This is a genomic window from Colwellia sp. BRX10-4 (assembly GCF_014077465.1).
GTDB lineage: Bacteria > Pseudomonadota > Gammaproteobacteria > Enterobacterales > Alteromonadaceae > Colwellia_A.
The window spans coordinates 1-44,194 of record NZ_JACGVZ010000029.1; the positions used below are offsets into that span (position 1 = coordinate 1).

Consider the following 44,194-nt stretch of genomic DNA (forward strand, 5'->3'; position numbering starts at 1 on the left):
TTGACCACCGCCGCCAAAGCCACCGCCAAAACCACCGCCGCCATTGCCACCTTGTTCAAATGCCGCATGACCGTACTGATCAAATGCAGCACGTTTTTGGTCGTCATTTAGAATTTCATAAGCTTCTTTAACTTCTTTAAATAGCTCTTCTTTGTCTTTATCACCGGCATTACGGTCAGGATGAAGCTTCATCGCTAAACGTTTGTAGGCTTTTTTGATATCACGCTCAGACGCATCTTTTGATACTTCTAGCACTTCATAATAATCGCGTTTTGACATAGTGACTTCTTTTAACTGGTGTTGAAATTTTAGATATTAATTAAGTAAAATGACATTATAAATAGTTAGCTATTTTCAATGGCATTTTATAACGATTTTTAACGTAAGAAGCGCTGGTTTTTAAACCAGCGCTTATATATTTTCCGTTATTAAAGACTATTTGTCTTCTTTAACTTCTTCAAATTCAGCGTCAACAACATCGTCATCAGCTGGCGCAGCGCCGTCTGATTCAGGAGCGCCTTCTTGAGCACCGGCTTTCGCTTGAGCAATTTCCATTAACTTAGCTGATGCTTCGATAACGGCTTGAGATTTAGCTTCAATCGCTTCTTTATCGTCGCCTTTGATCTCAGTTTCAAGTTCAGTTAATGCTGTTTCAATTTTTTCTTTGTCTTCGCTTGGTAAGTCATCGCCCGCTTCTACAATTTGCTTGCGAGTGGTATGAACTAGACCGTCAGCTTGGTTACGTGCTTTAACTAATTCTTCAAACTTAGCATCTTCATCAGCGTTAGCTTCTGCGTCACGTACCATTTGTTCTACTTCTTCATCAGATAAACCAGAAGAAGCTTTAATGGTAATCTTCTGTTCTTTACCTGTGTTCTTATCTTTAGCTGTTACGTGTAAAATACCATCAGCATCAATATCGAAAGTTACTTCAATCTGTGGTGTTCCACGTGGTGCTGCATCGATACCTTCAAGGTTAAATTGACCTAAAGATTTGTTTGCAGACGCTTGCTTACGCTCACCTTGAACAACATGAACCGTTACCGCAGCTTGATTATCGTCAGCTGTAGAAAAGGTTTGTGACTGTTTAGTTGGGATAGTGGTGTTTTTATCGATAACTTTCGTCATCACGCCGCCCATTGTTTCGATACCTAATGATAATGGCGTAACGTCTAATAAAAGTACGTCAGTTACATCACCAGAAAGAACACCTGCTTGTATTGCTGCACCAGCGGCAACGGCTTCATCAGGGTTAACATCTTTACGAGGTTCTTTACCGAAAAATTCTGTTACTGCTTTTTGTACCATTGGCATGCGTGACTGACCACCAACTAAGATAACATCATTGATATCACTTACTGATAAGTCTGCGTCTTTAAGCGCTTGTGCTAATGGTATTAACGTTGCTTTAACCATGTCTTCAACTAAAGACTCTAATTTAGCACGCGTTACTTTAATGTTCATATGCTTAGGGCCGCTGCCGTCAGCTGTGATGTAAGGTAAGTTAACATCTGTTTGTTGTGCTGAAGAAAGCTCACATTTAGCTTTTTCTGCTGCTTCTTTCAAACGCTGCATTGCAAGAGGATCAGTCGTTAAATCCATACCTTGGTCTTTCTTAAATTCAGCAACAAGATAGTTGATTAAACGGTTATCAAAATCTTCACCACCTAAGTGAGTATCACCGTTGGTCGCTAATACTTCAAACGTGTGCTCGCCTTCAACTTCATCAATTTCAATAATTGAAATATCGAAAGTACCACCACCTAAGTCGTAAACAGCAATAACTTTATCGCCTTCTTGCTTGTCCATGCCGTAAGCAAGAGCAGCAGCAGTTGGCTCATTGATAATACGTTTAACTTCAAGACCAGCAATACGACCCGCATCTTTAGTTGCTTGGCGTTGTGAATCATTGAAGTAAGCAGGAACTGTAATTACTGCTTCTGTTACTGCTTCGCCTAAAAAGTCTTCAGCAGTTTTTTTCATTTTCTTTAAAACTTCAGCTGAAACTTGTGGTGGCGCAACGTTCTTATCACGTGTTGTAACCCAAGCATCGCCGTTGTCAGCTTTAACAATACCAAATGGCATAATTTTAATATCACGCTGAACTTCTTCGTCTTCAAAGCGACGACCAATTAAACGCTTAATGGCGTATAATGTATTTTTTGGGTTTGTAACAGATTGGCGTTTAGCAGGTTGACCTACTAACGTTTCGCCATCTTCTGTGTATGCAATAATTGAAGGAGTTGTACGATCGCCTTCTGCATTTTCAATTACACGTGCTTTGCCGCCATCTAGTACAGCAACACAAGAGTTTGTTGTCCCTAGGTCAATACCGATTATTTTGCCCATCTTGAGGATCTCCGAATACTAATTAAAATAAAGCTTATTAAAGTAAGATTTTTTAATAAACCTGTTGATGAAACAAATAGTGGGGGCAGTAAAATCCTTTTCAACTAATTTCCAAGAAAAAAAGTAAATTTATTTCATTATTTAGCTATTTGTGAAGATTTTTTTGTTGTTTCTCACCGATAGCGATAAAACACCCTAATAAAACTTATTTGCCTGCTAAAAACAAAAAAGCGGTAAGAAGTTTTATAGAAACTTCTTACCGCTTTTTTTAATGATATTTTTTATGCTGTGGTATCAACTACCGGAGCAGATTTAGAAACCATTACCATCGCTGGACGAATTAAACGGCCATTGAGTTCATAACCTTTTTGCATCACAGCAATAACGGTGTTTGGCGCAACGCCTGGAACTTCTTGCATAGACATAGCTTGATGTAATTCAGGATTAAAAGGTTGGTCTTGTGGATCAACTCCTTTAACGCCAAATTTTTCTAACGAAGCAATTAAACCTTGTAGGGTTAATTCAAGACCTTCAATAATGCCGGTATTGTTTTCATCTTCTTTATCTATATTCTGTAAAGCACGTTCTAAATTGTCTACTGACACTAACATTTCAGCAGCGAATTTTTCTAAAGCAAATTTACGTGCTTTATCGACGTCTTGTGCACTACGGCGGCGAATATTATCAACTTCGGCTTTAGCACGAACTACAGAGTCTTTTTGATCTGCAATAGTGGTTTGCGCTGAAGAAAGGCTTAACTCAAGTTCGTTAATCTTTTCTTGCTCGGCACTAATCACTTCATGGGCATGAATATGTTGAACTTCGACTTGCTCTTCAGCTTGGTCGATAATTTCTTGCGCCATAATTTCTTCGGGCGTTAAAGCTTCTGTTGATGCTTCAGCTGTATTTTTGTTTTCTGTTGACTCATTAGTCATGAAAGCTCCAAAATAAACTAATAATATATTTAACAATATAAAGGTTATATAAATCTGATAACGCTAATTATGGGGACTTCTTGCTACGATTCAAGCTTAAATACCAATTTAATTAAGTTTGTTGTTACTGAGCGCTTGTCAGTGTTTTGAGGAAAAATATCATTTTTTTGTATAAAGTCACTCTATATAAAAGCAATTACCTGCAGGTATCTAATCGCCAAAAAACGTCAAAAGTTATATTTTAAAAGGCCTACAGCCTAGGTTATTAGTTTTGACAATGAAGAACTATTCTCTTCAATTAATACCTTAGCCCTAAATCTTTCAAATCTCGCTGAAGCGGAAATTTAATCAAAATGCTACTCAGTAAATAATTTATAAAAAAGTCAACTTTACAAGCCATGAAAATACAGCGAAACTATTATTAATCCTAAGATACAAACAACTTACTGCGTAGACATGAGCAAAATTTATAACACTATAGGTTTAATAGGCAAACCAAATCACGAAGGAGCCAGCGCAACAATAACAGCGCTCTATCAATTCCTTACCAGTCAAGGCTATCAGGTATTAATTGAAAGCTCAGTTGGCCCATCAATCGATATCGATAATCTAACGATTGGTACCCTAGTAGAAATTGGTGAACAAGCTGACCTGGCTATAGTCGTGGGCGGTGATGGTTATATGTTAGGTGCCGCAAGGGTTCTATCATGTTTTGATATCGGTGTTATTGGTGTAAACAGAGGGAACTTAGGCTTTCTTACCGATTTATCGCCCGATGAATTAATTGAACCACTTGAGAAAATTTTACGTGGCGAGTCGCGCGCTGAGCAACGTTTTATTATTGAGGCAGAAGTTTATCGCCACGGAAAATTGAAAAGCTCTAACAGTGCGGTCAATGAAGCAGTGCTACACGCAGGAAAAGTAGCCAGCATGATTGAATTTGAAGTTTACATTGATGGTAGCTTTATGTTCAGCCAACGCTCTGACGGCTTAATCGTGTCAACACCTACTGGCTCAACCGCCTATTCAATGTCGGCAGGTGGTCCAATTTTAACACCCAATTTAAATGCCTTATCGTTGGTGCCGATGTTTCCACACACCCTGACCAGTAGACCCATAGTCGTCGACGGCAATAGTGAAATAAAATTATTACTCGCCAATGAGAACTATGAAAACTTACAAGTAAGTTGTGATGGCCATGTTATTTTAGCGGTATTACCAGGTGATGAAGTTATTATTAGAAAAAGTGAATATACGCTGAGATTAGTTCATCCTCTAGACCATGACTACTTTAATGTACTGCGTAATAAATTAAGTTGGGGCAATAAGCTTTATTAATTTTTAACAAATTCAAGCTGTTGAATTTTTATTCGATTAACACTTGCACAAAACCACTTTACTGTATAAATTAACAGGTATACATATTTATACAGTGAATTGGTTTCTCATGCTTTTACATCTTAACATTCAAAACTTCGCCATTGTGCGCTCCCTAGATATAGATTGGCGCAAAGGTATGACAACCATCACCGGAGAAACAGGTGCGGGTAAATCAATAGCTATTGATGCCTTAGGTTTATGTTTAGGCGATAGAGCGCTCACTAATGTTGTAAGACCCAATACTAAAAAAGCAGAGTTAGCCGCAACCTTTGATATTAACAAAAACATTTCCGCACAAAAATGGCTTAAAAAAAATGGCCTCTCCCTAACAGACGAACACGATGCTGAGTTAGATTGTGAATGTATTTTACGCCGAGTAATATCAGCTGAAGGACGCTCAAAGGCCTACATTAACGGTAGCCAAGTTCCGCTTGCCCAACTTAAAGATATTGCACAATTTTTAATAAGTATTCATGGCCAACACGATCACCAACTCATTGTTAAGCCGGCACAACAGCGAAAAATACTTGATGAGTATGCCGATCATCAGCACTTATTAGACGACGTTCAATATTACTATCAGCAATGGCGAAATCTCAATACAGAACTAAAACAGTTACAAGAAAGTAAAGAACAACGCGAAGCAAAACTGCAATTATTACAATACCAAGTGACCGAGCTAGACGAATTTTCACTACAAACGGGTGAATTTCAAATTCTAGAAAGTGATTACAAGCGTCATAGTAACGGTCAGTCATTATTGACCGGCACTTTAAAAGCATTGCAAACTTTGTCTGAAAACGAAAATCATAATATTTCAGACAGCCTAAGAAACAACTGCGAACAATTGAATGATTTAGTTCATATGGATCCTAAGTTAGCAAATATTGCTAACACCTTGAGCGAAGCACTTATTCTTGTTGAAGATGCTAATGATGAGCTAAAGCACTACTACGACAAGCTTGAACTCGACCCAGAAGCTTATCAAATGATTGAAGACCGCTACTCGCTCGCTATTCAACTCGCTAAGAAACATCAAGTGGCACCCGAGCATTTGCCAACGTTACACTTAGAGATAAAACAAGCCTTACATGTCATAAATTCAGACGGTTCAAGACTAGATACAGCATACATAGACATTGAAAAAGCTAAGGTACATTACCAACAATCTGCTCAGGCGTTATCAACATCAAGAGTAAAGTCGGCTAAAAAACTCAGTAAAAAAATCACGCTGAGCATGAAAGAGCTCAATATGAACAACGGCATATTTGACGTATCGGTACAGCAAGTTAATGTTGAAGCTTTATCACCGTTTGGCCTTGATGAAATAAACTTTCTTATTAGCCTTAACCCAGGTCAAAAATTAGAAGCAATGAACAAAGTTGCTTCTGGTGGCGAATTATCACGTATTAGTTTAGCCATGCAGGTTATTTTGGCGGACAAGGTGATCACACCGACCTTAATATTTGATGAAGTTGATGTCGGTATCAGTGGCCCAACAGCGGCAATGGTCGGTAGCAAGCTACAAGAATTAGCCCAAAACACCCAAGTTATTTGTGTAACACATTTACCACAGGTCGCTTGCAAAGGGCATCAACAGTTATTTGTCAGTAAATTAACCGATGGCGAGTTTACAGAAACAAAAGTAACGGAACTAAGTGCTAATGGCAGAGTCCAAGAAATTGCTCGCTTATTAGCGGGGAATAAAATAACAGATAACAGCTTGGCTAATGCTCAAGAGTTACTTGCCGGTTAATAAATTAATTTTAACGTTAAGTAAATAAACCGAGTTGAGGCACAAAGGTGCAAAATAAATTGAAAATAGTTTTGTATCTCTTCGCGGGCTTAGTTATCATCCCCATTCGAACTTATTAGGATAAATGAAAAAACATGTTATTTCGCATTTTAGCCATTACTATTGCCCTATCTCTTTCTGCCTGCTCAAGCTGGGTCTATCGTTTTGACATTCCTCAGGGAAACTTTTTAGAACAAAAAGATATCGACAAGCTTCAAATTGGCATGACTAAAGAACAAGTAAAATTTGTACTTGGCAGCCCTGTTGTTAACGATGCCTTTGGCAATGATACATTGCACTATGTTTACTTATTAAAATCAGGTCGAAGTGAAGAGTTTAACGTTAAGAAGAAATTTATCCTCTATTTTGATAATGAATTATTAGCCAGCGCAGAAGGTGACTTTGTCTTAGGTGACAACTTTTACGTTCCTATGGTTAACTAAAAAATATTTTAGCCCCATAAAAAACGGCCTTAATAGCCGTTTTTTTTACTTTAAATTTTACGATGCTTTTTAGCTGGCTTTATTTCGACGCGGGTCTACACGACCACCGGTAACTTTATCGGCACGTCCTTCATCTTTTGCTTTTTCAGCTCGGCGCTTTCTAACCTCTTTTGGGTCAGCAATTAAAGGTCGATATATTTCAATACGGTCTAAATCTCGTAAAGTATCCGTTAATTTAGCGGCGCGATTCCAAATACCGACATTGTTTACGGTTAAGTCTATTTCTTCAAAATCAGATAAAATGCCTGAAGCAATAATACCTTGCTCTAACAAGGTGCCTTCATCGACTAAAAGCGTTAATAGCTTTTGTCTATCGGGTAGTCCATAAACAACTTCTATTTGTATTTTACGTTGAGCAAGTTCTTGCTCTATCTCTATGCTATCAACCATTAGAATGATAAACCTCTTTAGCTCTTTGTGTAAAAGCTTGTACCATATTATTGGTCAAACTTGTAAAAACACGGCCAAATGCCAAATCGAATACTTTACTCGAAAACTCATACTCTAAATGTAAACTAATCTTACAAGCTTCTTCAGATAATTCAGTTAGTTGCCAGTAACCTGTCAACTTTTTAAAAGGACCGTCAACTAAATCGAGTTGCACTTTATTATTACCAATCAAGGTATTCTTGGTGGTAAACCATTTTTTTAGAACCCCCTTCGAAACCATCAAAGCAGCGGTAACTTCATTACCTTGCTGAGAAATTATCTTACTGTCACCACAATTGGGAATAAATTGAGGATAAGCAACAATATCATTAATTAATTGATACATTTGGTCAACGCTATACATCACTAAAGCGCTGCGACTAATTACGGGCATTTATTTTCCTCAACTTTAAAGGGTAATGATAACAAAGCCGTGAGCAAAAGGCATTAAAGAGAAAAATTGAAATTAATCATTCAAATATCAATAATTCTCCGTATAATGTTTGCGATTGCTATTTTTGATGGCAAACAAAATGGAAATATAATGGCACAGAAAAAAAAATCAAACAGCAATACTATTGCGTTAAACAAAAAAGCTCGTCATAACTATTCTTTAACTGATAAGTTTGAAGGTGGGATGAGCCTGCAGGGTTGGGAAATTAAAAGTATCCGTAGCGGAAAAGTTAATATCTCTGATTGTTATGTACACGTAAAAAACGGTGAAGCTTATTTATTGGGTGCTGAAATAATGCCGCTCAATGCTGCCTCTAGTCACGTAGTATGCGAACCTAATCGTGACCGCAAGTTACTATTGAATCGACGTGAATTAGAGAAAATAACTGCCGCTGTAGAGCGTGATGGTTATTCATTAATTGCCACGGCGATGTATTGGAAAGCAAATTGGGTCAAACTCGAATTTTATTTGGGTAAAGGTAAGAAAGACCATGATAAGCGTTCTGATATCAAAGACAGAGAATGGGCTGTTGATAAAGGCCGATTAATGAAAAATAAGAATTTAGATCGATAACAAGTTAACAATTAACACGTTGTTTATTTAAAAGAAGCGCTGTACAATGCGCTTTATAGACTGAATAAGTTTATAATTAAGATGTAAAAACTTTGGGGCGGATCTAGGATTCGACAAGATTCATGAAACCCGAGGTGCATGCCCAGGGGCGGTTTGCCTGGTAAAAAGCCGCAAAACTATAATTGCAAACGACGATACGTTCGCACTAGCCGCTTAGGCTAGCCATCGCCTCAAAAATTCTCCTATTGTTTAGAGGATCGATGGTCACCCCAAATAGGATAGCGAGGGAAGCACGCTTAAGGCTGAACCGCGAAATAGTATTAAGCTCACCATGACGAAGCCTGTCGGTTGGCGTCTAATTGGTTAAACAAATAATCGACTAAGCATGTAGTACCAAGGATGTAGGCTTTTTGGACGGGGGTTCGATTCCCCCCCGCTCCACCACATTAAAGACTGACGAAAGCCAGTTAAATCAAGCTACAGCCCCTAGAAATAGCGACTGTAGCTTTTTTGTTTCTGATACCCCATTGGTCTCAGATAGTCCTAAATGGGCTACAGAATGGCACGATTTTGACACTTTTTTACCATCGTCAAAAAATAACACTGGTACACGCGAAAATTATTCCTTTCGTAAAGCAGTATTTAAACGACACCCCTACTTTTATAATTCCCTTAAAAGTCACTATCTCAGAATTTACAATCAAAAGAATTTGCATGAAGCTGACCTGTTTCTATATAAAATAGATAAATCACTCGTCATTCATGATTTAAACCTTTCGTCGACACCTGCAGAGATTAAAGTTTTTTGTGAGAATATATCCAAAAGATGTGGATTCACTATTGCTGAATATGGTCAGAATAAAACCTCATATCAAATATGCCAAGGTATCGCTAATAGATACACCATTCAAATTGATAGTTATGATGCTGATAAACCATTCATACCAACATTAAATAAATTAGCTTGTAGTAATTGGTGGTTTAGAAAAATCAATAAATTGCGCATCCAATATATTGAACAAGTTCATAGGAAATTAAATTTAGTTAATAAAGACGCAAGTTGTTACGCCAGTGCATTTGCTTTAGAAAACAGAAAAACTCAGCTTGAAAACTCATTTGAGTATTTAATGGCTAATCAAATTGTTAATGAAGATGGTCAAACCTACACTCTTCTTGATGTATATAAAAAATCTGTGTCCAACCCTAGAATTCGTAAAGCTGAACTTATGACTCGTATACGTGGCTTTGAAGAAGTCGCAACAACAATGGGACATGCTGGTGAGTTCTATACGTTAACTTCCCCATCAAAATATCATGCTTACTCTAATGGTAAAGCAAATCCTAAATTTAATGATTCAACACCAAAAGACGTAAATGAGTATTTTAATAATAACTGGAAACTTATTCGTTCAGCATTACAAAAGAAAAATATACACCCTTATGGATTTCGAGTTGTAGAACCGCATCATGACGGAACACCACATTGGCATTTATTACTATTCATGCATCCTGACGATGTAAAAACTACTCGCTCTATTATTAGCAAATATGCTTTGCGAGAAGATGGTAATGAACGAGGCGCTAAGAAACATCGTTTTGATATGACTTCAATTGATCCTAATAAAGGTAGCGCGGCTGGTTATATCGCTAAATATATATCAAAAAACATTGATGGTTCAGACCTTGATGATGATTTATACGGAAATGATGCAAAGCCCGCAGCTTCTAAAATTGATGCATGGTCTTCTTTATGGGGTATACGTCAATTTCAGCAAATTGGTGGCCCCTCTGTGACGGTTTGGCGTGAACTCAGACGTTTACAAGAATCAGAGCAACCAGAAGTAGTAACAGCTTTTGTTGCAGCTGATTCTGGTGACTGGGCTGCTTATGTGATGGCTATGGGTGGTGCAATATTACCAAGACGTAACCGCCCTATTCATCCCTACTATGAAACTAAAGTAAATGAGACTGTTGATATTGATACAGGAGAAATAATTCAGAATAACTTAACTTATTACGGTGATGTTAAAGCCCCATCAATAAAGGGCCTTATTAATAAGAGTGTTATCAACCTAACTCGTACTCGACTATGGAAAAAAATAACACAACCAATGACGACTTTCGTCCCGAAGAATGAGAGTCGAAATAAGGAATTGGTCAAATTACATCCTATACCCATATGACAATATTCCCTGGCGCGAAAGCTGCGACGACGAGGGCGAAGCCTGAGCAACGAGGAGAAGCGCGAAGCGCCCTTGGACTTGTGTAAATAACTGTACTAACTAATTCAAACAACGGAAAAACAACAATATGAACATAGAAACATTTGGATTTGGTGACCAATTCACACCAGAAGAAGCCTTTGAACTTCTTAATAGTCATGTAGTAAATAAGGAAGACGAGAACAATAAAAATCTAGCCATTGAACAAATTGGTTTTGTTGCTGGTGTTATCACCCTAAACGATGAAGTGGAGGTGATGATTAAATTCCCTAAACAACTAATACAACTTACAAAAACAGCTTTTGCTGAACAAATGACGTTATTGGAAATGCCTTAATAACGGTGTAAAACGCTCTTTAAAAATTTGATAATTTATTATTAGGTTGGAAGTAGATTTACAAATATGTATTCTCTAACCTGATAATAAAAATGGATTTAATTACAATGCCTTTCTTCATAGAAATAAAAGCAAAATGCGATATATGTAAATATATTGATGACAAATATACAGGTATATCAACTTTTGACGTAACCAGCTTGATAGAAAAAAATGGATGGATAAAAAAGGGAAAAAAATTGATTTGCCCTGATTGCTCATTAAAACAAAGTAAAAAGGAATTAACTTAACTATGTTCAGTATTTACCAATTGTATTGCATGAATAATCAAAAACTAAATTTTAGAGTTAAACGTAACACATGGGGGAATTTAGCAGTCACTATAGATCGTATTGATAATATTATTTACAGTGCCAATGATTGGCGGTGTGATTCATACACTAAAAACCAGTCCTATGAAAATTATGGATATGGTGAAATAATCGTAAACAATGAAGTGTTCAGAACTATAGGTTGTGGAGGAAATTATAGTTGGTTATTTGCTGAAGATATTGAATATGATGAAAAACTATTACGAAAACCTAAAGATCCATCTGTAAAAGGTCTTAAAACACAGAAAGCACGGAAAGAATATAAATGTTATCACTGCAAGGAAATCATTTCTAAAGGCCAATTATATGAAAGATATGAAATGCGTTCAGCCGGAAAGTTTGGCCCAATAAATGAAGTTTTTTCCATAGGTCATAGAGATAAGATGAGAGAAGAGTATTTTGACAAATCATCAGAAAACATTAAATATCAACAGTTAATAGATACTTGGAATGATGGGATTCTAATTTAGAGGTGCCATGAAGTGATATTTATAATTTCAACACACAGTACACCTAGGTTTTATAAAAGTGATGGTGGCTTGCCAATACAAGTTGATAGCATTAAATTTATAAATGAAAAAGATGGCTATCTACTATTTCCTCCTGTGATAGCAGAGCCTATGCAAGCTATATCCGAATTATACAAAGCAGAAATTCCGTGTTACTTAACAAAAATTGATGCTAGAAAAAAGGCTGTGGAACTGAAATTAACAGGTTTTAAATACTTAAAATTATAGTTTTAACATCCGAGATAATTAAGATAAATATCTACTACCTCAAAAGTTTACCTTTCTTAGTGACATGGTCAAAACTAAATACATGTTCTCTAGGCGATTCATCACAAAGTCCAATTAATCGTCCTTTGTATGAGTGTTTTCCATTTTCTATAGCAACTTCATTGCCACAGATAGGACATGTTGCCTGATATATAACAAGTTGCAATTCTCTAATTGATTTTCCTGACGCCCTTTTTTCTTCTGTGCGAATTGCTCTTAGCTGTGCTGAATTGACTTTTAAACCTAATAACCAATTAGGAGCAATCGCGATCCTATTATTCATTGCTTCATATATTGGTTTTAACAAGATATAAAATAAATAGAATACTGAAATTATTAATATAGAGTAGATAAGGCTAGCGGTTGATAATGCAAAGTAATTCCATAGCAGCAAAAAATAGCTACAAACTAACGCTATTATTGGAAGAGTGATATATGAATAAAGCTTCCAACCACTTACTTTAAAATTAAGAAGAAATTTAGCCCATGTTGCTGTTTTGGGTAACTGAGCTACAACGTACTCAATTGATGTAGAGCACTCACTTACAAACTCATTCGATTTGAGTTCAACTTTATGATTTATTTCATCGGATATTGGAAAGAGCCCAATATAAAATAAAGTTTTATGCCCACCTTGAGACTCAGTGTTTTTAATAGTAGGTAAATATTTAACCCCTTCTAAAGAACAGAAGTGAGTAACTTCTTCAATATTGTCCTTAATGAATTTATCAAAACCTTTCCTATGGCGCGTTATAAAATCTTTTGCCGCAGCATAATCTTCTTTCGGATTAAATGACTCTTCACATATTTCATTGGCATCAAAAACCAAATCAGATGAAGAATGTCCACCTTCGATATAAACAATAGTTTTATTAAGCAACGCTAGATAAATTTCAACTGGCTTTCTCTCAGTATTACTTGTTTGAACAAAGTATTTCTCAATACGTTTACATGTTTTAACCAGTTCATCCAAATCTACTTGGTCATTAGCAATCATCTACATCCCTTTATTTTATTGATTATAGGTAGTACTTACCTAGTACATCATCTGTTTACGACCTGATTTTAAAGCAATTATTGACCTCAAGTCCAGCACAGACCAATGGAGACAATATGAACTGGGTAACAATAAAGAAATTTTCGCAATTATGCGGATACACCGAAGACGCTATCAGAGCAAAAATAAAAAAAGGACAATGGATGATCGATCAGCATTTTAAAAAAGCGCCTGATGGCAGAATTTTAATTGGTATAAAAGAGGTAGAAAAATGGATAACAAGCTAACAGGTATTAAGGCTAATAATTCAAGCATTAGTATTTCTTTTACTTATAACGATGTTCGTTGTAGGGAAACAGTAAAAGTCAAACCTACTAAATCTTCATTAAAAGAAATGGTTCGTAAACGTGATGCTATTTTATATGAAATTGAGTTTGGTAAATTTGATTACTTAAAGCATTTTCCTAACAGCAAAAGAGCAAGAGACTTAGCAAGTACTCAAGCTAATATAATTACCATTAAAGAAATGATTAATTCATGGTTTAAACGCACTCAAGACCAATGGGAGTATTCAACTAAACGCGGATATATTAGTAAAATAACTCATCATATTGAGCCTAATTTTGGTCATATTCTCGTGAGTGAATTCAAACCTAGTTTTTTTAAAGATTGGGGGGCTACATCAACTTTATCAGGTAAAACTAAAAATGAAGTGCGCTCTATTATGCGATCAGCTTTTCAGGAGTTATATATTGATGAAGTTATAGATGGTAACCCTATTGACCGTATAAAGCGCTTTAAACATATTAAAAAAGAACCAGAACCATTCAATGCTATTGAACGCGAAAGTATATTAGGTCAAATGTCAGGACAAGTACTTAATCTTTATGAATTTGCCTTTTGGACAGGTTTAAGAACTAGCGAACTGTTAGCTCTTAGAAAGTGTGATATTGATTTAAAGCGTAAAGTTATCTTTGTAAGAAAAGCTTTAGTGCATGGCAGAGAAAAAGGCACTAAAACAAAGTCAGGTGAGCGTACTCATGAACTACATGAAAAAGCACTATCAACACTAAAAGCACAATTAAAGTTAAATACAGCTAACCAAGAAAGAATATTTCTCAACCCTAAAACAAATAAGCCATGGCGCGATGATCGCGCTATTTACCATAATTGTTGGCAACCTGCTGTGAAGCAATCAGGTGTTAAGTTTCGTAAACAATACAACACTCGCCATACTTATGCATCTACGATGCTTACCGAAAACAAACCTATTGCATGGGTAGCAAGACAATTAGGCCACAGCGATATAGCTATGACGTTAAGTACTTATGCTCGTTGGATACCAGAAAACAAATAAAAGGATAACCATTATGAAATTAGATAAACAGAGAGTTAAAAATTTAAAAGAATACTTAGGACTTACTGATGCAGCTAAGTTTTGTGGTTTTGTTATTCATATACCTGAAAATGATGAATTTATTGCTAAAATTGTAGATAACGGCTTTGTTAAGCTAATAGGTTATTCATGTATCCCAGATTACGCAATAAAATATAATCGATATGATAGAGCAATAAAGGCATCAATTAAATGTGACAAATATAAAACTGTCATTGGTTATTTGTTTGATTGCGGTGAACAACATTTTGTTGGGTTTGACATTATAATATTCTAACTTAAAAATAAATTTCAAAAGGTTTCTAAAATTGATTGTGTATTTATATTTATATTTAATAAATTAATTAATATAATCAGTAGGTTTTATACATTTCATTGTGGTAGTTTATAAGTATAGATGTGTTTATAAAAATGGATATATATGAAAACTGTTATTGACAACAAAGCACTACAAGATAAATTTATTTCAATGCATGAGGATGTTTTTAGCAAAACAATTGTTAAACCTCTTTTAGAAAAGATGTTTAATGCAAAAGTCGAATTTGTTGGAGGACATGGCGAGAAAGGCAAAGACTTAATTGTCCATAATAAAGATCAATTCAACTTTCCTGATATAAAAGGTATACAAGTAAAAAAAATATCTCCCAAAATAAATTCTGCGATTCGAAGTTTTCAACAATTAATAAACCAAATATCCCAAATGAAATTTGAAGGTATTATTTGTGAAGAAACCGGAAACGAGCTCATTATAAAAGATAGAATTTTTATCACACCATACTTGATTGGTCAAAAAGTTATAGAGAACCATAAAGGCGCATTTAAAGCCTTGCTTAACGAAAACATTAAAATTATTGACGGATATCGAATAAACGAGCTTTTGAATATACATTTCCCTGAATTAATTTATAAAGTTTTAGATGACAAAGATATTATCAAGAGCAATGTGGTACCAATGCTAAACAACAGCATGTTAATGAAAGCTCTTAGCCTTAATAAGACAGAAAACTTGTGTGATATATACTGCGATGTAAAGTTTGAAATTGGTTCAAAAAAATACCTAAAATATTTTAAAAATAAATTAACTATTAAAGATAAAAATCTAAATGTCTTATTTTCATTAAACAAAGCACAAAAATTAGAAGCAGATAATTTATTTATAAAAGAAGATCTTGGAATGTACTTATATTCCAAAGATGCTTTATCGAAAGCATTTGACTCACAATTAATTGACAGTCTTTCAGAAAAAAGTGAAGAACTGGCTACTGAAGCTAGTGAAAAGATGAAACATATTAAATCCACTATAACTAATAGTAGATTTAAAGAGTCATTCCCTGCAAATATAACAAATGACCTTGTTAATAGGTTTTTAAAAGAACAGGAGGAGGAAAAGGACTCTTTATCCGCAACTGACTTCAGGGTATTGGAATTATTATGTGAATTAAATAAAGAACGACTAGAGCACTTAAAGCAATTTAGAGTAATTCAAGGACAAAAGGAAAGTACGGGTATTAGTGTTCCTATCGATATCAAACAATACTGTGAAAAATTAGAGTATTTAAAATCACAACTATCTAAATTAGAACTAAATATATCGACTAACCTTTCTTCATATTTAGAGTTAACTAAAAGGTTACTTAGTCATATAAAGATGTTATCGAAATTTGAAAAAGAGATTACATTTTCAGATTACAAAAACAACGAAGTAGTTATAACGGGTTCAATTAATTACCCTATAGAAAAGGTATTTAGTACCAAGCTTAATATATCTGTGTTGGGCGATGCTGGTTCAGGAAAAACAACCAACTTACAAGTATATGCTCAAAATTTATTACAGAACGAGAGTAAAGGCATGGTGTTTTTTTCCACTCTTAATAAAATTGCCGAATTAACGGATGAGCGTGAAAGCAAAAACTTATTGATTGGGATGCATAGTTATTTAAGAAGCTTAGGTAGCAATACGAGTTATCCTGATTTTGAAAAACAATTAACTTCTGAAAAGGCTGTTATTATTTTAGACAGTATTGATGAAGCAATTGTTCGATACCCATGGATCATATCGGCCGTAAGTAAGTTAAAATCTTATTTATCCAAGTGCCAAATTATAACTTCTTCTCGATATTCTGTTGACGAAGTTCATAATTTAGATTTTGTAAATATAAGCTTGCTTCCTTTCACTAACCAACAAAAACGTGAATTTTTTACTAAATGGTTTTCTGTATATGGTGATGATAGCACCAATTACGCTGAATCAATCATGGAACATCTTACAAAGCACTCTAAATTAAACGAAATAGTTACAAATCCATTATCTGCAACTATTTTAGCAACTTTATGTGTTAACAATATACCGCTACCTACTACTGAATCATCCCTTTATAAAAAGAGATTTGATTTGTTAAGTGGTAAGTTTGATTTATATAAAGGAATAAAAAGAACTAAAAGTGATCCTGATGTAATACTTGAATTATCAAGATTATTAGCTTTTGAAGTTCATCTTAAAGAAATAAGGTCTTTCTCATTAAATACAGCAAAGTCACTTTTAATGAATTTAAATAGGGCAATTGAAAATATTGATTTAGTATTAGAAGAACTAGTTTTTCCAGCAGAAATATTGATTCCAAATTCTAATGGTGAGTATGGATTCGGACATTTAAGATTTCAAGAATATTTGGCATCAGTGGAATTAAGCCATAAAAAGAGTTTTTCCTATTCAAAATTGATTAAATCAGGATGGTGGCGTGATTCAATTATTCTATATGCACAACACTCAAATGATGTAGATTGGATAATAAATGATGCACAGATTGCTGGATATGTTACTAAGTATAAAGATTTATTAGATAAAGTTATAAGTTTCCAGACAGAAGAAACCAAGAAAAAATTAACAACTAGAATAAATATTGCTTTAGCGGACGAACGAGTTGAATTTGATTCGGACTTTGACTTTGAAATAGATGAAAGTGATAATGACAATGATAAAAATGATGGTATGCTGTTCGAGCAACCAAATGAGTATTTCTAACAACAATTAATATAAGTGGATGACTTTAAAGTGAATTATAAAGGTTCGATTCCCCCCCGCCCACCAAATAAAGACCTTTTTAATCCATTAGTTATACCTAGTAACTTTTAGATTTGGCGATAAACAAACCACCGTTTATGATAAGAAACCGCTTAATTGCGGTTTTTTTATGTCTAAAATCCCCTCCACCTAGATTTTAGCTTCCATAACTTGGACACCCGTTATAAAAACTCAAGAATAATTATTTGATACAGCTTTCATAACTCGGACATCCATTATAAAAATTTAAGAAAATTATTGGATACAAACATCTAAATGCTTCCAGAAGTTATACGCAAACCTATCGAGTAGTTGAATAAAACTTATAATATTATTGAAAAAAGTCTACATATGACGAGAATTACTGTTTATGGGGATTTAAAGCACACTTAACGATAGACGTTTTAAGTCCATCGCTTATTACATATTATTTCACAAAGTAACTAAGCTAAAAAATAATTATGCTACAAGGTCTGCTCTGATCGATCAGGCAGTCGTTAATACCTACTAATTATGGCGTTCACCTAGAGAGCGTCACGCCCTCTTTTTAAGCTCGAATCCCTTTAAATCATGGGGGTTACATATTTACCACAACAGTTAATCTTACTAAATTGAGGCAGGTCAGTAACCCCCCTCAATTACACATTAAACAGAACCAAAATACGGCATAAAACTCAAGTTCCCAATAGACATAACTTGGACATCCATTATAAAAATTTAAGAAAATTATTGGATACAAACATCTAAATGCTTCCAGAAGTTATACGCAAACCTATCGAGTAGTTGAATAAAACTTATAATATTATTGAAAAAGTCTACATATGACGGGAATTACTGTTTATGAGGATTTAAAGCACACTTAACGATAGACGTTTTGAGTCCATCGCTTATTACATATTATTTCACAAAATAACTATGCTAAAAAATAACTATGCTAATAGTTTTTCGCAGCATGTTATATTTTGTCGTCGTTTAAATTCATGGTGTTCATAATAAGCCGTTAACGAATCCCTATTGCCTATAGCGCCATGAAACAAGCGTCTAAAATCTTTTGTGAGTGTTAACCAGTTGTCGGTGTTGATATGTAAACGTCGTAATAATTTTGGCTTGCTTTGAACAATATAATCTTTTTTACTTTCTTTTATACAACGCCCTGTTAGTTTGACTAATTGCAGGTAATCCGTTAATTCAAAAGGTAGGCCTTTAGGCATATTAGCTTTAGGATCACCAACAAAAGGCATCAGATTTTTGGGTTGCTTACCCTTTATAGCTTCGATGGCACGCTTTTTTACACTTGTGTATAGTGAACGCTCTGGCGTATCTGCCATACCGGCTCTAACAGGGTTTAAATCAACATAGGCCATGCAGGCTAAAATCGCTGATTCATCGAGTAAAGCTTGTGACTTAAAGCGCCCTTCCCAAAACCGGCCGGTGCAATTATCTTCTTGATTAGCTTTTCTCGCAATACGCTCATTAAGAACACGCATAAACCAACTTATATCCATTAATCGACTGCGATAGCAGGCTACCGTATTTTTTAATGTTAGAAGTAAGTATTCGGCAATCAATTCACCACGGCAATATTGTTGCGTTAAAAAAGTGCCTTTAAATATTTTATGCCAACGCTGTAAGACTTCTTCTGTCGACCATGATTCAGCGCTTAGCTCATCAATAAACAGCACTAAGTGACTATGATTACTCATAACCGCATAAGCACATACATCAATAGCGAAAACTTGACTTAAACTAAGTAACTTATCTTCAATCCAGCCTCTGCGGTGCTCAAAACTCTTACCTGTGAGTTTATCGTCACCGCAAAGAAAAGCTCGGAGGACACAGCGAGAAATGCAGTGGTAATATGGGGTATCAACTAAACTAATCAGTTTTTTTCTGGCAGTAGTCATAAAGAAAATCCTTTTACTTTGACTCTTTTAGTAAGCCTAGTAGAGGGAATGCTATCTTTCAAATTAACTATGGGTGTCCTGGTTAATCCTCTTTTACTTTGACTCTTTTAGTAAGCCTAGTAGAGGGAATGCTATCTTTCAAATTAACTATGGGTGTCCTGGTTAATCCTCGTTGTGTATGAAGTTATGAACTAATAGACGTTTTTCATTAACATAAACGTCTATTAGTTTGCTTTCATTTAATGGTTATTTACTGACAAATTCCAGGTTTAGTTAGATTGTTCATGGTTTCTAGCGTAGCAAGACAAGAACTATCACTACATAACTCCAGCGTCACATCACCAAGGGCCCCATCATTGAATCGATTATCTACACCAGATAAAGAATAGCCCTGGGTACCACTTGAAAGCTTTAATGCGTATTCATCGTCAAACACAATATCGTTATCGAGCGTAACGCCCCACCAACTACAAGCATCAGCTCCATTATCTATTTGCGCTTTCAAGTAACCTTGCTTATACCCATCAGTATAGTCGTGGTACTTATTGACAATTTCAGCTGTTACGTTTACCGGTTGAGCAATAGCTGAATTCACCGCGGCGTCGCTATTGGCAACTCCTGGCCCGCAGTCAGCACATTCTCGGTTAAAACCACCAGAGCTATTTTTAATGTGTTGTTGAGCAAGGGCTGTAGGAACCCCTTCTAAGTTTTGTTTAATCAAAGCCAATACTGAAGCTACGATTGGCCCTGAGAAGCTCGTTCCGTTCCACAAACTAAAGTTTTCCTCGAATGCAGTATCACCAATAACAATATCTAAAACGGGGACTTCAACACCGACAGCACTTGCATCAATAACGCCATTGATGTCGTAATTACTAAAATCAGCTCGGTTACCATTAATATCATTGGCACCAACAGCAACAATACCATGGCAATTTGCAGGCGCATTGGCAACTTTATCGCTATCGTTGCCTGACGAGGCAACGACAATAACGCCTTTTGCCAACGCATAGTTAATGGCTGATTGATAATCGCTATTACACTCGCCGACGCCCCCTAAAGAAAGGTTGATAACATCAACCGGTGAACTAATGTCTTGCACACCTTCAAAGCTATAGCCAGCAGCCCAACGTATCCCATTAGCGGCATCATGACCACTACCAAATCGCCCATTTTCAAAAACGCGAACAGGTACTATTTCTACGTTTGATAACGCACCAGCAATGCCGTAATTATTATTGCTAATTGCGCCAATAACTGATGATACTGCCATTCCATGAAAGGCATAATCACCCGCTTGAGCTTCATCAAAAGTCACAAATGGCTCATTATCCATTTCAACGGCATCAAAACCTTCAACAAAGTTAATTTCATCTGTGGGAATAAAGTTACCATCGATAACGGCAATACGAGAGGTACGAGTTTCAGTGAAGGTATCCTTTAACTTTAACAGGCTTTGCGCGCCTTTATAGGTAGGTTGATTTTTCATCCATAATTGGTCTTTAAAGTAGGGATCATTAAAGATTGGATCTTCGCTGCTTTGCGCCATCACTGAACTTTTATTTACCTTAATTGGTGGCGTAATTTTTTTCTCTGAACGAAAGCCAAGTGGATAAACTAATCGTTCTTGCTTTACGTCATTTGCTAAACCACTCTTTAATTTATCTTCTTTAGCGCGGTCACGCAGTTGCATCGCTTTCTCTGGCGTTACAGAACTACTGGCTTGTAACTCAGCATTTCCATTTAGCCAATACTTCATATCAACTACGGCTTGCAAATATTCATAGCCAGTATTAAACGCCCAAACATCATCTACGTAAGCTCCGATAGCCGTATCACCTACAAGGTTTGAATAGCTGTTGTCGCTGAGTAACTTCTTACTATTGTATTCAGGTTGCGCTGGAAAATTACTTTTGCCATAAAGTTCAATAAATGCGGCAGTTTGCCAATAAAAATAATCAAACTCATAGAAGTTAGGATCAACATTATTTAGTTTGACGGCTAAGTCAGTGACTTCGCTGGGTAAGTAGTTTATTAAATTATTAAACGCTCTTTCTACTTGATTGAACTCATATGGTGTTGAAGGGGCATAAGTTATCGCAACCTCATCGTCGTATTCATCCACAGTGATTAGTTGATTGTTTTGTGCATAATCAAGCGTAAACATTTTAAGATGGTAATAGTCTTGCGAATGTTTAAATTCGTTTTTAGCTCTTTCAAAAGCCACATTTAAATTGTCATAAGGTGTTGTACTTTTGACTAAGCGAACGCCATGGACATTACCTCTTCCTCTTGACCCTAGCTCAGACCTTGTATTCGCTACAATGTAAATTACAAGCCCTTCATTAGGGATTATCGCATCGTTTGCAGTTATGATTGTAATTTTATTGTTTTCATAAGAAGCGGTTAGCATACCCTCAACAGGGTCGTTATTAGTGTCCGTCACTTCTAGTGGTAATTCTATTTTACTGCCATCGCCAATAACTGTTACTTCAGCTGTCTGGCCTGACAATAATATTAGAGGACCATCAAATGATAGTATCTCGGCGGGCGTATCTTCAAGTTTTTTCAGGGTAAAAGTTACACTAGCTGTTTGCCCAATCGTATCGGTCACTGAGGCTACGCAATCTTCTTCATAATTAGGCTTTGAGTCATCCGTAGTAAACAATATCTCATTGTAGTTTATGGTAATGCTAAAGGTTTCACTTGGCTCCCGCGTGCATTCAATTGCTAAGCTAGTGTATAAAACACTTTCTGGCGTCAAATCATCTATGGCAGTAAATGTTATTCGCCCGCCACCAACTTGTGCTACTTCTAAGAGGGTTTTATCTGCAGATAACTCAGGTGATGCATCCGTAAAAACAGTAACACTTACGGGATCTGATGCTTCTCCGCCATCGTTGTCAATAACGGTTAATTGAAAAACTAACGTTTCGTCTGTGGTGAGGTTGCTTGGAGTAAAAGAAGTTGAAGCGGTATCACTATTCGCTAGGGTAACACTCGTACCACCCGTTTGAATCCAACGGTATTGTGTGATACTTCCGTCTGTATCGCTTCCAATGCCGTTGAGCATTATCTCATCGTTTAAAAAAGCACTTTGATCCGCGCCTGCGTCTACTGATGGCAATATATTGACATTATTAACATTAACCGTAGTGGTAGCGGCCTTCGTTGCACCTTCATTGTCGGTTACCGTTAGTGTAAACGTAAATACTTGGTTACTGGTAACTTCCGGCGCTATAAACGAAGTGCTCGCTGAGTCAGTAGTGCTCAACATTACGTCAGTCCCACTGCTTTGAGCCCAACTATAACTAACAACAGTGCCGTCCGAGTCTGAAGCTGAGCCTAACAAAGATACCTCAGTGTTTTCATTTACTGCTTGGTTAACGCCAGCACTTACTGAAGGAGACTGATTCTGCACTGGCTGAGGTGTAGATGGGGTTGACGATGAACCACCTCCTCCGCCACAGGCAGGCAGAATTAAAGTTAGTAAAGATATAGTTAATATTATTTTTAAAGAATCATTTGAAAAAAATTGAGACAAAATTAGAGTCCTTCTAATCAATTAGTGTAACAATATGGAGATATATAAAAATAAAGGGGGGGGGAATTCCACTTTGATTTTTTATTTACATTTCAAGTAAATAGCACACTCCATTGAAAATTAATATTCTCAATTAACTTTATTTATGTCAATAATTAAATAAGTTTTAATTGAAAAAACACAATGTTCTATTCAATGGAAAGCACTTTAAGCTGACCTTAGTCAGAGCATAACAAAGCTGGGTAACGATTAAAATTCAAACAGAACTCGTAATGTCTTTTTTCTAAACTGTCCATCAGGAGGGATGTGTTTGGCTCACAAAAGCTGAGAACTAAGTGGTAAAAGTTAGCGTTTCAATATGACTTACCACTGACTGCTTTGATACGAAGTACGTTAGCATCAATAGATTTTCGAGATGTTTTTAGTGTTCATTAGACGTTGAACTACCTTTGAAGTGATTAAGTAAAATTGGCCACAGTTTTGTAGCTTAATTTGTATCTTCGCTCTGATTCATTTGGGCTTATTCCACCGTTGTACGTATGTGGCCTGGTCTTATTGTAATAATCCATGATGTAATTAATGATTACTTGTTTGGCTTCATTAAAATTCTTATACCCTATCAAAGGTATCCATTCCGTTTTCAAACTTCTAAAATATTGTTCCATTGGTGCATTATCCCAACAATTTCCACGGCGGCTCATGCTTTGCGTGATTTGATAACGCCACAGTCGTTGCCTAAACTTTCTGCTGGTGTAATGCGTTCCTTGGTCTGAATGGAATATGACATCTTTAGGCTTTCCTCTGCTCTCATATGCCATCATTAATGCTTGCATCTTTAACTCACTATCAGGTGAGTTTGAGATCGCCCAGCCAATAACTTTTCTAGAAAAAAAATCAAGGACAACAGCAAGATAAGACCAACGATTATCCGTCCAAATGTACGTCACATCTCCACACCAATAAGTATTAGGCTCAACAACGGCGAATTGACGTTTGAGTATATTTGGGATGGCCACATGATCTTGATTCACCTTCTTATATTTATGCTTAGGTATCTGACAACTCACTAAATCTAGCTCATTCATTAAGCTTCTTGCCCGATAACGACTTAATGGATAACCTTCATTCGTCATCATATCAGATAGACTTCTAGCACGCGCAGAGCCACCACTAAGTGCATGAAAGCGTTTAACATCAGCTCTTAATTTAATCTCTGACGAGCTTAAATTATTATCCCTGTTCACCCAATATTTATAACTGCTGCGATGTACTTTAAATACATCGCATAACGTAGTGATTGGATATTTTATTTTGTTGCTCTGATTGAGTTTCTCAATAAATAAGAATTGTTCAGGGAGTCTGACATCAACAGAGCAGTAGCCTTTTTTAAGATATCCTTTTCTAATTCAATGCGTTCAATCTTTTTTTCAAGTTCAAGTGTTTTTAATTGATCAGCGGTCATAGGAATTGCTTTAGGTTGTTTACCTTTTCGCTATTCTTTCAACTGTTTAACCCATTTGCTAACGGTGGAATAGCCAGCCCCCATGGCCTTCGCTGCATCTTCGTGGGTATAACCATTATCAACAACTAATTGTGCTGTTTCTAATCGAAATTCAGGACTGAAATTTGGACGTTTTTTCTTTGTCATTTGTATCACCTAACGTTTGATGAGATGCATAATAACATCTCTAAGTAGGTGGCCAAATTAACTATGCCACTACAAAGTTAGTAAATATAGCTAAGCAACAATTAACATTAATAAAAAACCACTATTTAATATTTGTTTCATTAACAATCTTATTGATTACTTCGTTTATATACATAGATACAAAACACCTATTAAGTGATTTAGGTGTTAAATATTATGAACACTTCGCTTTTACTGACATTTTTCAAATAGCTAATACCCAAAACATTATCTTTAAAACCCTTTCATACATGCTTGGGAGCGTTGTTGGGGTTTGGGGTTTAATTTATTTAAGTAAGTGTAAGGAAGCGATAAGAAAAATAAGAAACCTTGAAAACCCCAGTAAAGAAAAACAGAAAGTCCCCCTTTCACATTTCCTTATAATGAAGGTTTCAACAGCTATTTTGCTTTTCATCATGATGTCTCAAATATATATAGCATTTACACTGCACAAATACGAAGCAAAGGGTATTAAAAATGGATATATAGCTAGATATGACGTCACCTTAAGAAATGGACAAACGATGAAATGTTTAGGTGGTATAGTTAGTAACGGAATAAAAAAAATGTTCTTAGACTATGAAAATGATGAGGTACTCTTCATTTACAACACAAATATAGTTTTGGAAAGGCAGGTAATATCTGATTATACAAATGAACATTTTTATTCTTACACATCAGCCGAAGAAATTAAAAATAAAAAAAAATGAATGGAAATATAGACTAGAGAAAAAGTTTGCTAAAAAAATAGAAAAGACAAAAATCTAAAAGCCTTGGTACATTAAGAATAATTCGGACACCCATTATAAAAATTCAAGAGGAATTATCGAATACAAACATTTAAAACTTCCACCTGTTTCACTCAAACCTATCGAGTAGTTGAATAAAACTTATAACATTATTGAAAAAGTCTACATATGACGAGAATTACTGTTTATGGGGATTTAAAGCACACTTAACGATAGACGTTTTAAGTCCATCGCTTATTACATATTATTTCACAAAGTAACTAAGCTAAAAAATAACTATGCTAATAGTTTTTCGCAGCATGTTAGATTTTGTCGTCGTTTAAATTCATGGTGTTCATAATAAGCCGTTAACGAATCCCTATTGCCTATAACCTATAACCTATAACCTATAGCACCATGAAAAAACGTCTAAAATCTTTTAGCGGCTTTTTATATATCAAAGCACTTATAACGTCTCTTTGGCTTTATTCGCTGTCCAGACACCGGGCTCTGTTTTACCTTGTATTTCGACATCATCAAGTAAAAAAGTAGGCTTACCATTTTCTTTGAGTTTCTCGCGAAAGTCTTTAGTTAAATTCAATACGGTTGGGGTCAGTAAAATAATGGCGTAGATATTCACCAGCGTCATTAACCCTAGTGCCATATCTGCTAATCCCCACACTTCTTTCAACGAAGCCGTTGCTCCCCAAAACACCATAAATAGATAAATGCTAGTATAAAAGAGTCGCCCTACTTTATTATCTAGTTTAAATAAATGTAAATTACTCTCTGCATAAGCATAATTAGCAACCACAGAGGTGAAAGCGAATAAGGTAATCGCGGCAGCAACAAAATAGTTTCCACCACTACCAAAATGGCTGGTCATCGCATCTTGTGTCATTCGAATACCTTCCATTTCTCCACTGATATTAATATCTGACAACAAAATAACTACAGCGGTGCAACTACAAAGCACCATGGTGTCTAAGAAAACCCCTAGCATTTGTACATACCCCTGAGCAACTGGATGATTAGGAACAGGTGAAGCGCCTGCGGCTGCATGAGGCACACTACCTGCTCCGGCCTCATTTGAATATAAGCCTCGTTGAATGCCATTCTTAATGGCTGCACCTAAAGCGCCAGCACCCGCTTCATTTAAACCAAAAGCTGAATAAAATATATCGACAAACATTGAGGGTAAAAGTTGAATGTTCATCAAGGTAATAACGACCGCTGTCCCGACAAAGGCTAACCCCATAAAAGGGACAATCAGTTCGGCAAATTGGGCAATACTGCGCATGCCACCTACAACGATACTGCCGGCGAGTACCGCAATAACTACGCCTGAATATTCACGAGGGATGGTAAAAGTATTATTTAATGCATCTGCGATGGTGTTGGCTTGCATTGCACTAAAAGTGAGACCGTAGCCTAAAAAGAGACAAAGCGAAAAAAGAATAGCCAGCCAAGGTTTGTTGAGTCCTGCCCGAATATAATAAGCTGGGCCGCCCCTGAATTCTTTATGTTCATCTCGCACTTTATATAACTGGCCAAGAACACTTTCAGCAAAGCCCGTCGCCATACCCAATAATGCAATGACCCACATCCAAAATACCGCGCCACTGCCACCCAGCGAAATAGCCATGGCAACACCCGCTAAATTACCCGTACCAACTCTCGCCGAAAGCCCCGTACATAAAGCTTGAAAAGAACTGATACCTGACTTGTTAGATTGCGTACTTCCTTTCATCACCGTAAACATATATTTGAATTGCAATATCTGTATCCAGCGAAGTTTGAACGAAAACCAAAATCCGGCAAAAAGTAACAAGTAAATTAATATTTTGCCTTGGCCCCAAAGGATATTGTTGATAGCGCTTACAATCTCATTAACCATTTACTTGCCTTGTTTACTCTTTAATTTTCAGTATAGTACTGATACTTTTTTAAATTATATGCTTAATTTTTTTGACTCAAGCGCTAATCAATAAATTACCTTTTTGACAAGTAAACTCCTGCCAACATACAAGGTACTGAGCCGCCAGCCATTTCAATGGCTAAGACATTCAGAGGAACCAATTTCACGGTTTCTTCTAGCAAGTTTATTTACTGTGGTGTTAATGCGATCATGATGATGGAAGTTGTTAGTAGATCGACCACACAAGTGATTAATGAACTGCGTGGTATTGCCCAACTAAATAAGATTCACACAACTAGCGGTACTTGAGATTTAGTGGCTGAGGTTAAAACATCAAATTTACTGGAGTTTGATCACGTACTGCGAGATGTTAGAACAATAGAAGGTGTACTTAACAGTGAGACCCGTATTCTTTTAAGCTCAGTTTAACCATTTTCAATTCATCTATGATATTTATGGGTAATTCCATTCAAAGGCCCTCTTTGTTAAAGCTGATGGCTTTAATTGCTGCTTATAAGATAACTTTCGCTTTTATCTCTGATAAAACACAATACTGGCGTTAATAACGATAGTATTTTTCAAGCAGTTTATGGATAATATCTCACTTTTAAAGAAATGCTCAATGTGGCATTTTAAGCTGAGCTTTTCCTATGCATGAAATTAGTGGTCGATGGCAACTGGGGTTGTTTTTATCCCTTACTACGGCAATATTATGGGGCATTTTACCGATTGCGCTCAAAGAGCTATTGCAATATATGGACGTAAATACCATTACTTGGTTTCGTTTTCTTATTGCGGCCGTATTTTTGGGCGGATACCTAGTCATCACCAAACGCTTACCTTCATTATCATCACTTAAGAACAATAAAGTCATGGTGTTAATGATACTTACCGTATTTGGTTTATTAGCAAACTACATTCTCTATATGATGGGCTTGGCCTTAACATCACCAGAAAGCACACAGGTCATGATTCAAATAGCACCGATGTTATTACTTATTGGTGGTGTTTGTGTTTTTAAAGAGTCGTTTAATACCAAACAAAAAGTGGGCTTGTTAACCTTTATCTTAGGACTGGTATTATTTTTTAATCAGCGATTTGAACAATTATTTAGTTTTCAGGGTAACTATGCTCTTGGCCTTTTCTTTATTATTCTTGCGGCAATTCTTTGGGCTATTTATGCCTTAGCACAAAAGCAACTGTTGAAAAATTTTGCCTCCGAAGAAATTATGATACTGATTTATTTAGCGGGAACCTTGGTATTTTTACCGTTATCGGCACCATCTTTAGTGTTTGAACTAGATACCATAGGCTGGTTACTGTTGATTTTTTGTGGGGCAAATACGCTTTTGGCTTATGGCGCTTTTGCAGAAGCTCTTGAACATTGGGAAGCGTCTCGTGTTAGCGCAACATTAGCGATAACGCCATTATTGACCTTAATTTTTATGCAGATCATTAATTATATTTATCCAGGAGCAATTACAAACGAACCACTCAATACTACCAGTATTATTGGTGCAGTGATCTTAGTTATTGGTTCTGGTGTTACGGCGTTAAGTAAAAATAAAACCAAAATAGTATTAACCTAATGGCTTAGATGTCGGCAACCAAACCAACTCTTTTAAGTCATTAATTATAGATATTTACCTGATAGCTCAGTCATTAACTATCAGTTTTTAACCTTTACTAACTCAATAAAACTGCCCGTAACGGGCAATTTTAAATTCAACAATCCCCAACAACGACTTAAAGTAACCTAGCTACATCGTATCGATTGGGCACTATAACCGCAGGTTTTAAGGCTATTTTCAGTGAATTATTTGGCAATAAATGACTGATATTGCAACCGAAACGATTCAACTGTCTATTTTATTTAATCTACTGACTTGGTTTATTTTCAGCCCAAACAGCCGTACCTTTATAGGCAGTCTGAAAGATAAACAACCTATCTTCAGAATAAGTGACTTTTATTTCAGCTAAGCTAGGCATGTAACCTATTTTTTTATTTCTGATCGTAATATCTGACATTTCAGTTAGGCTTTGATCACTAACCATGTAATAAATAGTTTCTTCAAATGCTCCCCCAGTGATCCAAGAGAAAAGTAACTTATTATCTAAGTTTTGAATATTAAAATAACTTCTATCTCCTGCTTCACCAATGCTAGCACCTCCAGAAGTAGTTTGCTCTGCGACAGTTATGACGTTAGAAGATACCTTTACATCTGTTAGCAAACCATCACGGTTAATTATTCTGGCTTTAATTGCCTCGTCACTCAAACCTTCACATGTACTACAATATCCCCCTTCTACCCATGAGAAAACAAAGCCATTATCTATGGGTGTTAAATCTTGGAATCGTGCAGTAGTTACATTATTTTCATCTATGATTGAAGGTTCAATTTTCCTGACAACGTCAATATCAATGTCATTAATAAATTTCCCATAGGTAACTATAGGAAAATCATCATTATTTGACTCTTTCGTTGACCAAGTAACTAAAATTTGATTGTTACTAATAGCCGCTTTAATCGTATTATCAATAAGACCATCTACATATTCATGAATAGAAAATATCTCTGAAGTGACACCCCTAGTATCAATATAACGCCCCATGATATTTTCACTGCCTTGTCCTGTTTTCCAGCGCCAAGTAACTAAATAATTTTCACCATCAAAAAGAATGTTTATTTCTTTGTGGTTATTACTAAGTGAAAACTCTCGTTCTAAATATAAATCTATATATCTACTATAAAATGATACGGGAATACGAACATCATCTAAAACCACTCCCGTTTTTGAGACTCTTTTAGCAACAAGGTGTCGATCATTATAATCAGCGCCATATACAACAAGATATGAACCCTGACTATATTTAGCATTAACATTTAAACAACCTAAAGATTTATCATCAATTAAAAATTGTTCACTAAAAGTGAGCTCCTGCGACATAATTTTGCCATAGAGATGATGTTCATTAGAATTCTGTGCTGATGGTTCACAAATCAACAATAGAAAATCATCATCTGCCTTGGTTACACTTATCTCGGTAGTCTCATGCGTTAATATACTCAGGTGCGAAGTCCGGGCAATATATCGAGAAACTTCTATATACCGATCAAACTCTTCGGCTTCCGAAAAAAAGAAAATAGAATAGTAAACGGAGTTCACTTCCACATAACTTTGCATAAATTTTAACGCAACATCGTCAATATTCGCCGTAAATATAACCTCTGTTCCCTCAAAGCTCGAAAAGTTAATGGGCTTAGAAGAGACTTCACTTATGTTTGAAAGTCCTTGCCTACTTTGAATAAAACTGTCAGTTTTTACGATAGTAATAACTTTAGGAGAAGTACCTTCGGAATAAAAAGTACTAAGTACAAGAGGCTCTGGATCAAGGCTTTGTTCTTGATACCAACTAAGAGGAATTTTTAAAGTGATCCCCCCTCTAAAAACAGCGTTATATTTGTTTGATATTTCATTTTTATATTTAATACTTTTATAATCAAGAGGAACAACGGCCACATCGGTGTTCGTTCCATTAGCTTTAGTGCTGTCACTACTAGAACCTCCTCCACATCCTTGAACAGATAAAATAAATAAAACAATCGTTATTAACTTTTTCACATATATTCCTTTATAAATATATTTTTGGTCATTAAAATACCTCAACGAAAACGACTATCTGGTTTAACTGTTTTAAGTGACTATATATAATGAGCAAAAAGGGGATGAACGAAAAATAAAGTGTAACTTTTCTTTGTTCATTGATTTGTTATGTTGAAATTTTATCACGCTTTACAAAAAAAGTAATATAACGCCAAACAACAACATTAACAAAAAATTAACGTGAAATCTTTAAAAGGTCGGTTTTAATATAAATAATGTTTGTTAGGCTAACTAAGATAATAAAATAGCGGGGGTATGGTGATTCTAGTTTACTGTATGGATAATATTTACTGCTTCGTTGTCATTTTCTTTAGGTGTTTCTTGCATCTGACAAACGATATTTCGCCCACTGTTTTTAGCTTTATATAAATCCACATCAGCAAGTTTTATCAGATCTTATAATTCATTCATTTGAGCATTAAAATCAGCCACACCAAAACTTGCAGTAATGTATAGAGAAAGACCATCATGTAAAACACTCAGTAAGTTCTCGCGGCGACTTTGTTGAGTGGTTTTTCAGCAATTTTAGTGTTAATCTTTTTTATATATAAATCAAGGAAGATTAACCCTATAGTGACCACCTACAATAAAATCAAAGACTTAACCTTGTTTCTTTGCTTTTTTACGCTATCAACAAGCTCACAAGAAATTACTTTTCAGCCTCATATTGAAATCGTAACTGAGCACCTGCCCCCTTTTCAAATAGATACACCCAATAAAGTAATGGGATTTGCCACAGAAATAGTATCTTCGGCGCTGTCGAATACACCGTACACATTTAATATCAGTGCCTATCCATGGGCGAGATCACTTAGTATGGCTCTGAATAAAGAAAACACCTGTATTTATTCTATTGCCCGAACCCCAGCACGTGAAGAGCAATTTATTTGGGTAAACACTATCGCCGAGCGTAATATTTCTTTTATTGGTTTAACCGCACAAAAGCTAAGTGTCTCTTCATTAGAAGATGCAAAAAAACATATGATTGCCGTGATCCGTGACGATGTTACCCACCAACTTTTAGTGAAAGAAGGCTTTACAGAAGGTCTTAATTTATTTGTCGTTAATAATACTCATTCATTATTAATGCTGTTAGCTAAGCGTAAGAGTATCGATTTAATTTTAGCCGACGGATATACCATTAAGTATCGCGCTCAATTTAATAATTTAAACCCTAATTTATTTGAAAATGTTTACCAACTAAATACAAAGCCGTTAGACTATTATTTTGCCTGTAATATAAAAACATCACCCTATATAATTGAACAGTTACGCTATTCAATTAATCAACTGAAGGTAACGGGAAAGATTGATAAAATAATCAGTGAGTGGCAATATCCCGTTATAAGAGTTAATTAACTACAAAGGCTTCATTGATAATTTTAGTGCTATTAATTTTAAAAATATCAGCAACTAACGGTTAATATATGTTACTTTTCTTATCCATTGTATATTCAAAAGATTTTAAATAATGAGCCTGTGGTTGAAGGATGATTTAACATCCAGAAAAGTCGTTTTACAGCGTGCGGTACTTTTCTCCACGGTTACCTTATTCGTTTTATTTGTATTCCAGCCTTTTGGCACCAACAACCATACTATTCCCTTCAAATTCTTACGACTTTCCGGGTATGGCTTGGTAACCTTTTGCGCACTATTACTCTCAGGAGCATTAGAAATAGCTTCAACTCGCCTGAAGATTAACAACATATTACGTTTTATCATTATACCTTGTTTATACATTGGTATAGTTTCTACCTTTAATCACAGCTACTTTGTCGTGGCTATTCTTGGCTCCTGGCATTGGCAAAACCAATTACTGTTTATTTTATATACTTTTGCTATTGGACTGTTTCCAATCATTTTTATGTATCTTGTCAATCGACATGCGCAGAAAACGGCTTTACCAAGACAAGTTATCGAAACTGACAATGCAACGAATCAACAAAATGAAAGTGTTATTAATAGCGAGCGAATATCAACTCAGCCATTAACCTTAACAGGTGATAATAAAGGCGACAAATTACAAGTAGCTTTATCACAGCTGTTATTTATAAAATCCGCTGACAATTACTGTGAGTTAGTCATTATTAAAGATAACAACGTTAGCTATCAATTATTACGCAGTTCACTGATCAGTATCTTAAAACAACTTCCTGTTGACTCAACAGTGATGCGCTGCCATCGATCTTATGCTGTAAACCTAGCCTTAGTAGAACTTAGCACCGGCAATGCTGGCGGTTTGAAATTAATGATGAAACCCCTTGATGTTACTATCCCCGTATCTCGTTCTTATATAGAGACAATAAAACAAGCCTTGTCATTAGTCCCAAAAGCTTGTTAATCATCCCAATATATTGTTAGTAATACCTTTTTTATTAGCTTACCCCTAATTTATGGATATTCAATTGAGTGTTAGTCATGCTTAATTTGAAATTTAAACTTTAGTTAAGCAGGTAAATATGAATAATAAAATTAAAACACTAATAATGATCACTACCTTTATATTCTGTCGCTATAGTATGAAATACTTTTGGGGAGATACTTGGAGTGAAGCTTTACTGGCACTAGATAATCAATCCCACCTTTTATTAACACCCGCGAGCTACCTCTTTATATATAGCCCCTTAGTGTTAGTGGCAAGCTTACTATTTGAGGACGTTGATTTAACTGAGATTTTAGGTCTAAAAATAGCAGGATTTCAACATTACTTTTTAGCGGCGGTTGCCTGTTGCTTGCCGATGACAATCGGTTACGCCTATTTAAGTAGCGAGTTGAACCTTGCCCTATCAGGGATAATGGTTGGCTCGGTATACGCGGGGGTATTCGAAGAAATTCTTTTTAGAGCGGTATTGTTTGGAGTTTTATTTCGATATTGCCACTTAGGATTTATACCTGCCGCCTTATTTAGTTCTGTTATCTTTGGTTTTGGGCATATATATCAAGGGCATGACCTAATGTCAGCCTTTGCAGCTTTCGCAATAACTTCGGTAGCTGGTACTTGGTTTGCATGGTTATTTTGTGAATCTGGTTATCGAATTTGGTTTCCTTTGTGGATGCATATTTTCATGAATGAAGCTTACGGAATATTTGGCATGTCAGGTGGTGCAGCGGGAGACTTAGCGGGCAATATATTCAAAGCAAGCTCAATTATTTTAACTTTGCTTTACATTCATCTGCTTGTTTGCCGTAGTAAAAAGCGTGAAATAACCTTTTTAAACTTGTGGAAAAATCAATCGACCACAAGTACAAAAATGACATTAACCACTCAAAGTATTTAAAGGGAATTAACTATGTTTGAATTATTTTTAGTCATGATAATACTGACATCACCAGTATTAATTATTATCTTGGTTCACCATTACTTTCTTTATAAATCAGCAGCCAATTAACAATTTTTAGCGTTAAAAAAAGAAAGTAATAGTCATACCGCCATAGCAACACAAAAGAAATTAGCTATACTGATTGAACGAGTGATCGTACTGGAAAAAATCGTCACCGATAGCAACACTACACCTTGCCAAGAGATAAAAAAATTATAATGATGTTACTGCTATCTCTGCTATCTGACCGTAATTATTAAGTCGCTAACTCGACCTAAATAGTGGTATCGGTGTTGTTCGTTATTTTATCAACAAAAGTAACGCCTTAACGCTGATATTCATGGGCCTTTAAAACATCTAATGAGACCACTGTTAGTGCTTTTTGGTTAGTTGCCTCAAGTACAATAGGTGGAGCAACATTGGCTGCAATAGCGTGATACCAACGAACAGCGCATAAACACCATTTATCACCCGCTTTTAAGCCGGGAAAATTATATTGAGAATTAGGGCTGATCAGATCATTGCCTTGTAATTTTGAGAACTGGAGAAAATCGTCGGTCATAATTGCGCAGACACTATGGTTACCAAAATCAACTTCGGGCACAAAACAAAACCCTTTTCGGGTATAGCCCGTATTACTACAACATAACTCTAAATCTGTACCTAGTACATTCAATTGATTGTCCATAAAGGTGCCTTGTGTTAATTAACAAAAATAAGATGGATATACCTACCATGTTAGACAAAAGTAAGCTTAGTCCGGTGAAAAATAATAACATTAAATACACACCAGCTGGTAATTTTAGTCCAGCAGAAATCGCTAAATTTAATAAGTTCGCTGAAAGTTGGTGGGATCCAAACGGTCAATACAAAACGGCACTCGAATTCAATCGAGTACGCGTAGCGTATTTTATTGCAGAAATTTGCGCATTCTATGGTCGAGATCCTAATCATATAGCACCACTGCAAGGATTAAAAATTTTAGATGTTGGCTGTGGCGCAGGTCTGGTTTGCGAGCCTTTAGCAAAAGCCGGAGCCACAGTGGTCGGTATAGACGTGAGTGAGATAAGTATTGAAGTAGCAAAACGCCATGCGGTGAAATCTCAACTTGATATTGAGTATCGCCACGAACATGCGCAACATACCAGTATAAGCGATGAACATCGCTACGATGTGGTGATTAATGTGGAGGTCATCGAGCATGTACCTAACCAAAAAGACTTAGTAAAACAGTGTAGCCAATTATGCAAGGTGGGTGGCTGTGTGGTAATGGCAACGCTAAATCGCACGATTAAATCCTACCTAGTCGGCATTCTTGGCGCTGAATATATTATGCGCTATTTACCTATAGGTACACACAGCTGGCGTGCCTTTGTAACACCACTTGAATTAAACACTATCGCGACGCTAGCGCATATGCACTTGGTGACAGAAATTGGCATGGCCTACAGTCTCCTAAACAAAACTTGGCGTACAACCTCAAGTTTAGAAGTCAATTATGTACAACTATATAAACGACTAACAGCCAGTTAACTTTTCAACAATATCGGCTATAGGAAATAGACAATCACTTATTTAAATAGCCGATAATTGCCTGATAATAAATGTAAGCGTGTCCACTCATTGCTCGCCTGCTAAGTAATACAAAGCTCAATGGTAGATCAACGGGGGGTAATACCCCATAATTATAAAAAAACACTTGCTTGGTCAGATACCTGCTACTTTATTTACTGAACAATCGTAAGGCTACTTTCCAATGACACTCTTTTTATTGTTGATATAACATTAATAATAAAAAGAGTGTCATTGGAAAATATAAATATTTTAATTTTCCATTAATCAAAATTAACAGGAAAGCCGGTATGAATAATATAGTTAAGTAAGCAATTATTGCTCTATTATTGTTTGTATTCTCATTAGCAAGTTATGCTCAGCAACTGAGATTTGTTACAGTAGATTTACCCCCCTTTCATTTTATGGGCGCAGATAACAAACCTGCTGGAGCTTTAGTTGAAGTTATTGAAGCTTTAATGATTAAAACTCAGTTTTCTGCTCAAATCGAGTTTATACCTTTTGCACGTAGTTATGATTTAGCCTTAAATAATAAAAATATTTTTATGCTCTCTTTAATGAAGAGTTCTGACCGCAAAGATCTTTTCCAGTGGGTTGGTCAAATATTTAAGAGCAAAGCTTTTTTGGTGGGTCTTCGTAACCGATCGGATATCTACATTAGTAATATTGAAGAAGCAAAGTCGTTTGTCGTTGGTACAATTCGAGGCTATCACTCGCAGCAACATTTAAAAAAAGCAGGTTTTCTTGAGCAAAAAATCACCATTTATCCGTTAGTTATACACATATGTGGCGTATGCTCTTTGAACAACGAATAGACTTTATTTTAACAAACTTTATTGCATTAGACAGAGAAGTGAAGATTATTGGGTTTAACAAAGAAGACATTAAACCTTTTATTAAACTACATGATTTTCCTGGCGGTCTTTTCATCGCGACTGGACTTAAAACAACAGATAAAACAGTGACTATTTTATCTGTTGCATTACAACAAATAAAAGCCGATGGCACCTATAAAAACATTATGGATAAGTGGGGTTTATAAATAGCATAAATGCTATTCAACCAATCCATTTCTGCTCTAGTAACCATGAGGTCCTTGAAGTCAAGCCTCGAGGATTGGCTGTTTATTAGGTAAACATAGTTTATAAAATTTTGACCTAGTGATCAGGCCCAGCTTTTTACAAAGATGAACGACAAGATATTGTTCATAATTTCCGTAATTGTTTATTTCACCACATAGCTTTAATCAGCAAAGTTATAATTTAGCTGTTGACGTGCTAATTGTTAGATTAGCACGTAGAAAATTAATACAGGTTCATTTTTCAAAGCAAACTCTTAATGTTTTTCTGATGACTAACATAGTCATAAAATTCAAGTTTCTATTTTTAATACATTGTTGTTCGAAATGTTGTAAGAAGAAAATAAAGGCCATAAGTCATGATGAAAAAAATACGGAAATTAATTATCTCACTTATTCAAATAGCTGCGGTGTTAATGGTAAATGCAGTAATAGAAGTCATAGCGGCAAACAGCGAAAAAAAGCATTATGAAGCAGCACTTCAAGCTTATAACCAAGGAAATATTGAAATAGCTTATATTCATTTAAAAAAAGCTTTGCAGCAAAGTGAACGTAACTTACCGGCTAAATTATTACTCGCCAAGGTTTTAATTGATAAAAACTCTTACCCTGCTGCTGAGCAAGAACTCAATGATCTACTTGCTCAAGGTGTTGATAATAATTGTGATCTACCCGTATCACATCTCGCTAACCTTTTTGTACATAATGTTAACCTCTTGACGTATTATGCTAACTTATGAGCATATCACCTGTTTTGTAATAAAAAAAAGAAATTAATTACAATAACTTACGATATAAATGTTCGAATAACAAACAAAAAACCATCTTATCTGTCATCATACAATTGTACAGTTGTACAATCCTTAAAATAAGTTTTTTTGTTCTATAAAAATTAAGTTTTTTATATGCTGAACACTCAGCTATATGAAATGGAGTCTAACTTGAAACTTATCAATTCAATCCTCTGTATTTTGGTGTTTTTTGCTATGCCTAGCGCACAAGCGAGCTTTCAACCTTTGCTAGGCTCAGAACTAAATAACCAGTCGCTTTATGCCAGTGGTTACATATCAATGGGCGCACGAACAACTATTGGTGGCAATATTCAAAGTGCTACTGCAATAACACTGGCAGCCAATGCAATTGTCGGTGGTAACGTTGAGGCTGGAACCGCAGTAACACTTGGCGCAGCTGCCGGTGTAAAGGGTTATATTCAAAGTGCAACAACCGTTACCCTAGGCGCTTCTGCTGTTGTCGACGGCTCTATTATTGCAGGTACCACAGCAACTATTGGTGCGAGTGCAAAAGTTGATGGCGAGCTAAGTGCTGGTCAACAGTGACCATAGCCGCAACCGTTGAGGTTGGCGGCAATGTTTTGGCTGGCAGTACAATAACCGTTGGTGCAGATTCACTTCTCGGGGGCGATGTTTATGCTGGAACCACCACCACTACTGGTGCAGATGTTGGCATCGTTGGCGCGCTTACTGCGAATTCTTTGAAAATGGTTGCACTGCCAATCATCGTTGATAGTCAGGAAGCGCTCATCACGTCTGTGCAACAAGATATAAAAGACATGGGTACAGGAACAGAACTTGTATCAACCACTTTTGGCACCAACGACAAAACACTTGAAGCCGGTATTTACAGTACAATAAATTATTTAACCATCGCGATAGGTAAAACCTTAACGCTTGATGGTAAAGGTATCTATGGCTCTTGGATTTTTAATATCGCCAACTATCTAACCTTCTCTACAAACTCAACAGTGGTATTGAAAGATATTACCGATAACAGCACCATTATCTAGAATGTTCTTGGCGACAAAACCGGCTCAGCAGGTTACACAACTCGGCGCCGGCGCTAAGGCTAGAGGTTATATTTTTGCTAGAGGTTTTATTCAAACGGGTGCTGATTCAATAATAGCAGGCATAGGCAATGATTGTGGCGGCGCTTATTCAGCAAGTAACTTTATTGAATTTGGTGCAGATACTGTTATTGATAAAAAAGATTGTACCAATGGCGAGCCCAGAGCTTCTGCAGATGGCCTTGCCGTCACTCAAGTTCCCGAGCCTGCAACGCTGTGGTTATTCGCTCTAGCACTTTTCGGTTTAGCAATTAAAGCGCAACGTAAAAAAGCATAAACTCAGCATCACCAATAAAAAGGCTCCTTTTGAGGCCTTTTTTTGGGGCTTTGGCTAATTTATGATCTTAACGTTAGTGTAACCAAGGCAATGCCATGATCGGTACTTTCGCCATCTCGCTCAAAGATAGGATTAATTAAATGTCGATCATACGTGTCATACGCACTGACCTGATAAAGACTATCGTGATAACTAGCGTCAAAATCACATGATAATAAGATATAATCAAGTACTGAGCTGCTCGCACCAAAATAATGTGTCGGAGTGCGCTGTATTTTTTCTTCTTGAAGAGTCTCATTTGTCACTGCAACTTGAAATAAATCCCAAGCATCTTGCAAGCAATATTTAGCAAGATAGGCATCACGCTCAATGGCCGAGACAAACCTTAGGGTGTTAGTCAGTAGATGACTTAGCACACCATCAGTTAAGGTATTGTTGAAGTCCCCCATTAATACCATTGGCTGGCCGGTAGCCTCACGCCGCGCTATGATTTCAATCATTAATAACGTCGCTTCACTGCCACGTTGTATCGTTGAGCCCCAACCACCTGCCACTTGTGCTTTTAGGCTTTCAATAATGGTTTGCTCTGGCGTGCGACTTATATTTTTATCATCGACTTCAATCATAGAGCGCTTAGATTTAAAGTGCACAACATAACAATCACAGTTACCCATATGAGGCACATCAACCGTTGCCCTTAACACTTTTCGGCTAAAAGAGAATTTATCGGTTAAACCTAATGATAGTGCAAGCTCAGTGTTTGCTTCTACCGCGGCAACTTCAACAATAGGGTAACGAGATGCAATGGCGACAACAGGACGTTTGTAAATAAAATCATCTATCACTTGAGGTTCATCAACCACAGCAAAATAACAATAGCCCTGCTCTGCAACTAATTGCTCTAGAGACTCGGGACTAAAGACTTCTTGAAAGCCAATAATGTCAGGTTGAAATTCACGTAAATATTCAGCAATCCAATGTTGCTTTTTACGCCACTGCTCAGCACTATAAATTCGTTCAAATTCATAGAAAGCATTGGGCGGCTCAAGATAATTAAACAAATTAAAGGTCGCTATTTTAAGCTGTAAATTTGATACCGCTACAGAAGGCAGTGTGGGATCTATTTCTTCTGGGGCTTTTTTATCTGGATAGTCGATAATATTAACTCTAATAAACGTTGAACGAAGAGTATACCTGAGATAAAAAATTAAAAACCAACAAGATAAATTACCATTTAGTTAACAGCTTACTTACGTCATTTTTTGCTGTCTTTGATAACTTCTGTATTAATGCAAAAGGTACAAACTCGTGGTTAATTTTTTCTTCGATATCATCAAGCATCAACAACCACAATTTTGCCGTCATCTCAGCATCAAATAACGCCCGATGAAAAGCCCCATCTGATGGAATATTTTTATAACGAATCAGCGTACCTAATTTATGATTAGGCGCATCTATATTTATTCTGCGCGAGACAAGTAATGAACAAATAAATTGCCCAAAATATTTTCGATTAATGTTATTAAGCTCAGCGTTCAGGAATTTTTGATCAAAAGACGCATTATGGGCAAGTAAATTATCGTCACCCAGAAAATCGGTAAATTGTGCCATCACTTCACCACAAGAGCCGACATTAGCAAGCATTTGATTAGATATTCCGGTGTATTGCTCAATAAAACCACTGATCCTAAAACCAGGATTCATTAATGATTGAAATTTATCGGTAACTTTACCGTCTACAATTCTAACCGCACCTATCTCTATCGCTCTATCACCTTGATTGGGTGATAATCCTGTGGTTTCAAAATCAAGTACCACTAACGAATTGGCATTTTCATGCATCTAAGTTAACCCTATAAATTTATGCAGCGCTGATTTTAACGGCTCTATTTCAAAATGAAAGTAATCATTACTCGTAAGCAATGTTAAATTATTCTGTTCAAGAATCAACTTAGAAACTATACTGTATAAAAACACAGTTGAGATTTAAGTAATGAAAGTTATTCCTATTTACATTGAAGCAGGTATTTCAGGGTTTGAATCACCCGCAGCCGAATATAAAGAACTGGGGTTATCACTAGATAAACTCCTTATTAGGCATCCTAATGCCACATTTATTGGCCAAGCATCTGGCGAGTCCATGCAGGGTGTGGGCATTTTTGATGGTGATTTACTTATTGTTGATCGTTCACTCACCGCCAGAAATGGTGATGTCATTGTGGCAAATTACAATGGTTGCTTTGTCTGTAAGTTGATTGATAAAAAGCAAGCTCGGCTGTTATCAGCGTCTAAAGATTTTGCGCCAGTTAGCATCAAGCCCGGAGACGACTTTCAATTAGAAGGTATTGTTACTCGCTCTATTCGACTCCATCATCAAGCTCCTGAATTAACCGCATGTATGCATTAGTTGATGCTGTATCTTTTTATGCCAGCGCAGAAAAAGTCTTCGACCCGAGCATAAGAAACAAGCCCGTTGTTGTTTTAACGAATAACGATGGCTGCATTTGTGCTGTTTGTCCTATTGCTCGACGGCTGGGTATTCCAAAATTCACTCCCTATTTTCAGATAAAAGACTTACTACATAAGCATGGTGTAGTGGTACGCTCTTCCAACTACGAGTTATATGCTGACTTAAGTGAAAGAATGATGAATGTTATTGCGAGATATTGTGATGACCAATATATTTACTCAATTGATGAGTCATTTTTACATTTTAAAAACTATAGTGGCGTTATTAAAGATTGGCACCAATACGGCCATGAAATAAGACGTGCTATTTGGAAAGAAACCCGGCTACCGGTGGGTGTTGGCTTTGGTACAACATCAACCTTAGCTAAAGCAGCAAATCATGCAGCTAAAAAACTTGACGGTTACCAGGGTGTTGCCATTATTGATAACGCGCAAAGTGCGAAAGAAATATTAGAAAAAATGGCAGTAAATGAGGTTTGGGGTATTGGTAATAAAATATCTCATCGACTAAAACAGCAAAATATTAGCACGGCTTATCAGTTATCAATGCAATGCCCTAAGATTATGCGCAAGCAATTTAGTGTTGTCACTGAGCGTACGGTTAACGAATTAAAGGGGATTAGCTGTTTAAGCTGGGATGATGTAAAAGCACCTAAACGGGAAATATTCTCTACACGTAGTTTTGGTCAACGTATTGTCGATATACATACATTACAAGCAGCCTTAACCACCCATAGTACGATAGTCGCTAAAAAAGTAAGACGTCAGTCTTCACTTATAAAAAAACTGCTCGTGTTCGCTTCAAGCTCACCCCATGATAAAAATTATTACAAACAAACAATGGTTTATACTTTTCCCTTAGCAACAGATAATAGTTGTGATATTGCTACAGCGGTCAGTTTAATACTCGCTGAAATATTTATACCCGGTGTGCATTTTTATCGTTGTGGTGTCGGTGCAATCGCCTTGGAAAGCAGACAACATCAACAAGCTGATTTATTTTTATCTGATCATTCAAACCCAATACTCATGAATTGTCTTGATAGTATTAATAGTCGTTACGGTAAAGGGACACTGACCTTGGGCGCAGAGGGAAAATCAGACTCCTGGCAAATGAAACGGCACTTTTTAAGTCCACAGTACACAAGTAACTGGCAAGACATACCCAAAATTAGCTGTTAGTTTTATTCGTAAGTTTAGTCACTGTAATCTTGACTCATAATATTTAAGGTTAAAGTTGCTAGTAATATAAGGTGTCAAAGGGTTACCGCCTTAAAAGATGTTCACCCCCCACTTTAATGCGTCGTAATAACAATTTAATAGGCTAGCTTCAAAAATTTTATGACTGTCAATAGAACGAGTAATACGCTTACCTGTTGATACTTCATAATGCTTAGCCAATGTTAATAGTTCTGACAACTCACCTTGTTGCTCAGACAACGCCAATTTGATGTCAGATGAAAAAACAAAACTTTTTACAATATCTGCCATGGGTAAATTTAATATGGCATCTAAATTACTCAATATTCCGGTTAAAAAAGCTTTTTCTTTAAGGTGATTAAATGATTTTTATTTCGTGATGAGTTCCATCATTTTAGCGCGTACTAAAGACTCGATAAAAAGTTCTGGCGAACTTTTAGATGATAATGCTGACATTGATATAATGGCAACATACTGCTTTATTTTATCTGTTCCCAAAAAGGTAATAGCTTGCTTAATCGAGGTAATTTCAATATTTCCACACTCTGCAGCACTGTTTACCAACTTTAGTATACCGCTTACTAACGTTACATCACGGCTAATAATTTCAGTCAGTTGATTGAAGTCTAGGTGTAGTTTGTAGGCTTCTAAGAAAAGTTAAATTAACTTTTAGAGGGGATATAGACGTGCCCAACTTTATTTCGGGTTTGTGAAAAAGTAGCCTTGATAATAGTCTATGGCTAGCGCTTTAAATTGTTGGTACTGCTGATTCGTTTCAATACGTTCAGCAATTATTTTTATATGACTATTAGTTGATAGTAGGCGTTTTTTCAGCCCTTCTATTTGAGTGAAAGTAACCTGTTCAATGTCAACTTTAATAATAGAGATATATGGAAAAAACACTTCCCATTTACTTTCGAAATCATAATCATCCAACGCAATGACATAACCCTTTTTATGAAGTTGAGCAACATTAAAAACAAGTTCATCAGAGACGTTTACTGTTTCTATAATTTCAACCACTATATCTTTTGGGTTAAAGAGCAAAGGCGAATTTTGTAATAAGGTGGACTCATCAAAATTAATAAAGGCCAAATTACCAAGACAAACATCGGCTAAATCACCAAATATATGGTTTTGAAGTATAACTTTTGAGGTTGCTTTTTCTGGGAAATCCTCGTTAAATACATTATCTAAACTGTCTCTAAAGAGTAATTCATAACCAATGGTTTAAGATTTATATCTAAAATCGCTTGCCTTGCGATGAAAGTTTTTAATATTATTTCCATTAATTAAACCTACGAGATTTCATCATGTAATAGTAGTTGCTCTTCGGAGAAAATCTACGTAGATATTTATAAAACATAATAAAACCTATTAACGCATGGTTAG

At 36.1% G+C, this 44,194-nt stretch carries 44 protein-coding genes, 1 other RNA gene and 2 pseudogenes; 30 read left to right on the forward strand and 17 right to left on the reverse strand.

Features of this window, described 5'->3' with window-relative positions:
* The 3 genes from H4J67_RS17270 to grpE all read right to left on the reverse strand — a co-directional run.
* Nucleotides 1–279 (reverse strand): DnaJ domain-containing protein (locus H4J67_RS17270; RefSeq protein ID WP_182204471.1); only part of this gene is annotated, 279 nt, incomplete at its 3' end.
* 156 nt (nucleotides 280–435) lie between these two features.
* Nucleotides 436–2,349 (reverse strand): molecular chaperone DnaK, encoded by a 1,914-nt coding sequence (gene dnaK, locus H4J67_RS17275; protein WP_070374307.1) that lies wholly within the window; start codon nucleotides 2,347–2,349, stop codon nucleotides 436–438.
* 281 nt (nucleotides 2,350–2,630) lie between these two features.
* Nucleotides 2,631–3,284 (reverse strand): nucleotide exchange factor GrpE, encoded by a 654-nt coding sequence (gene grpE / locus H4J67_RS17280; RefSeq protein WP_182175999.1) that lies wholly within the window; start codon nucleotides 3,282–3,284, stop codon nucleotides 2,631–2,633.
* Nucleotides 3,285–3,740: 456 nt separating this feature from the next.
* Here grpE and nadK point away from each other — a divergent pair, with 456 nt between their 5' ends.
* The 3 genes from nadK to H4J67_RS17295 all read left to right on the forward strand — a co-directional run bounded on the left by nadK (nucleotide 3,741) and on the right by H4J67_RS17295 (nucleotide 6,902).
* The gene (gene nadK / locus H4J67_RS17285; protein WP_182204472.1) at nucleotides 3,741–4,622 is read left to right on the forward strand and encodes an NAD(+) kinase; all 882 of its coding nucleotides are present in this window, start codon (nucleotides 3,741–3,743) and stop codon (nucleotides 4,620–4,622) included.
* Nucleotides 4,623–4,731: 109 nt separating this feature from the next.
* Nucleotides 4,732–6,420, forward strand: coding sequence for a DNA repair protein RecN (gene recN, locus H4J67_RS17290; RefSeq protein WP_182175997.1), 1,689 nt, complete (start codon nucleotides 4,732–4,734; stop codon nucleotides 6,418–6,420).
* A 134-nt stretch (nucleotides 6,421–6,554) separates the two neighbouring features.
* Nucleotides 6,555–6,902, forward strand: coding sequence for an outer membrane protein assembly factor BamE (locus tag H4J67_RS17295; RefSeq protein WP_070374311.1), 348 nt, complete (start codon nucleotides 6,555–6,557; stop codon nucleotides 6,900–6,902).
* Between the two features lie 69 nt (nucleotides 6,903–6,971).
* Here the strand turns inward: H4J67_RS17295 and H4J67_RS17300 are convergent, their stop codons facing one another.
* Both H4J67_RS17300 and H4J67_RS17305 read right to left on the reverse strand, forming a co-directional pair.
* On the reverse strand, nucleotides 6,972–7,352 hold the full coding sequence (locus H4J67_RS17300; RefSeq protein WP_182175996.1) for an RnfH family protein: 381 nt from the start codon (nucleotides 7,350–7,352) through the stop codon (nucleotides 6,972–6,974).
* Nucleotides 7,345–7,785, reverse strand: coding sequence for an SRPBCC family protein (locus H4J67_RS17305; protein ID WP_070374314.1), 441 nt, complete (start codon nucleotides 7,783–7,785; stop codon nucleotides 7,345–7,347). The genes H4J67_RS17300 and H4J67_RS17305 overlap by 8 nt, the downstream gene beginning before the upstream one ends.
* A 150-nt stretch (nucleotides 7,786–7,935) precedes the next feature.
* Here H4J67_RS17305 and smpB point away from each other — a divergent pair, with 150 nt between their 5' ends.
* The 7 genes from smpB (at nucleotide 7,936) to H4J67_RS17340 (ending at nucleotide 12,085) form a co-directional block, all read left to right on the forward strand.
* Nucleotides 7,936–8,418: an SsrA-binding protein SmpB gene (gene smpB, locus H4J67_RS17310; protein WP_070377008.1), complete on the forward strand. Its 483-nt coding sequence runs from the start codon at nucleotides 7,936–7,938 to the stop codon at nucleotides 8,416–8,418.
* A gap of 94 nt (nucleotides 8,419–8,512) precedes the next feature.
* Nucleotides 8,513–8,862: a transfer-messenger RNA gene (gene ssrA, locus H4J67_RS17315) on the forward strand.
* A gap of 83 nt (nucleotides 8,863–8,945) precedes the next feature.
* Nucleotides 8,946–10,601: a replication endonuclease gene (locus H4J67_RS17320; RefSeq protein ID WP_220471673.1), complete on the forward strand. Its 1,656-nt coding sequence runs from the start codon at nucleotides 8,946–8,948 to the stop codon at nucleotides 10,599–10,601.
* A gap of 127 nt (nucleotides 10,602–10,728) precedes the next feature.
* A complete protein-coding gene (locus tag H4J67_RS17325; RefSeq protein ID WP_182204476.1) occupies nucleotides 10,729–10,977 on the forward strand; it encodes a hypothetical protein in 249 nt (82 codons plus the stop codon).
* A gap of 92 nt (nucleotides 10,978–11,069) precedes the next feature.
* On the forward strand, nucleotides 11,070–11,267 hold the full coding sequence (locus H4J67_RS17330; protein ID WP_182204478.1) for a hypothetical protein: 198 nt from the start codon (nucleotides 11,070–11,072) through the stop codon (nucleotides 11,265–11,267).
* Nucleotides 11,268–11,296: 29 nt separating this feature from the next.
* Complete coding sequence (locus tag H4J67_RS17335; protein WP_182204479.1) at nucleotides 11,297–11,818, forward strand: hypothetical protein; 522 nt, start codon at nucleotides 11,297–11,299, stop codon at nucleotides 11,816–11,818.
* A gap of 12 nt (nucleotides 11,819–11,830) precedes the next feature.
* The gene (locus H4J67_RS17340) at nucleotides 11,831–12,085 is read left to right on the forward strand and encodes a hypothetical protein (RefSeq protein ID WP_182204481.1); all 255 of its coding nucleotides are present in this window, start codon (nucleotides 11,831–11,833) and stop codon (nucleotides 12,083–12,085) included.
* Between the two features lie 34 nt (nucleotides 12,086–12,119).
* On the opposite strand, the gene H4J67_RS17345 is transcribed toward H4J67_RS17340, so the two are convergent.
* Nucleotides 12,120–13,121, reverse strand: a complete 1,002-nt coding sequence (locus tag H4J67_RS17345) for a hypothetical protein (RefSeq protein WP_182204482.1) — start codon at nucleotides 13,119–13,121, stop codon at nucleotides 12,120–12,122.
* Between the two features lie 116 nt (nucleotides 13,122–13,237).
* Between H4J67_RS17345 and H4J67_RS17350 the strand changes: the two genes are divergently transcribed.
* The 4 genes from H4J67_RS17350 (at nucleotide 13,238) to H4J67_RS17365 (ending at nucleotide 17,539) form a co-directional block, all read left to right on the forward strand.
* On the forward strand, nucleotides 13,238–13,408 hold the full coding sequence (locus H4J67_RS17350; protein ID WP_182204484.1) for an excisionase: 171 nt from the start codon (nucleotides 13,238–13,240) through the stop codon (nucleotides 13,406–13,408).
* Nucleotides 13,393–14,478 (forward strand): site-specific integrase, encoded by a 1,086-nt coding sequence (locus tag H4J67_RS17355; RefSeq protein WP_182204486.1) that lies wholly within the window; start codon nucleotides 13,393–13,395, stop codon nucleotides 14,476–14,478. Before H4J67_RS17350 ends, H4J67_RS17355 begins: the two co-directional genes overlap by 16 nt.
* A gap of 13 nt (nucleotides 14,479–14,491) precedes the next feature.
* The gene (locus tag H4J67_RS17360; RefSeq protein ID WP_182204487.1) at nucleotides 14,492–14,794 is read left to right on the forward strand and encodes a hypothetical protein; all 303 of its coding nucleotides are present in this window, start codon (nucleotides 14,492–14,494) and stop codon (nucleotides 14,792–14,794) included.
* A gap of 144 nt (nucleotides 14,795–14,938) precedes the next feature.
* On the forward strand, nucleotides 14,939–17,539 hold the full coding sequence (locus H4J67_RS17365; protein WP_182204488.1) for an NACHT domain-containing NTPase: 2,601 nt from the start codon (nucleotides 14,939–14,941) through the stop codon (nucleotides 17,537–17,539).
* A 968-nt stretch (nucleotides 17,540–18,507) separates the two neighbouring features.
* Here H4J67_RS17365 and H4J67_RS17370 read toward each other — a convergent pair.
* From H4J67_RS17370 to H4J67_RS17380, 3 genes and pseudogenes are all read right to left on the reverse strand, one after another.
* Nucleotides 18,508–19,482 (reverse strand): transposase, encoded by a 975-nt coding sequence (locus H4J67_RS17370; RefSeq protein ID WP_182204489.1) that lies wholly within the window; start codon nucleotides 19,480–19,482, stop codon nucleotides 18,508–18,510.
* Nucleotides 19,483–19,732: 250 nt separating this feature from the next.
* Nucleotides 19,733–23,026: a PKD domain-containing protein gene (locus H4J67_RS17375; protein WP_182204490.1), complete on the reverse strand. Its 3,294-nt coding sequence runs from the start codon at nucleotides 23,024–23,026 to the stop codon at nucleotides 19,733–19,735.
* A 458-nt stretch (nucleotides 23,027–23,484) separates the two neighbouring features.
* Nucleotides 23,485–24,674: pseudogene (locus H4J67_RS17380) on the reverse strand (IS3 family transposase).
* Between the two features lie 152 nt (nucleotides 24,675–24,826).
* On the opposite strand from H4J67_RS17380, the gene H4J67_RS17385 reads away from it, so the two are divergent.
* Nucleotides 24,827–25,423 carry a hypothetical protein gene (locus tag H4J67_RS17385; protein WP_182169615.1) on the forward strand — a complete coding sequence of 199 codons (597 nt, stop codon included), beginning with the start codon at nucleotides 24,827–24,829 and terminating at the stop codon, nucleotides 25,421–25,423.
* A gap of 484 nt (nucleotides 25,424–25,907) precedes the next feature.
* Here H4J67_RS17385 and H4J67_RS17390 read toward each other — a convergent pair whose 3' ends face one another.
* Complete coding sequence (locus H4J67_RS17390; protein WP_182169613.1) at nucleotides 25,908–27,338, reverse strand: sodium:alanine symporter family protein; 1,431 nt, start codon at nucleotides 27,336–27,338, stop codon at nucleotides 25,908–25,910.
* Nucleotides 27,339–27,494: 156 nt separating this feature from the next.
* Here H4J67_RS17390 and H4J67_RS17395 point away from each other — a divergent pair, with 156 nt between their 5' ends.
* From H4J67_RS17395 to H4J67_RS17400, 3 genes are all read left to right on the forward strand, one after another.
* On the forward strand, nucleotides 27,495–27,668 hold the full coding sequence (locus tag H4J67_RS17395; protein ID WP_182204491.1) for a hypothetical protein: 174 nt from the start codon (nucleotides 27,495–27,497) through the stop codon (nucleotides 27,666–27,668).
* Between the two features lie 6 nt (nucleotides 27,669–27,674).
* Nucleotides 27,675–27,788, forward strand: coding sequence for a hypothetical protein (locus H4J67_RS21315; protein WP_331710947.1), 114 nt, complete (start codon nucleotides 27,675–27,677; stop codon nucleotides 27,786–27,788).
* A gap of 221 nt (nucleotides 27,789–28,009) precedes the next feature.
* Nucleotides 28,010–28,948, forward strand: coding sequence for a DMT family transporter (locus H4J67_RS17400; RefSeq protein WP_182169610.1), 939 nt, complete (start codon nucleotides 28,010–28,012; stop codon nucleotides 28,946–28,948).
* 289 nt (nucleotides 28,949–29,237) lie between these two features.
* On the opposite strand, the gene H4J67_RS17405 is transcribed toward H4J67_RS17400, so the two are convergent.
* Nucleotides 29,238–30,983, reverse strand: a complete 1,746-nt coding sequence (locus tag H4J67_RS17405) for a hypothetical protein (RefSeq protein WP_182169607.1) — start codon at nucleotides 30,981–30,983, stop codon at nucleotides 29,238–29,240.
* Between the two features lie 615 nt (nucleotides 30,984–31,598).
* Here H4J67_RS17405 and H4J67_RS17410 point away from each other — a divergent pair.
* From H4J67_RS17410 to H4J67_RS17420, 3 genes are all read left to right on the forward strand, one after another.
* Nucleotides 31,599–32,384 carry an ABC transporter substrate-binding protein gene (locus tag H4J67_RS17410; protein WP_182169604.1) on the forward strand — a complete coding sequence of 262 codons (786 nt, stop codon included), beginning with the start codon at nucleotides 31,599–31,601 and terminating at the stop codon, nucleotides 32,382–32,384.
* Nucleotides 32,385–32,496: 112 nt separating this feature from the next.
* Nucleotides 32,497–33,366, forward strand: coding sequence for a LytTR family DNA-binding domain-containing protein (locus H4J67_RS17415; RefSeq protein ID WP_182204492.1), 870 nt, complete (start codon nucleotides 32,497–32,499; stop codon nucleotides 33,364–33,366).
* A 118-nt stretch (nucleotides 33,367–33,484) separates the two neighbouring features.
* Complete coding sequence (locus H4J67_RS17420; protein ID WP_182169598.1) at nucleotides 33,485–34,303, forward strand: CPBP family intramembrane glutamic endopeptidase; 819 nt, start codon at nucleotides 33,485–33,487, stop codon at nucleotides 34,301–34,303.
* A 367-nt stretch (nucleotides 34,304–34,670) separates the two neighbouring features.
* Here H4J67_RS17420 and H4J67_RS17425 read toward each other — a convergent pair whose 3' ends face one another.
* Nucleotides 34,671–35,033 (reverse strand): DUF2237 family protein, encoded by a 363-nt coding sequence (locus H4J67_RS17425; protein ID WP_182169595.1) that lies wholly within the window; start codon nucleotides 35,031–35,033, stop codon nucleotides 34,671–34,673.
* Nucleotides 35,034–35,044: 11 nt separating this feature from the next.
* Here H4J67_RS17425 and ubiG point away from each other — a divergent pair, with 11 nt between their 5' ends.
* The 7 genes from ubiG (at nucleotide 35,045) to H4J67_RS20855 (ending at nucleotide 39,133) form a co-directional block, all read left to right on the forward strand.
* On the forward strand, nucleotides 35,045–35,878 hold the full coding sequence (gene ubiG, locus H4J67_RS17430; protein WP_310650611.1) for a bifunctional 2-polyprenyl-6-hydroxyphenol methylase/3-demethylubiquinol 3-O-methyltransferase UbiG: 834 nt from the start codon (nucleotides 35,045–35,047) through the stop codon (nucleotides 35,876–35,878).
* Nucleotides 35,879–36,246: 368 nt separating this feature from the next.
* The gene (locus H4J67_RS17435) at nucleotides 36,247–36,732 is read left to right on the forward strand and encodes an ABC transporter substrate-binding protein (RefSeq protein ID WP_182204493.1); all 486 of its coding nucleotides are present in this window, start codon (nucleotides 36,247–36,249) and stop codon (nucleotides 36,730–36,732) included.
* Nucleotides 36,711–36,959: a hypothetical protein gene (locus tag H4J67_RS17440; protein WP_182169590.1), complete on the forward strand. Its 249-nt coding sequence runs from the start codon at nucleotides 36,711–36,713 to the stop codon at nucleotides 36,957–36,959. The genes H4J67_RS17435 and H4J67_RS17440 overlap by 22 nt, the downstream gene beginning before the upstream one ends.
* 395 nt (nucleotides 36,960–37,354) lie before the next feature.
* Entirely contained in the window at nucleotides 37,355–37,735 is a 381-nt protein-coding gene (locus H4J67_RS17445) for a tetratricopeptide repeat protein (RefSeq protein WP_182169587.1), read from the forward strand.
* Between the two features lie 201 nt (nucleotides 37,736–37,936).
* Nucleotides 37,937–38,332: a polymer-forming cytoskeletal protein gene (locus H4J67_RS20845; protein WP_182169585.1), complete on the forward strand. Its 396-nt coding sequence runs from the start codon at nucleotides 37,937–37,939 to the stop codon at nucleotides 38,330–38,332.
* The gene (locus H4J67_RS20850; RefSeq protein ID WP_182169583.1) at nucleotides 38,329–38,799 is read left to right on the forward strand and encodes an ice-binding family protein; all 471 of its coding nucleotides are present in this window, start codon (nucleotides 38,329–38,331) and stop codon (nucleotides 38,797–38,799) included. Before H4J67_RS20845 ends, H4J67_RS20850 begins: the two co-directional genes overlap by 4 nt.
* Nucleotides 38,800–38,806: 7 nt before the next feature.
* Nucleotides 38,807–39,133, forward strand: coding sequence for a PEP-CTERM sorting domain-containing protein (locus H4J67_RS20855; protein WP_182169581.1), 327 nt, complete (start codon nucleotides 38,807–38,809; stop codon nucleotides 39,131–39,133).
* Between the two features lie 59 nt (nucleotides 39,134–39,192).
* On the opposite strand, the gene H4J67_RS17455 is transcribed toward H4J67_RS20855, so the two are convergent.
* Both H4J67_RS17455 and H4J67_RS17460 read right to left on the reverse strand, forming a co-directional pair.
* Nucleotides 39,193–40,194, reverse strand: a complete 1,002-nt coding sequence (locus H4J67_RS17455; RefSeq protein WP_220463164.1) for an endonuclease/exonuclease/phosphatase family protein — start codon at nucleotides 40,192–40,194, stop codon at nucleotides 39,193–39,195.
* Between the two features lie 166 nt (nucleotides 40,195–40,360).
* Nucleotides 40,361–40,975 (reverse strand): PolC-type DNA polymerase III, encoded by a 615-nt coding sequence (locus H4J67_RS17460; protein ID WP_182169579.1) that lies wholly within the window; start codon nucleotides 40,973–40,975, stop codon nucleotides 40,361–40,363.
* A 151-nt stretch (nucleotides 40,976–41,126) separates the two neighbouring features.
* On the opposite strand from H4J67_RS17460, the gene H4J67_RS17465 reads away from it, so the two are divergent.
* Together H4J67_RS17465 and H4J67_RS17470 are read left to right on the forward strand one after the other, a co-directional pair.
* A complete protein-coding gene (locus H4J67_RS17465; RefSeq protein WP_070374384.1) occupies nucleotides 41,127–41,540 on the forward strand; it encodes a LexA family transcriptional regulator in 414 nt (137 codons plus the stop codon).
* Entirely contained in the window at nucleotides 41,528–42,784 is a 1,257-nt protein-coding gene (locus tag H4J67_RS17470; RefSeq protein ID WP_182204494.1) for a Y-family DNA polymerase, read from the forward strand. Before H4J67_RS17465 ends, H4J67_RS17470 begins: the two co-directional genes overlap by 13 nt.
* A 90-nt stretch (nucleotides 42,785–42,874) precedes the next feature.
* On the opposite strand, the gene H4J67_RS17475 is transcribed toward H4J67_RS17470, so the two are convergent.
* The 3 genes and pseudogenes from H4J67_RS17475 to H4J67_RS17485 form a co-directional block, all read right to left on the reverse strand.
* Complete coding sequence (locus H4J67_RS17475; protein ID WP_182169575.1) at nucleotides 42,875–43,126, reverse strand: hypothetical protein; 252 nt, start codon at nucleotides 43,124–43,126, stop codon at nucleotides 42,875–42,877.
* Between the two features lie 45 nt (nucleotides 43,127–43,171).
* Nucleotides 43,172–43,420 (reverse strand): annotated as a pseudogene (locus H4J67_RS17480) (HDOD domain-containing protein); the annotation flags it as partial.
* 78 nt (nucleotides 43,421–43,498) lie between these two features.
* A complete protein-coding gene (locus tag H4J67_RS17485; protein WP_310740640.1) occupies nucleotides 43,499–43,897 on the reverse strand; it encodes an EAL domain-containing protein in 399 nt (132 codons plus the stop codon).
* Nucleotides 43,898–44,194 lie beyond the last annotated feature (297 nt).

Bases quoted from the DNA above. Each gene is read 5' to 3' on its own strand.
- H4J67_RS17400 (WP_182169610.1), top strand. From the start codon at position 28,010: ATGCATGAAATTAGTGGTCGATGGCAACTGGGGTTGTTTTTATCCCTT.
- H4J67_RS17425 (WP_182169595.1), bottom strand. From the start codon at position 35,033: ATGGACAATCAATTGAATGTACTAGGTACAGATTTAGAGTTATGTTGT.
- nadK (WP_182204472.1), top strand. From the start codon at position 3,741: ATGAGCAAAATTTATAACACTATAGGTTTAATAGGCAAACCAAATCAC.
- H4J67_RS17330 (WP_182204478.1), top strand. From the start codon at position 11,070: ATGGATTTAATTACAATGCCTTTCTTCATAGAAATAAAAGCAAAATGC.
- H4J67_RS17295 (WP_070374311.1), top strand. From the start codon at position 6,555: ATGTTATTTCGCATTTTAGCCATTACTATTGCCCTATCTCTTTCTGCC.
- grpE (WP_182175999.1), bottom strand. From the start codon at position 3,284: ATGACTAATGAGTCAACAGAAAACAAAAATACAGCTGAAGCATCAACA.
- H4J67_RS17350 (WP_182204484.1), top strand. From the start codon at position 13,238: ATGAACTGGGTAACAATAAAGAAATTTTCGCAATTATGCGGATACACC.
- H4J67_RS17345 (WP_182204482.1), bottom strand. From the start codon at position 13,121: ATGATTGCTAATGACCAAGTAGATTTGGATGAACTGGTTAAAACATGT.
- recN (WP_182175997.1), top strand. From the start codon at position 4,732: ATGCTTTTACATCTTAACATTCAAAACTTCGCCATTGTGCGCTCCCTA.
- H4J67_RS17365 (WP_182204488.1), top strand. From the start codon at position 14,939: ATGAAAACTGTTATTGACAACAAAGCACTACAAGATAAATTTATTTCA.
- H4J67_RS17305 (WP_070374314.1), bottom strand. From the start codon at position 7,785: ATGCCCGTAATTAGTCGCAGCGCTTTAGTGATGTATAGCGTTGACCAA.
- H4J67_RS17355 (WP_182204486.1), top strand. From the start codon at position 13,393: ATGGATAACAAGCTAACAGGTATTAAGGCTAATAATTCAAGCATTAGT.
- H4J67_RS17470 (WP_182204494.1), top strand. From the start codon at position 41,528: ATGTATGCATTAGTTGATGCTGTATCTTTTTATGCCAGCGCAGAAAAA.
- H4J67_RS17300 (WP_182175996.1), bottom strand. From the start codon at position 7,352: ATGGTTGATAGCATAGAGATAGAGCAAGAACTTGCTCAACGTAAAATA.
- H4J67_RS17390 (WP_182169613.1), bottom strand. From the start codon at position 27,338: ATGGTTAATGAGATTGTAAGCGCTATCAACAATATCCTTTGGGGCCAA.
- H4J67_RS17415 (WP_182204492.1), top strand. From the start codon at position 32,497: ATGAGCCTGTGGTTGAAGGATGATTTAACATCCAGAAAAGTCGTTTTA.
- H4J67_RS17460 (WP_182169579.1), bottom strand. From the start codon at position 40,975: ATGCATGAAAATGCCAATTCGTTAGTGGTACTTGATTTTGAAACCACA.
- H4J67_RS17395 (WP_182204491.1), top strand. From the start codon at position 27,495: ATGGCTAAGACATTCAGAGGAACCAATTTCACGGTTTCTTCTAGCAAG.
- H4J67_RS17325 (WP_182204476.1), top strand. From the start codon at position 10,729: ATGAACATAGAAACATTTGGATTTGGTGACCAATTCACACCAGAAGAA.
- H4J67_RS17370 (WP_182204489.1), bottom strand. From the start codon at position 19,482: ATGACTACTGCCAGAAAAAAACTGATTAGTTTAGTTGATACCCCATAT.
- dnaK (WP_070374307.1), bottom strand. From the start codon at position 2,349: ATGGGCAAAATAATCGGTATTGACCTAGGGACAACAAACTCTTGTGTT.
- H4J67_RS17465 (WP_070374384.1), top strand. From the start codon at position 41,127: ATGAAAGTTATTCCTATTTACATTGAAGCAGGTATTTCAGGGTTTGAA.
- H4J67_RS17335 (WP_182204479.1), top strand. From the start codon at position 11,297: ATGAATAATCAAAAACTAAATTTTAGAGTTAAACGTAACACATGGGGG.
- H4J67_RS17420 (WP_182169598.1), top strand. From the start codon at position 33,485: ATGAATAATAAAATTAAAACACTAATAATGATCACTACCTTTATATTC.
- H4J67_RS17360 (WP_182204487.1), top strand. From the start codon at position 14,492: ATGAAATTAGATAAACAGAGAGTTAAAAATTTAAAAGAATACTTAGGA.
- H4J67_RS17445 (WP_182169587.1), top strand. From the start codon at position 37,355: ATGATGAAAAAAATACGGAAATTAATTATCTCACTTATTCAAATAGCT.
- H4J67_RS17440 (WP_182169590.1), top strand. From the start codon at position 36,711: ATGCTCTTTGAACAACGAATAGACTTTATTTTAACAAACTTTATTGCA.
- smpB (WP_070377008.1), top strand. From the start codon at position 7,936: ATGGCACAGAAAAAAAAATCAAACAGCAATACTATTGCGTTAAACAAA.